Origin of the sequence: Shewanella sp. Isolate7 (genome assembly GCF_022398425.1) — a bacterium.
Lineage (GTDB): Bacteria > Pseudomonadota > Gammaproteobacteria > Enterobacterales > Shewanellaceae > Shewanella.
Genome location: NZ_JAKEVJ010000028.1, coordinates 1 through 56,775, shown reverse-complemented (window position 1 = coordinate 56,775; position 56,775 = coordinate 1). Strand labels below are relative to the sequence as shown.

53 protein-coding genes and 1 pseudogene (1 of these 54 only partly in view) are annotated in these 56,775 nt (G+C 55.9%); 27 read left to right on the top strand and 27 right to left on the bottom strand.

What is annotated here, in order from left to right; all coding sequences use genetic code 11:
• Positions 1-528: the 3' portion of a molybdopterin adenylyltransferase gene (gene mog / locus L1D47_RS09070; RefSeq protein ID WP_041509755.1), read on the top strand. Its footprint begins 6 nt before the window's first position; 528 of the gene's 534 nt are visible here — the last part of the coding sequence; the start codon falls outside the window, past its left edge; it ends in the stop codon at positions 526-528.
• 106 nt (positions 529-634) lie between these two features.
• On the opposite strand, the gene L1D47_RS09065 is transcribed toward mog, so the two are convergent.
• Positions 635-814, bottom strand: a complete 180-nt coding sequence (locus tag L1D47_RS09065; RefSeq protein ID WP_239884219.1) for a hypothetical protein — start codon at positions 812-814, stop codon at positions 635-637.
• A gap of 110 nt (positions 815-924) precedes the next feature.
• Here L1D47_RS09065 and L1D47_RS09060 point away from each other — a divergent pair, with 110 nt between their 5' ends.
• Complete coding sequence (locus tag L1D47_RS09060; RefSeq protein WP_239884216.1) at positions 925-1,932, top strand: helix-turn-helix domain-containing protein; 1,008 nt, start codon at positions 925-927, stop codon at positions 1,930-1,932.
• A 31-nt stretch (positions 1,933-1,963) separates the two neighbouring features.
• On the opposite strand, the gene L1D47_RS09055 is transcribed toward L1D47_RS09060, so the two are convergent.
• From L1D47_RS09055 to L1D47_RS09035, 5 genes are all read right to left on the bottom strand, one after another.
• On the bottom strand, positions 1,964-2,239 hold the full coding sequence (locus L1D47_RS09055; protein ID WP_239884214.1) for a hypothetical protein: 276 nt from the start codon (positions 2,237-2,239) through the stop codon (positions 1,964-1,966).
• 163 nt (positions 2,240-2,402) lie between these two features.
• Entirely contained in the window at positions 2,403-2,651 is a 249-nt protein-coding gene (locus L1D47_RS09050; protein ID WP_041509759.1) for a hypothetical protein, read from the bottom strand.
• A gap of 54 nt (positions 2,652-2,705) precedes the next feature.
• Positions 2,706-3,839: an ABC transporter permease gene (locus L1D47_RS09045; RefSeq protein WP_239884250.1), complete on the bottom strand. Its 1,134-nt coding sequence runs from the start codon at positions 3,837-3,839 to the stop codon at positions 2,706-2,708.
• Entirely contained in the window at positions 3,839-4,573 is a 735-nt protein-coding gene (locus tag L1D47_RS09040) for an ATP-binding cassette domain-containing protein (RefSeq protein ID WP_041509760.1), read from the bottom strand. Before L1D47_RS09040 ends, L1D47_RS09045 begins: the two co-directional genes overlap by 1 nt.
• On the bottom strand, positions 4,566-6,149 hold the full coding sequence (locus L1D47_RS09035; RefSeq protein WP_239884212.1) for an alpha/beta fold hydrolase: 1,584 nt from the start codon (positions 6,147-6,149) through the stop codon (positions 4,566-4,568). Before L1D47_RS09035 ends, L1D47_RS09040 begins: the two co-directional genes overlap by 8 nt.
• Before the next feature lie 115 nt (positions 6,150-6,264).
• On the opposite strand from L1D47_RS09035, the gene L1D47_RS09030 reads away from it, so the two are divergent.
• The 5 genes from L1D47_RS09030 to L1D47_RS09010 all read left to right on the top strand — a co-directional run bounded on the left by L1D47_RS09030 (position 6,265) and on the right by L1D47_RS09010 (position 11,213).
• The gene (locus tag L1D47_RS09030; RefSeq protein WP_041509761.1) at positions 6,265-6,645 is read left to right on the top strand and encodes a GntR family transcriptional regulator; all 381 of its coding nucleotides are present in this window, start codon (positions 6,265-6,267) and stop codon (positions 6,643-6,645) included.
• A 14-nt stretch (positions 6,646-6,659) separates the two neighbouring features.
• Positions 6,660-7,505: an ABC transporter ATP-binding protein gene (locus L1D47_RS09025; protein WP_239884206.1), complete on the top strand. Its 846-nt coding sequence runs from the start codon at positions 6,660-6,662 to the stop codon at positions 7,503-7,505.
• Positions 7,502-8,764 (top strand): hypothetical protein, encoded by a 1,263-nt coding sequence (locus L1D47_RS09020; RefSeq protein WP_239884205.1) that lies wholly within the window; start codon positions 7,502-7,504, stop codon positions 8,762-8,764. The genes L1D47_RS09025 and L1D47_RS09020 overlap by 4 nt, the downstream gene beginning before the upstream one ends.
• 127 nt (positions 8,765-8,891) lie before the next feature.
• Positions 8,892-10,688 (top strand): long-chain fatty acid--CoA ligase, encoded by a 1,797-nt coding sequence (locus L1D47_RS09015; protein WP_239884204.1) that lies wholly within the window; start codon positions 8,892-8,894, stop codon positions 10,686-10,688.
• 120 nt (positions 10,689-10,808) lie between these two features.
• Positions 10,809-11,213, top strand: coding sequence for a thioesterase family protein (locus tag L1D47_RS09010; RefSeq protein WP_041509764.1), 405 nt, complete (start codon positions 10,809-10,811; stop codon positions 11,211-11,213).
• Between the two features lie 5 nt (positions 11,214-11,218).
• Here the strand turns inward: L1D47_RS09010 and L1D47_RS09005 are convergent, their stop codons facing one another.
• Complete coding sequence (locus L1D47_RS09005) at positions 11,219-11,464, bottom strand: GNAT family N-acetyltransferase (RefSeq protein WP_041509765.1); 246 nt, start codon at positions 11,462-11,464, stop codon at positions 11,219-11,221.
• Positions 11,465-11,561: 97 nt separating this feature from the next.
• On the opposite strand from L1D47_RS09005, the gene L1D47_RS09000 reads away from it, so the two are divergent.
• Entirely contained in the window at positions 11,562-12,587 is a 1,026-nt protein-coding gene (locus L1D47_RS09000) for a Solitary outer membrane autotransporter beta-barrel domain (protein WP_239884203.1), read from the top strand.
• 14 nt (positions 12,588-12,601) lie between these two features.
• On the opposite strand, the gene L1D47_RS08995 is transcribed toward L1D47_RS09000, so the two are convergent.
• The 3 genes and pseudogenes from L1D47_RS08995 to mtnC all read right to left on the bottom strand — a co-directional run bounded on the left by L1D47_RS08995 (position 12,602) and on the right by mtnC (position 14,334).
• Complete coding sequence (locus L1D47_RS08995; RefSeq protein ID WP_041509767.1) at positions 12,602-13,030, bottom strand: thioesterase family protein; 429 nt, start codon at positions 13,028-13,030, stop codon at positions 12,602-12,604.
• 367 nt (positions 13,031-13,397) lie between these two features.
• Positions 13,398-13,538: pseudogene (locus tag L1D47_RS08990) on the bottom strand (acireductone synthase); the annotation flags it as partial.
• Positions 13,539-13,656: 118 nt separating this feature from the next.
• Positions 13,657-14,334, bottom strand: a complete 678-nt coding sequence (gene mtnC / locus L1D47_RS08985) for an acireductone synthase (protein ID WP_041509768.1) — start codon at positions 14,332-14,334, stop codon at positions 13,657-13,659.
• A 274-nt stretch (positions 14,335-14,608) separates the two neighbouring features.
• On the opposite strand from mtnC, the gene L1D47_RS08980 reads away from it, so the two are divergent.
• Both L1D47_RS08980 and L1D47_RS08975 read left to right on the top strand, forming a co-directional pair.
• The gene (locus tag L1D47_RS08980) at positions 14,609-15,757 is read left to right on the top strand and encodes an alpha/beta hydrolase-fold protein (RefSeq protein ID WP_239884198.1); all 1,149 of its coding nucleotides are present in this window, start codon (positions 14,609-14,611) and stop codon (positions 15,755-15,757) included.
• Positions 15,758-16,026: 269 nt separating this feature from the next.
• On the top strand, positions 16,027-16,974 hold the full coding sequence (locus tag L1D47_RS08975; protein WP_239884191.1) for a PDC sensor domain-containing protein: 948 nt from the start codon (positions 16,027-16,029) through the stop codon (positions 16,972-16,974).
• A 55-nt stretch (positions 16,975-17,029) separates the two neighbouring features.
• Here the strand turns inward: L1D47_RS08975 and L1D47_RS08970 are convergent, their stop codons facing one another.
• From L1D47_RS08970 to L1D47_RS08955, 4 genes are read right to left on the bottom strand one after another with little or no spacing between them, the layout of a single operon-like run.
• Positions 17,030-17,335 (bottom strand): DUF3240 family protein, encoded by a 306-nt coding sequence (locus tag L1D47_RS08970; RefSeq protein WP_239884189.1) that lies wholly within the window; start codon positions 17,333-17,335, stop codon positions 17,030-17,032.
• Complete coding sequence (locus L1D47_RS08965) at positions 17,332-20,385, bottom strand: CusA/CzcA family heavy metal efflux RND transporter (RefSeq protein WP_239884187.1); 3,054 nt, start codon at positions 20,383-20,385, stop codon at positions 17,332-17,334. The genes L1D47_RS08970 and L1D47_RS08965 overlap by 4 nt, the downstream gene beginning before the upstream one ends.
• A gap of 1 nt (position 20,386) precedes the next feature.
• Complete coding sequence (locus tag L1D47_RS08960; RefSeq protein WP_239884185.1) at positions 20,387-21,427, bottom strand: membrane fusion-like protein; 1,041 nt, start codon at positions 21,425-21,427, stop codon at positions 20,387-20,389.
• Positions 21,424-22,620, bottom strand: a complete 1,197-nt coding sequence (locus L1D47_RS08955) for a TolC family protein (RefSeq protein WP_239884183.1) — start codon at positions 22,618-22,620, stop codon at positions 21,424-21,426. Before L1D47_RS08955 ends, L1D47_RS08960 begins: the two co-directional genes overlap by 4 nt.
• Positions 22,621-22,893: 273 nt before the next feature.
• Between L1D47_RS08955 and L1D47_RS08950 the strand changes: the two genes are divergently transcribed.
• From L1D47_RS08950 to L1D47_RS08940, 3 genes are all read left to right on the top strand, one after another.
• Positions 22,894-23,424 carry a LuxR family transcriptional regulator gene (locus L1D47_RS08950; RefSeq protein WP_239884181.1) on the top strand — a complete coding sequence of 177 codons (531 nt, stop codon included), beginning with the start codon at positions 22,894-22,896 and terminating at the stop codon, positions 23,422-23,424.
• Between the two features lie 174 nt (positions 23,425-23,598).
• Positions 23,599-23,880 (top strand): GDCCVxC domain-containing (seleno)protein, encoded by a 282-nt coding sequence (locus L1D47_RS08945; RefSeq protein WP_239884172.1) that lies wholly within the window; start codon positions 23,599-23,601, stop codon positions 23,878-23,880.
• A gap of 814 nt (positions 23,881-24,694) precedes the next feature.
• A complete protein-coding gene (locus L1D47_RS08940; protein WP_239884170.1) occupies positions 24,695-25,366 on the top strand; it encodes a site-specific DNA-methyltransferase in 672 nt (223 codons plus the stop codon).
• 565 nt (positions 25,367-25,931) lie between these two features.
• Here the strand turns inward: L1D47_RS08940 and hutI are convergent.
• On the bottom strand, positions 25,932-27,158 hold the full coding sequence (gene hutI / locus L1D47_RS08935) for an imidazolonepropionase (protein WP_239884168.1): 1,227 nt from the start codon (positions 27,156-27,158) through the stop codon (positions 25,932-25,934).
• 180 nt (positions 27,159-27,338) lie between these two features.
• Between hutI and hutC the strand changes: the two genes are divergently transcribed.
• The 4 genes from hutC (at position 27,339) to L1D47_RS08915 (ending at position 32,070) form a co-directional block, all read left to right on the top strand.
• Complete coding sequence (gene hutC / locus L1D47_RS08930) at positions 27,339-28,046, top strand: histidine utilization repressor (RefSeq protein WP_239884160.1); 708 nt, start codon at positions 27,339-27,341, stop codon at positions 28,044-28,046.
• Between the two features lie 122 nt (positions 28,047-28,168).
• On the top strand, positions 28,169-29,839 hold the full coding sequence (hutU, locus tag L1D47_RS08925) for a urocanate hydratase (protein WP_041509775.1): 1,671 nt from the start codon (positions 28,169-28,171) through the stop codon (positions 29,837-29,839).
• Positions 29,840-29,868: 29 nt separating this feature from the next.
• Positions 29,869-31,401, top strand: coding sequence for a histidine ammonia-lyase (gene hutH, locus L1D47_RS08920; protein ID WP_239884158.1), 1,533 nt, complete (start codon positions 29,869-29,871; stop codon positions 31,399-31,401).
• A gap of 189 nt (positions 31,402-31,590) precedes the next feature.
• The gene (locus L1D47_RS08915; protein WP_239884157.1) at positions 31,591-32,070 is read left to right on the top strand and encodes a PaaI family thioesterase; all 480 of its coding nucleotides are present in this window, start codon (positions 31,591-31,593) and stop codon (positions 32,068-32,070) included.
• Positions 32,071-32,124: 54 nt separating this feature from the next.
• On the opposite strand, the gene L1D47_RS08910 is transcribed toward L1D47_RS08915, so the two are convergent.
• Both L1D47_RS08910 and L1D47_RS08905 read right to left on the bottom strand, forming a co-directional pair.
• The gene (locus L1D47_RS08910; RefSeq protein ID WP_239884156.1) at positions 32,125-32,820 is read right to left on the bottom strand and encodes a DUF3157 family protein; all 696 of its coding nucleotides are present in this window, start codon (positions 32,818-32,820) and stop codon (positions 32,125-32,127) included.
• A gap of 93 nt (positions 32,821-32,913) precedes the next feature.
• Positions 32,914-33,441, bottom strand: coding sequence for a porin family protein (locus L1D47_RS08905; protein ID WP_239884155.1), 528 nt, complete (start codon positions 33,439-33,441; stop codon positions 32,914-32,916).
• A gap of 381 nt (positions 33,442-33,822) precedes the next feature.
• On the opposite strand from L1D47_RS08905, the gene L1D47_RS08900 reads away from it, so the two are divergent.
• The gene (locus L1D47_RS08900; protein ID WP_239884154.1) at positions 33,823-35,073 is read left to right on the top strand and encodes a mechanosensitive ion channel domain-containing protein; all 1,251 of its coding nucleotides are present in this window, start codon (positions 33,823-33,825) and stop codon (positions 35,071-35,073) included.
• Here L1D47_RS08900 and L1D47_RS08895 read toward each other — a convergent pair.
• Both L1D47_RS08895 and L1D47_RS08890 read right to left on the bottom strand, forming a co-directional pair.
• Positions 35,070-35,693 (bottom strand): LysE family translocator, encoded by a 624-nt coding sequence (locus L1D47_RS08895; protein WP_239884153.1) that lies wholly within the window; start codon positions 35,691-35,693, stop codon positions 35,070-35,072. The two genes, L1D47_RS08900 and L1D47_RS08895, sit on opposite strands and share 4 nt — an antisense overlap.
• Before the next feature lie 77 nt (positions 35,694-35,770).
• Complete coding sequence (locus tag L1D47_RS08890; protein ID WP_041509782.1) at positions 35,771-36,322, bottom strand: lysophospholipid acyltransferase family protein; 552 nt, start codon at positions 36,320-36,322, stop codon at positions 35,771-35,773.
• 105 nt (positions 36,323-36,427) lie between these two features.
• Between L1D47_RS08890 and L1D47_RS08885 the strand changes: the two genes are divergently transcribed.
• The gene (locus tag L1D47_RS08885) at positions 36,428-36,850 is read left to right on the top strand and encodes a nuclear transport factor 2 family protein (protein ID WP_239884152.1); all 423 of its coding nucleotides are present in this window, start codon (positions 36,428-36,430) and stop codon (positions 36,848-36,850) included.
• On the opposite strand, the gene L1D47_RS08880 is transcribed toward L1D47_RS08885, so the two are convergent.
• The gene (locus L1D47_RS08880; RefSeq protein WP_239884151.1) at positions 36,825-37,652 is read right to left on the bottom strand and encodes an NRDE family protein; all 828 of its coding nucleotides are present in this window, start codon (positions 37,650-37,652) and stop codon (positions 36,825-36,827) included. The two genes, L1D47_RS08885 and L1D47_RS08880, sit on opposite strands and share 26 nt — an antisense overlap.
• 65 nt (positions 37,653-37,717) lie before the next feature.
• The gene (locus L1D47_RS08875) at positions 37,718-39,316 is read right to left on the bottom strand and encodes a metal transporter (protein WP_239884150.1); all 1,599 of its coding nucleotides are present in this window, start codon (positions 39,314-39,316) and stop codon (positions 37,718-37,720) included.
• Positions 39,317-39,544: 228 nt separating this feature from the next.
• Between L1D47_RS08875 and L1D47_RS08870 the strand changes: the two genes are divergently transcribed.
• The 3 genes from L1D47_RS08870 to L1D47_RS08860 all read left to right on the top strand — a co-directional run bounded on the left by L1D47_RS08870 (position 39,545) and on the right by L1D47_RS08860 (position 45,717).
• Positions 39,545-40,138, top strand: a complete 594-nt coding sequence (locus L1D47_RS08870; protein WP_239884149.1) for a YhgN family NAAT transporter — start codon at positions 39,545-39,547, stop codon at positions 40,136-40,138.
• Positions 40,139-40,315: 177 nt separating this feature from the next.
• Positions 40,316-42,553, top strand: coding sequence for a trehalase family glycosidase (locus L1D47_RS08865; protein ID WP_239884148.1), 2,238 nt, complete (start codon positions 40,316-40,318; stop codon positions 42,551-42,553).
• Positions 42,554-42,855: 302 nt separating this feature from the next.
• Entirely contained in the window at positions 42,856-45,717 is a 2,862-nt protein-coding gene (locus tag L1D47_RS08860) for an immune inhibitor A domain-containing protein (RefSeq protein ID WP_239884146.1), read from the top strand.
• Positions 45,718-45,747: 30 nt separating this feature from the next.
• Here L1D47_RS08860 and L1D47_RS08855 read toward each other — a convergent pair whose 3' ends face one another.
• Positions 45,748-46,314 carry a chorismate lyase gene (locus L1D47_RS08855; RefSeq protein WP_239884141.1) on the bottom strand — a complete coding sequence of 189 codons (567 nt, stop codon included), beginning with the start codon at positions 46,312-46,314 and terminating at the stop codon, positions 45,748-45,750.
• Positions 46,315-46,489: 175 nt separating this feature from the next.
• Here L1D47_RS08855 and L1D47_RS08850 point away from each other — a divergent pair, with 175 nt between their 5' ends.
• Together L1D47_RS08850 and rlmF are read left to right on the top strand one after the other, a co-directional pair.
• Positions 46,490-46,897: a flagellar basal body-associated protein FliL gene (locus tag L1D47_RS08850; protein ID WP_041509788.1), complete on the top strand. Its 408-nt coding sequence runs from the start codon at positions 46,490-46,492 to the stop codon at positions 46,895-46,897.
• A 45-nt stretch (positions 46,898-46,942) separates the two neighbouring features.
• Positions 46,943-48,127 carry a 23S rRNA (adenine(1618)-N(6))-methyltransferase RlmF gene (rlmF, locus tag L1D47_RS08845; protein ID WP_239884136.1) on the top strand — a complete coding sequence of 395 codons (1,185 nt, stop codon included), beginning with the start codon at positions 46,943-46,945 and terminating at the stop codon, positions 48,125-48,127.
• A gap of 21 nt (positions 48,128-48,148) precedes the next feature.
• Here the strand turns inward: rlmF and L1D47_RS08840 are convergent, their stop codons facing one another.
• From L1D47_RS08840 to def, 5 genes are read right to left on the bottom strand one after another with little or no spacing between them, the layout of a single operon-like run.
• A complete protein-coding gene (locus L1D47_RS08840; protein ID WP_041509790.1) occupies positions 48,149-49,591 on the bottom strand; it encodes a TrkH family potassium uptake protein in 1,443 nt (480 codons plus the stop codon).
• Between the two features lie 30 nt (positions 49,592-49,621).
• Positions 49,622-51,031, bottom strand: a complete 1,410-nt coding sequence (trkA, locus tag L1D47_RS08835) for a Trk system potassium transporter TrkA (protein ID WP_041509791.1) — start codon at positions 51,029-51,031, stop codon at positions 49,622-49,624.
• A gap of 10 nt (positions 51,032-51,041) precedes the next feature.
• Positions 51,042-52,325 (bottom strand): 16S rRNA (cytosine(967)-C(5))-methyltransferase RsmB, encoded by a 1,284-nt coding sequence (gene rsmB / locus L1D47_RS08830; RefSeq protein WP_239884135.1) that lies wholly within the window; start codon positions 52,323-52,325, stop codon positions 51,042-51,044.
• Complete coding sequence (gene fmt / locus L1D47_RS08825) at positions 52,322-53,296, bottom strand: methionyl-tRNA formyltransferase (RefSeq protein ID WP_239884134.1); 975 nt, start codon at positions 53,294-53,296, stop codon at positions 52,322-52,324. Before fmt ends, rsmB begins: the two co-directional genes overlap by 4 nt.
• Positions 53,297-53,303: 7 nt before the next feature.
• Entirely contained in the window at positions 53,304-53,816 is a 513-nt protein-coding gene (gene def, locus L1D47_RS08820) for a peptide deformylase (RefSeq protein ID WP_041509794.1), read from the bottom strand.
• A gap of 125 nt (positions 53,817-53,941) precedes the next feature.
• Here def and L1D47_RS08815 point away from each other — a divergent pair, with 125 nt between their 5' ends.
• The 3 genes from L1D47_RS08815 (at position 53,942) to L1D47_RS08805 (ending at position 56,623) form a co-directional block, all read left to right on the top strand.
• A complete protein-coding gene (locus L1D47_RS08815; RefSeq protein ID WP_239884133.1) occupies positions 53,942-55,039 on the top strand; it encodes a LysM domain-containing protein in 1,098 nt (365 codons plus the stop codon).
• A gap of 88 nt (positions 55,040-55,127) precedes the next feature.
• Complete coding sequence (gene dprA / locus L1D47_RS08810) at positions 55,128-56,147, top strand: DNA-processing protein DprA (RefSeq protein ID WP_239884132.1); 1,020 nt, start codon at positions 55,128-55,130, stop codon at positions 56,145-56,147.
• A gap of 2 nt (positions 56,148-56,149) precedes the next feature.
• The gene (locus L1D47_RS08805; protein WP_011867527.1) at positions 56,150-56,623 is read left to right on the top strand and encodes a DUF494 family protein; all 474 of its coding nucleotides are present in this window, start codon (positions 56,150-56,152) and stop codon (positions 56,621-56,623) included.
• Positions 56,624-56,775 lie beyond the last annotated feature (152 nt).

The window sequence follows — 56,775 nt, the reverse complement described above, 5'->3', positions numbered from 1 at the left end:
AAAGCAAAGATAGGCATAGTCACCGTTAGTGATCGCGCCAGTGCCGGCGTATACGAAGATATTTCCGGTAAGGCAATTATCGAGGTGTTGGGCGAATACCTCACCTCAGAGTGGGAGCCTGTCTACGAAGTCATTCCCGATGAGCAGCCAGTTATCGAGCAGACCCTGATTAAGATGGCCGATCAGCAAGATTGCTGCCTCATAGTTACCACGGGTGGCACAGGCCCGGCCAAGCGCGACGTGACCCCTGAGGCGACCGAGGCGGTGTGCGATCGTATGATGCCGGGCTTTGGTGAGCTGATGCGCGCCGAGTCGCTTAAGTTTGTGCCGACTGCCATCCTGTCTCGTCAAACCGCGGGCCTGCGCGGCGATAGCCTGATCGTCAACCTGCCCGGTAAGCCTAAGTCGATCCGCGAGTGTCTCGATGCCGTGTTCCCGGCAATTCCTTACTGCATCGATCTGATGGAAGGCCCCTATCTCGTGTGTGACGAGTCGGTGATTAAGCCCTTCAGACCCAAGGCGAAATAAGCCGATTTGTCGTCACAGAAAGGCCCGGCGTTTGCCGGGCTTTGTTATGCCTTGGCGTTATGCATTGGTCTGAAGTCTTGATGTTATGCCCAGTTGTGAAGATGAGTCACAGGCCCCTGCGGATGATCTGGTGTGCGCTATAGGCGCTGAACAGCAGCAGGCTGGGGATGGCGATGAAATGGGCGAAGAGATTGGGCTGAGTGGTAAAATGCAGCCACAACAGCAGGGTCCAGCTAACCCCTAAGTAACCCAGGCTCAGTATCAGGTGTAGTATGCGTGTGTTCATTTGCCTGCTCCTTGTCTTTGCAATGTGCCCAGTATAAAAACTCGACAAACGGTCAAAAAGTGTCATTATTGACAAAGTTTGGGTGATAAGTGACATCTTGAGGGGGCGCGATGAAGACAATCATGATTTTGGCGGCGGGCAATGTGGTGGCTGGCGGCATAGTGGGATTCATAGATGTGTTTAACTTTACCAATACCCTGTATCGCAGGCTGAATCCCGAGGTCACCCAAGATCTGTTTCATTGCCACATCGTCTCAGGCGATAGCCAGGCGATCACCACCAACCAAGGGTTTCAGCTGGCGGCGATGGCACTCAAGGATGAGACGCAGTTGCTCGAGGCCGATGCCGTGATAGTGGCTTCCTCCTTAGTGACCAATAAGGCGGAATTTAAGCAATATGCTCAGGACTTCTCGCCGCTGCTTGGGCCGCTTAGTGCCTATGCCCTGATGGGCAAGCCCATCGCGGCCTATTGCTCTGGCACCCTGATGTTGGCGGCATCCGGCTTACTGGATAACAGACGGGCCACCACAGTCTGGTGGCTGTCGCAGATGTTCGAGCGTAACTTCGCCAGGGTCAATCTCTGTATGGACTCCCTGGTGGTGTCCGACGGCCAGTTTCATACTGCGGGGGCGACCACCTCGAATCTGAGTCTGGCCCTGCATCTGGTGGGGCTACTGGCGGGTGAGGGGCTGGCACAGCAGATGGCCAAGATTTTGCTGATAGATCCTAACCGCAGCTCCCAGCAGCCCTTTATGACCATGGCGATCACACCTGAGCAGCATTCGGATGAGCTGGTGAGAAAGATTCAGCAGTGGATGCAGTCCAATTTAGATAAAAACTGGTTGCTCGATGAGATAGCGCAGAAGTTTGCTTTGGGTAAGCGCACCCTCATTCGTCGTTTCAAGAAGGCGCTCAACGAGACACCTGCCAGCTACATGCAGCGTTTGCGGGTCGATGAGGCCAAGCGGCTGCTGGAGACCACAGAGTTGGCCCTGGAGCAGATTGTCGAGCGGGTCGGCTATGAAGATGTCAGCTCCTTTAGGAAGCTGTTCATCCAGCTGACCAGCCTCTCCCCGCGGGCCTATCGGCAGAAGTTCAATACCCATGCTTGTTGTTAACCACGCGCAGCCAGAGCCTTGGCGTCCAGGCTTACTCTTGTGTTTTCAGGTGCTGTGCTTTGAGATGCTTGTCCATGTGGGCCTTAAACCGGGCGTCACTCTCAGCTTGTTGCTTGCGCTCATGCTCGTCCATCGCACTCATCACCTGACGCTCACACTCGAGGCGGGTATTTTCCCTCTGCAGCGGATTGGTGGCATGGTCGGTCTGGGCATCACATAGGGCGCTGGCACAGCCAGATAGGTTGGTCAGGCCAAATAGTATAAACAGGCCAAGGAAAGTGTGTTTGATGGCGGTCTTATTGGTCATATCGTCTCTGATGCAAGCTTTATATAGCGATTTGTTTTGGGGCGCCATTATAAAACCATTTGCCGTCCTGAGTACAAGTGAAAAACCTTAATGATTAAAGGGGCTTTGTTAGCCCCTTTAATCGTTAAGGCCTGTAGCTAAGGCCTGTAGCGAGTATCAGTCGTTAGGCATTGCGATTTAGCGCGGCAAACTCCTGCCTAAGCTGATAATCGCTGTCGGTGACGATACGCTCTAGGACGCTGACGCGCTCGGCTAATCTTTGATTTTCCTGTTTCAGGCGGTCCATCTCATCTGTGTTGCGAGGCGTCGATCTGCGTCTGTCTAGCCTGAGGCGATGTTTATACAGTTCGCTCAGACTGGTGGCGACCACCAATACCAACATGATGATCATGACGACTTGTTGCTTATCCATGACATGCTCCTTATAGGGCCTCCTGGTGTAGGCCCTTGTCGATTATTAGCGGGATTAGAGTCCGAAGACGATCTTCTCACTCTTTAGCGAGCGCTCCATGCCGAATGCCAGGGCAAGGGCGATGATGAAGGTGATGGCGCTTGAGAGTGCCAGTTGCAACATGGGAATATCCTTGCCCTTGATGAAGGCGATGAGCGCCTGCATCTGCCCCGAGATCGGCAGCCACTGCAGCGTGTCGGGCGCTATGTTATAGCTCGCCGCCATCGACAGCATCATGGGCACGATCAGCACTATGGTGAGGTAGGACTGGGCCTCTTTGAACGACTTGGCCATGAACGAGACAAACAGCTGCAGCGCCGCCGCCATCAGGGCGATGGGCAGGCCGATCGCCAGCATCAACAGAATGAAGTCGATGTTGATGTTGACCGAGAAGCCCAGCTCCTGCCAAGGCACGAAGCCGTAGGCGAGCTTAGAGATCACTAGGGTGAGGATCAGCCCCAGCATGGCGAAGATGGTCACCGCCGCGATCTTGGCCAGCACGATATCTCGGGTGGATACCGGATGGCTGAGCAGCAGGGCCAGGGAGTTGCGTTCGCGCTCACCGGCGCTGGTGTCTATGGCCAGATTCATGCCTGAGATAAACACCGCATAGACCATCATGAAGATGGCGACGCCTAAGATCATCCCGCCCTTAGAATCAGAGGTGGCCTGATCTTCCACCTTGACCTTGATCGGCTGCATCACCTTGGGGTCTATGCCGCGGGCGATCAGTCGCAGGCTGCCCATCTCGGCGCTGTACTGCTGCAGTGCATCTTCAAGACGGCGGATAGAAGATTGTAGCTTCTCGTTAGAGTTGTCGGCGATCAGCACGATCTCTGCGGCCTGACTCTTGGCCATGTTGGCGGCGTAATCCGGGCTGATGATCAGCTCTATCTCCTTGCGATCGGCTTCGTCGCCCTGGCTGATCTCGTTGCTGGCGAGATATTTCACCAGATCCGGCGCGCGCTCGCCGTGGGTGATGGTGATGTTGAGCGCCTCAGGGCTAGTGATCTGACCTATCAGGATCATAAACATGCCACACATCATCAGCGGCGCACCTATGGCGTAGTAGAGGCCGGCCATGACGGAACGTTTGTCTCTGGCGGCATCGGTCAGCTCTTTTCTGACCATGGTGATAATTGAACTCATCATGCTGCAATTCCCTCGTCGGTCCCTATAAGCTGAATGAAGGCGTCTTCCAGTGAGGCCTTGCCGGTCTTTTGGCAGAGTTCCTGGGGACTGCCAACGGCGACCACGCGCCCCTCGGCCATGACGATGACGCGATCACACAGGGCGGCGACCTCCTGCATTACATGGCTGGAGAAGAGTACGCAGTGTCCCGCCTGCTTGAGATCCTTCAGCAGGTCGCGCAGTACTCGGGTGCTCATCACGTCCAGGCCGCGGGTGGGTTCGTCGAGTATGATATTGGTGGGCTCATGCACTATGGCCTGCGCCAGCGCCGTCTTCATCCTTTGTCCCTGGGAGAAGCCCTTGCACTTGCGATCGGCAATATCATCCATATGCAGCTTGCTGAGCACCTTGGCCGAGGCGGCCTTGGCCTGGTCGCGAGAGAGGCCGTTCAGCTCGGCGAAGAAGCGGATATATTCTCTCGGCGTCAGGCGTTCATACAGGCCGAAGGGGTCGGGGAATAGGCCCAGCTGCTGCTTGGCGGCCACCGGCTGTTTGGCGACATCTATGCCGTCTATTTCGGCGATGCCTTGGTCGGGCTTGAGCAGACCAAACACGGTACGCAGACAGGTGGTCTTGCCCGCGCCGTTAGGGCCCAGCAGGCCGGTGATCTGGCCGTCCAGGGCCTCGAAACTCAGATCGTTCAGTGCCTGCACCTCACCGATCCGCTTAGATAAATTTGATACCTTAATCATGGTGTGCTCCTTGCTGCTTGGCGTCACCGACAGAGGCCTGACTAGTAGCGGCCTGGCTGAGATTGCTCTGACTGAGTTTGTCCTGTGGGATGGCTTCTACCGTATTGGCGTTGAGGTAGAAGTTACGGCTGACGTCATTGCTCAGGCACTCCTGAGAGAGGCCGTCGACGCTGCCGCTGGCGATCAGCTCGGCAATCAGGTTATTGCCGCATGACTGATAGGCCACGCCGTGGGTGGCATAGGGGGCGACGAAATGCTTGGCATTGGTCAGCTTGGCCATCGCCAGCTCACCCCAGCTGGGTGGCGTCGCGGGATCTATCTGTCCCGACAACACTAGCGTGGGTAGGTTGCTGGCAATGGGCGCGGCAAAACTGGCGTCGGCAGCCGGGATCTGCCAGATAGGGCAGCTCAGGTCGAAGGCCTTAATCATCTCCTGGCCGAAGTAGCTCTGGCTTAGACGCTCGCGCTCGGCCTGAGAGAAACGCTGCCAATCTTCGCCGCAGACCACTGCCGAGTGCATACCGGCGGCGATGCCCGTACTATTTACCGTGAGGGCATACAGCCCCATGATGGCCTGAAAGTTCCCCTCTGCCGCCTGGTGAATGGCGTGAGGCAGCAGCGCCCTAATATTAGGCATGTAGAGTGCCATGCGGATGGCGCCCATAAATTTGGCGCGGGTCATGGTCAGTTGGGTCGGCGCATTGGTGAGGGGATCGCGGGTCTGGCTGATCTGTGCTCCCTGGCTGAGCAGCGTCTCTACCTGTTCGAGCTCAGCTTTGAGATTAGGAAACTCTTGATGACAAAGGGCATTGCTTTGGCAATCCTGGAGCAGAAGGTCGATGGCGCGGGTGATGGCATCGCCGATGTTGAGCACGCTCTGTTGCATGGGAACCACGCCGTCCAGGGTGACTGTCGCCAGGGCCTCTGGATAGTGACGCATATAGAGCTGGGCCATGCGAGTGCCGTAGGAGATGCCGTACAGGTGCAGTTTCTGGTAACCCAGGGCTTGTCTGACCGCCTCGAAATCTTTTAGCGCTGTCTCGCTGCCATACTGGCTGACGTCGGCATCGAGTTCGCTCAGGCAGGCCTTGGTCTCGGCGGCGATATCCAGTTCATCATCGTTGAAGGCCAGCCCCCCCTCGAAGCCCGCGCCCTCGCAGGTCAGTTGGTTAGAGCTGCCTGTACCGCGCTGGTCGATCAGCAGTATGTCTCGCTGCTGACGCACCTTGGTAAAGATCTTGTCGAAGCTGGCGGCGTTATCTATGGCCGATTGACCCGGACCGCCGGCGATGGCTAGCAGTGCTTCTTTCTCGAAACTGGGTTTGATGGCGGGCAGAATCAGGTAGTGGATCTTTATCTGTTTGCCCTGAGGGGCGGCGTAATTTTCTGGCACGGTGATGGCGCCGCAGCGCAGACGGTCGGACAAGCCGTCCACATAGCAAGACGCTGGCTTGCTGTCTTGCTGGCTCTCTTGGCGATCGCCTGCCCAGGTGGGCTGAGACAACAGGAGTAATGCCATACAGGCGGGCAGGAGTAGCGCGGCCAGTCGCTGCTGCCGGGTGAATCTATTGGCCATCAATTTAACCTTTCCTTGAAGCATGATACCGATTCCTTAGTTGAAATTTACCGTATCTATGTTAATTTAGCACTGTATCGGTGTATCAATGTATTAATACAGTGAATAAAGGCTAATGCTAGATTTACTCAATGTCAACCCCAGTAATGGCGACCCCATCTACCGCCAGCTTAGCGATCAGATAGTGCGTCTGATCGTCGGCGGCCAGCTGCAACCTCAGGAGGTATTGCCTTCGGTGCGGCAGATCGCCGAGCATCTGGCGGTCAATCCCATGACGGTCTCCCGCGCCATTCAGCAGTTGGTGGAACAGGGTTGGCTCGAGCGTCGTCGCGGCCAACCGACCCGGGTGGCGCAGCGTGGCGATAGCCAAGGCACCTCAAGTTCTGACTTGATGGCGCCTCAGGTCAATTCACTCATCGACCAGGCAAAGCAGTTAGGGGTAAGCCTGGAGGAACTCAACGCCATCATCGCCAAGGCATGGCAACAGACGCAATAAAGGAACAGATGCAGATGCAAGAGAGCAATCAAGCCATATTGGCCTTCCATGGGATCAGCAAGGCGTTTGACGGCAAGCTAGCCATTGACGATCTGTCTATGACCCTCTATCCGGGCATGGTGGTGGGTCTGCTGGGGCAAAATGGTGCGGGCAAGTCGACCCTGATGCGCTGTGCCCTGGGGATCCTAGAGGTCAGCGAGGGTCAGATAGAGATCCTCGGCGGTAGCAGCGATAACATCAGCTCGGCCCAGAAGGCGCAGATCGGCTATGTACCCCAGCAGCCCTTCGGCTATGAGGGCTTCACCGTCGACCGAGCCCTGGCCCTGCATCGCAGCTTCTATCCCAGCTGGGACGAGTCGTTGGAGCAGGAGTGGCTGAGCCGCTTCCAGCTCGACGGGACGCAGCAGGTGCAGCGTCTGTCGGTGGGGCAGCGCCAGTCGCTGGCCTTGATCATGGCGATGGCCTACCGCCCCAAGTTGTTGATCCTCGATGAGCCCGTTGCCAGCCTAGATCCTATCGCCCGGCGCGAGTTTATGTCGGACCTATTCGATCTGGCGCTGGATGCCGGCTCGGCGGTGCTCTTCTCTTCACACATCACCTCAGATCTCGAGCGGGTCGCCAGTCACGTGGCCCTGATGCGCAAGGGTAAGCTGGTGTTGTTTAAAGAGATAGACACCCTCAGGGAGAGTGTGCAGCTGGTGAGTCTCAAGCATGATGCCTCCCTGCCAGAGGGGCTTGTTGTGCTCAATCGTCAGCAGGATAAGCTGCTGGTGGACCATTATGATGCCACCATGGCGCCTCAATTTGCGTCGGTCACCCCCATGAACCTGGAACAACTCTTCATGGAGCTGCACAGATGATGCCTAGAGCGCTGAGCGGTATGGCGCGCTTCTGGTTGTTCGACGTCGGCAGTGTCAGTTTTCTCGGCACAGCCCTACTGGCGCTGGCGATGATGTTGGTGCTGGCACTCTCGGGTAAGTTAGACGCCATGCCTGTGATGCTGGGGATGATACAGGTCTCCACCTGCGCGGCGATCGCCTGGCAACTCAATCGCCTGTCGGCCACCGAGTGGGCCAGCCTGGTACCGGGTTATTCACAGAGCATTCAATGGCAGGCGCTGGTGGTGGGCATGATTGCCACCCTTATCTCGCTGACCGCGGCGCTTATGCTGCCCCTGCCGGGGGCGGTCGAGCAGGTGATTCTGGCCAGTCTGGCGGGGATCGCCTTTATCTACTTCTGTCGTTTGCATATCAAGGGCTTCTATTTCTCCTTCGCGCTGTTTCTGTTGTTACCGTTTCTGCCGGAGATCACCGCCTTCTTACCGAGTCTCAGCTTCTGGTTCCTGCCTCTGGCGGCCGTGGGACTTATCTATCTGATCCGCTGTGACCTGCAAGCTAGGGTCTGGCACCTTGAGGCCAGAACCGTCTACCTCAATGGTCTGGAGATGGGCTGGTTCTGGCTGCCGAATCTCGGCTCAAATACCCTGATGACCCGCCTGGACAGATGGTTGCATCCGGTAAACTTTTTCGTCGGGCCCATGCTCTCTATGATGCTGGTGCTATTGCCGGCCCTAGCGCTGCTGCTCGACCTGGTGAACTTCTTCGTCGGTATCGAGCTGCCCGTGCTCTTCATCGCGGCACAGTTCAGTGCGATAGCCTGTTCCTTGGTTCACTGGAGTCGTGTGCAGCGCTGGCGAGCGGTCGAGACCCTCTATATCTTGCCGGGCTTCGACGGTAAATGTGGGTTGGTGGAGGCCTTCGCCAGTGCCCAATACCGCTTGCTGGGTTATCTCACCCTGACCATGGCGTTGCTGGCGACTCTGACCCTGGCGTTGAGGCCGGAATTTACCCTGATTCTCTGGAGTCACCTGGTGCTCAGCACCTTCTGCGTCTGCGCCATATTGCTTGGGCTCGGCTGCGCCGCCCGCAATGCCATGCATATCTCGCTGAGTCTGTTTGTGGTGATCTGTCATGCTATCTGGCTGTCTACCGCCTTGGTGGCGATGCGAGATGGCAAGGATCTGAGCACTTGGCTGGCATTGGATATCGGCCTGGTGGCTTTTTCCTTGTTCACGCTCTGGTGGGGCAAGCGAAAGCTGTGGCGTGATGCGTTGGCCTAATCCTCTTACTGCCTGGTTTTTGTGCTCCAATTAACATTATTGGAGCAAAAACTCTTATTTTTTGCCCGCCATTGCAGTAAAATGCGCCAAAACAGGTACAAGTGTACGCTAAAAGGGTCAGAAAATTATGTCGCTCCAACAGTATCATCCAATAAGCCTGATGCAGGCCCAGAGCCAGCAGCGTGGCGATGCCATCGCGCTGGAAGGCTATGGCTTAGCCGCTCCATGGCAGCAGATCAGTTGGCGGCGCTTCGATGAGATTGGCGACCAGGTTGCCAAGGCGCTGATCGCCTCTGACTTCGCCCCCCAGGACAAGGTGGTGATCCTGTCGCAGAACTGCCCCCAGTGGACCTGTGCCGATGTCGGCGCCCTCAAGGCCAAGGCGGTTGTGGTGCCTATCTATCCTACCAGTACCCTGGAACAGGCGCGCTACATCATAGACGATGCCCAGGCTAAGCTGATCTTCGTCGGTGACGCCGAGCAATATGGCATGGCCCGTGAACTGCTGGCGATCTGCCCCAGCCTGACTCAGATAGTGGTGTTCGATGCCGAAGTCGTGTTGACCGAAGGGGAAACAGCTGTTCATTTCGATAGCCTGCTCAGCCAAACCTATTCGCCAGAGGTCGAGGCCGAGCTGGGGCGCCGTTTAGCTAACCTGGATCTGGACGATCTGCTGACCCTGATTTACACCTCGGGCACCACGGGTGACCCTAAGGGCGTGATGCTGGCTTATCGCAACATTGCCTCTGTGGTGCGTCAGCACGATACGATTTTGCCTTTTACGCCGGGCGATGTGTCGCTGGCCTTCCTGCCGCTGAGTCACGTGTTCGAGCGGGGCTGGAGCTTCTACGTGCTATGCCGCGGCGGCCACAACGTCTACCTTAACGACCCTATGACGGTGAAAGAGGCGATCGTCGATATTCGTCCCCATACCCTGTGTGTGGTGCCACGTTTCCTGGAGAAGGTCTACAGCGCGGTGCAGGACAAGGTGAATAAGGCACCCGACACCCGCAAGAGGCTGTTTGCCTGGGCCATGTCGGTGGGCGAGCGTCAGTTCGAGGTCAGCCAGGGTAGGGCCAAGAGCTCCTGGTGGCTCAAGACCCAGTGGAAACTGGCTCATAAGTTGGTGTACAGCAAGCTGCAACAGGTATTGGGTGGCAGGCTCAAGTTTATGCCTTGCGGCGGCGCTGCGCTGGATCAGAACGTGGCCAGCTTCTTCCATGCCATCGATATTCCCGTGCTCTGCGGCTACGGCATGACTGAGACCACGGCGACCGTGACCTGTAATACTCTGGATAACCGTGTCGCGGGCTCGAATGGTAAGACGCTGCCGGAGGTCGAGATCAAGCTGGGTAAAGACAACGAGATCCTGGTGCGCGGCGATACCGTGATGCGCGGCTACTACAACCGTCCCCAGGAGACTGCCGACAGCTTCGAAGACGGCTGGCTGAAGACGGGTGATGCCGGTCAGATAGACGCGCAGGGTAACCTGTTTATCACAGATCGAATCAAGGAATTGATGAAGACCTCTAACGGTAAATATATCGCGCCCCAGCGGGTCGAGGGCAAGGTAGGCTGCTGTCCCTTCATCGAGCAGGTGGCGGTGATTGCCGATGCCAAAAACTATGTGACCGCACTCATCGTGCCTGCCTTCGAATCGTTAGAGGCCTGGGCCGAAGAGAAGGGCTTGCACTACGAGTCGCCCATTGAGCTGCTGCGTCACAGCCATGTGATCGAGCACTTCGAGCAGCGCCTCAAGCATCTGCAGCAGGAGCTGGCGGGTTTCGAGAAGATTAAGAGGTTTACCCTGCTACCCGAGGCCTTCTCTATGGAGGCGGGGCTGCTGACACCGACCATGAAGCTGAGGCGTAAGATGATCTATCACAAGTACGCCACCGAAATTAACGCCATGTATTTGAAGTAATTAGACCCTAAGGGCGTCTCGCAACGAGGCGCCCTTAGGTCGAAAGTCCATCTTGCATCCCAAGGGCTTCTCGGTTAGCGTATTCCCACAAAAATAACGACTTAGCCTTAGGAGCTCCCTGTGCCGTTACGCTCTTTCAGTTTAACCATTCAACCCAGATTCAATGAAACCGATGGTCTGGGCCATATCAACAATACCGTTATGCCCGTCTGGTTCGAGGCGGCGCGTGAGCCCATCTTCGCCATCTTTAATCCGTCGCTCAATCTGGCGGAGTGGAACCTGATCGTGGCGGGCTTTACTATCGCCTACACCTCGCCGACCCAATATGGTCTGCCGGTGGAGATCAAGACCTGGATCAGCCGAGTGGGCAATGCCAGTTTCGAGGTGGCGCAGCAGAGCTGGCAGGGGGGAAAGATGACCGCCGAGGCCAAGACCACCCTAGTGCATTACGACTATAGCGTCGACAAGAGCCAACCCATAGGGGAAGAGGTGAAGCAGGCGCTGCTGACCCTGACCGGCGAATAGGCGGGTTACAAAAACTTCTGCACGTACCAGCAACTGGCAGTGATGGCGAGTTGCTGGGACTTGGCCCACGCTAAGCCATGGCGCACCAAGCGCCCGGCCACGCCTTGTCCCCTCAGTTCATCAGGCACAAAGGTGCGAACAAAATCTACCTTGTCGCCTTGTCGTTGATACTCTAATACCGCATCATGGCCTGCAATGGACAGGACAAATTTCTGCTGGTCGGCCTGGTGTCGAATCGTCTCTTGCGTCATAGTCTGCCTCTCGTTTGACGGGATGAAACTTAACGTTAGCACAGGGTGATGAAATTAGTAACAAGATGATTTTGTTAAAATTAGATAAGGCCTTCGCGTGAGAATCAAGGGCCATATACACCTTAAGAGCGCGCTGATCCGCTGGCTTGGCCTCTGTGTTGGGGTTTACCTTACTCAAGCATTGGCTGCAGCGGAGATTAACCTGCGCCCCGCCGTCGAGGCCAAACTCAAGGGGGACATCACCAGTGCCATGGTGCTCACCGATGCCAACCTGATCACCCTAGGCATAGTGGATTTCAATCCCAACACCATAGTGGATCTGAGCGAGATAGGCGATGTCGGTAGTGAGGAGTCGCTTGAGCGCCGCAGTCAGCTTACCTCCTATACCTTGCCCTGGGAGAGTGAGCCTGTGATCCTCTCCCCCCACACCACCGGCAGCATTCAGGTGCGCCTCTCCTACGTGCATGCCAGCGACAGCATTCAGGGGCTGGAGGATGAGACCATCAGCAGCCCGCTGGAGGATACCAGTTACCTGTTGGCGGGCGAGTATCGCTGGAAGTATCAGATAAACCCGCAGTGGCGGGCGATGTTTGGCCTCGGTGCCCAGCTGCTCTGGCTGGAGAACACCTTAACCTATAAGGATCCCTTGCTGAGCAGCATTAGAGGCCAGCTCGATGAGAAGCTGGTGAACACCAGCTATGGCGCCATCATGTTAGATCCCAATGTCGAGGTGAGCTATACCGGCGACCTGCTGGGCAACAAGTGGGAGTTTATCAGTACCCTCAGATACGGCATTGGTCGCAGTGTGTTGACCGATGATGGCATGCAGGCCGTCACCCCTCAGGTCGGGCGCCTGAGCAATGCCCTGGTGTTTCACTATGGCCTGCCCGACTTCTTCGAGCGACAGAATGAGATGCGTCTGTTGGCCAAACGCATCGATCTCAGTGGCGACGTGATCGATTCCATGGGCACGCGTCACTACTACGAGTTTGGCGCCGGCTGGGTAGTGCAGACACCATCCTTGTCATCCTGGCTGCGCAACATAGGGATAGGCATAACCCTCAACATCAACAGCGGCCTCAGTGGTGGCGGCATAGTGTTGCTGTTTAACGAGGAGATGTGACTTAGGCGAGCCCGTTAGTCTGCGCAGTGTTGCTTAAGCACGGCCAGTAGCTCGGCGGGTAACTCGGCCTTGGCTTGCTTGTTGAAGTCGAACATGACGGCGACCGAGGAGCCCGTGGTGGTGATCGCCTGTTGCCGCTCGCTGAACACCTGATAATGCATGGTGAAACGATCTTTATGGATATCGCTGATGCTGACGCCGACCAATAGGGTATCAGGGAAGGTGACCGGGCGCTTATAGCGGGCATTATTGTCGCTGATCACCGGTCCCATGCCGGACTTGTAGAGTTTATCCAGCGGAAACAGCTGATTAAAAAAGTCGATACGCGCCGTTTCGAAGTAACGGAAATAGACCACATTATTGACGTGCTGCAGGGCATCCATTTCACCCCAGGCAACCTGGATGCGGGTATGGAAGGGAAAGCGACTAACGAACTGCTCCATATCTTGACCTTTAATTTTCAAACAAGCGTTTAGTTTTAGGTTAAGATATCAGCATCTCGCGACAATACCAATCCCCGAGTCGTCCCCGAGTCATTAGTGGTTAGGGTTCGCTGCGCGTCGAATTGACACCCTGGTTCAGCCCGGTTTTATACCAATCACAGTAAACATGTGATCAGAAATAGCGCAGGAAAAACGCTTGAGAACAAAGCAGGATTTTTAGATAAGTAGTTATTCTACAATTAAAAATACTAATACAGTTATTGAGCGTTTTAACAAGCTAGAATGATCAATTGTTTATTACGATTGGTATTATTCGGGCAACAAAAAAGGCACCCCGAGGTGCCTTTGTACATAGTGAGCGACAGCCTTAGAGGCTCAACTCCTTGAAGTTGGTGATCTGTGGGTAGTCACCGGTGCGCTGCGTGGTCTCGCGTACCATCTGCATGACGCGCATCCCTGCCTGCTCCGCCGCCTTGAGTTCTTCTAACCCATCAGAGATAAACANTACTAATACAGTTATTGAGCGTTTTAACAAGCTAGAATGATCAATTGTTTATTACGATTGGTATTATTCGGGCAACAAAAAAGGCACCCCGAGGTGCCTTTGTACATAGTGAGCGACAGCCTTAGAGGCTCAACTCCTTGAAGTTGGTGATCTGTGGGTAGTCACCGGTGCGCTGCGTGGTCTCGCGTACCATCTGCATGACGCGCATCCCTGCCTGCTCCGCCGCCTTGAGTTCTTCTAACACATCAGAGATAAACAGCACCTGCTTAGGCGCCAGGCTGATGGTGTTGATGATGTTGCAGTAGGCCTGCTTAAACAGCTTGTTGCCAGTGCGGGTGTCGAAGTGGCCATCGAAATACTCGGTCAGATCGCCGCCGTCGCTGTGGCTGAACAGCAGTTTCTGCGCATCTACCGAGCCTGAAGAGAAGCTGTAGAGACGCAGGTTTTGCGCCTTGATATCTTTCACGCTGTCGATGAAGTCAGGGTAGATATGACCCTTAAATTCGCCCTTGGCATAGCCCTGTTTCCAGATCAGGCCTTGTAGTGTCTTTAGCGGGGTAGCCTTGCGATCTTCGGCAATCCACTGCTGCAGGATCTCGACCACGCGCGCCAGTGAGGCGTCTGGCTCCAGCGCGATATCTTTCACATCGCTAATGCAGTTGTCTACCAATACATTAGTTTGATTTTCTTCTAAAAAATCAGCGAGGGCCTTAGACGAATAGGGAAAAAGGGTGTCCTGAATAAAATTCAGATCGGTTGTTGTACCTGCTGTATCTACAACTATGGCTCGAATACCCATAACGTTGGCTTACTCCACTATGCATTAATCGTTAAATGACAGACCAGATCCTAAGCGGAAAATGCCCCTTTGGCTAGTGAATTATCGCCAGAAGCCACCCCCTCAAAGACGAAATGCCAGCCTAGTGCAGCAGGTCCACAGATTGACGAGTATCTCGCTGAAAAGCATACTCATTTGTTATGTTAAAAAATAGCACCTCACCTTGCTGGTCGTCGCACCTGGGTGAGCGCCTGCTAATCACTTAATCATTTAACAAGAATAATAAGGAAGAGACGTGATGAATAAATGGATTACTGGTGTCATTTTGTTGCTGTGCAGCGGCCTGAATCTGGTTCAAGCCGCCCAAGTTGAGACCCTGATGGTCAAGGCGCCTGGCGTCGACAAGCCCATGGCCTTTCAGGTAACCCTTCCACCTAGCTATAGCAAAAATACCGACAAGCGCTATGTGCTGCTGTTCGACTTTCATCCCCGAAGTCGTGGTTATCTGGAGGGCATGCATGACTGGATGAGCCACAACGGTGACTGGCCCTGGCTTGAGACCATCATCGTCACCGCGCCCGATGGTGATCAGGCCTTAGGTAAGCTGAAAGAGCAGGCGATCGAGCAGGAGGGCAACACGGCTCTGCTAGATTTCATGGCCCAGTCGCTGCTGCCCGCCATCGATGCCAAGTATCGTACCAATGGCTTTCGCATCATGAATGGCTTTACCGGCAATGCGGGCCTGGTGCTCTACACCTTGCTCAACCGCCCTGAGCTGTTTAATGCCTACCTGGCGGCGAGCCCTGTGTTGAGTAACGATTTTGCCTTTGTGATGAAGTCGGCCACCCAGAAGCTTGAGCGTATCCAGGGTAAGCCGCGTTATCTGATGTTGACCACCAGCGACAGCGATTTCGAGCAGCGTCAGCTGGCAGACTTCGCCGCTTTGGAGGAGCTGATCGAGACGAGCAATCATCCGGCGTTGCACTACCAGGTGAAGCGCTTCGACGGCACCTATTACATGACGCAGCCGATTCTGGCGACCGCCTACGGCATAGAGTGGCTGTTCGACGACTATCACAGGGTGCTCTCGCCAGATTCTAAGATAGCCCGCGGCGGCGTGGCTGCGATACTCGAGCATTATCGCTATCTGTCCGAGCAGAAATATGGCTTTGCCGTGCCCTCCACTGATTCGCTCATCGCCCTGGCCGATGCCGAATTTGCCAAGGATAAAGACAAGGGGTTAGCTGTTTATCAGGCGGCCGTGAAGGCCAATCCCGAGTCCCACAGCGCCCACGACGCCCTGGCCCGCGCCTATGGTGAGCTGAAGCAGTTTGATTTGGCCGTGGCGCAGCAGAAGCTGGCGCTGGCCAAGACAGATCACCCTTTCTGGACACGCAAGTACAGCGAGAGCCTGGCGGCACTCGAGGCTAAGCAGGCGCACTAGCTCCTCCTCAATATTCAATACTTTCCTCTAGCCAGCATCTGCCCTCTTTTGGTGCAGATGCTGGTGTGTTTGGATGCAGCCAAGGTCGATCTCTTGCGTTCATCCGGTCGCTTTGTAGAGTTGTAACCCCCTATCATGACGAGGTTTTCGCTCATGCCGCCATGCGTACCCCGTGTCTCGCCCTTGCCTTCACTCTAGCCTTCACTCTAGCCAATGGGATTGGCGTCATAGTTGCAATGCTCTGAAGAGTTACCTTTGGAGACTAGTCTATGGCGGCAATGAGTTATCTAAGCGTTATTGAGCGTTACCATGAACATGAGCAGTTGGTCAAAGAGCTGCTGGAGTCGATTCTGGTGGGGATAAGTGACCCGCTGATGTTGTCCGACCCCGGCTTTCGGGTGCGCGCCATGGCGGAGATCGCCAACTGTTATCCCTTTGTCGAGCTGCTGTATGTGCTCGATGGCGATGGTGTGCAGATCAGCGACAACGTGGCCATAGTTAATCGTGTGGTGCAGGCCATCCCAGTAGGGCGCAACCTGAGCCGCAGCCACAGACCCTATTTTTCCAAGGTCGAGGAGACCCAGCGTCTCAAGATCACCACGCCCTACCTCTCTAACGCCAGCGGCCAGCTCTGTCTGTCGGCCTCCTATCGAATCGAGGACGATAGCGGCCGCGGCTTCATCATAGTGGATATCAACCTCACCCGGCTGATCGAGTTTATGATGGGCGACAGGGCCAGACGCCGCGCGACCCCCCTGTTTAAGGGGGTCTATACCACACTGGTTATGGGGCTGTTTATTATGGTGCTGGTACTTATTGGCATGGCCGCCGCGGATATCGGTGGCCTGCTGTCTCAGGGGGCGGTGCCCAGTGGCTCCATCAAGCCCTTTAGCATCATCATCTTCATCACCCTGGCACTGGCGGTGTTCGACCTGGGCAAGACCATACTCGAAGAGGAGGTGTTGATGCACAAGGATATCTTTCGGCACAGCTCGACCCGGCGCACCATTACCCGCTTCATCTCTACTATCTTGATCGCCATCTCCATCGAGGCCCTGCTGACCATGTTTAAGGCCTCGCTGGGAGAGGTGAAATATGTGCAGCCGGCCATCGGCATGATGTTCGCCGTGGTCGGCCTGCTGGTGGGGCTGGGGATCTATGTGTTTCTGGGTGCCAAGGCCGAGTTGCTGCTCAAGCAGGGCAATGGCAAGCCTTAGGCCCTTAGCTCTTAAGTCATAGGCTAAAGAGTACAGGCCTAAGGCGTTATCTAGGTTAGCACAGGGTGCCCGTCTGCTGGATCGGCATGATCCAGTAGCGGCAGGGATTGTGCTGACACACCCTGGAAAGCTCGGTGAGCAGGGCCTGCTGCTGGCTGGCGGGGTGCATGATCTCGAACTTGCAGAACTCCCGATAGCCCTCCACCTGCTCCTTGATATTGAAGTGGCTATGTTCGCGACTGAAGCCGCAGATATTGCCCAGACTGAAGCCGGAGAGAAAATCCAGCTCGATCAGGGTGTCGACTATGTCGTCTTTTATATCATTCTGGGCGATCAGCACCAGTAGTTGTTCGCTGCTCATTGGCGTTTCTCCAGCCAGTAATAGAGGATAGGCAACAGATAGAGGGTGGTGATGGTGGAGGTCATTAGACCGCCAATCACCACTATGGCGAGGGGCTTTTGAATTTCGGCCCCAGGCCCAGTGGCAAACACCAGCGGCATCAGGCCGAACATGGCGGTGGTGGCCGTCATCAGGATCGGCCGCAGGCGTCGCATGGCGCCCTGTTCGACGCGCACCAGCAGGTCGCTAAACAGGTGACGGGTCTGCTCATAGTAGCTGACCATCACCACGCCGTTGAGCACCGCCACCCCAAGTAGGGCGATGAAGCCCACCGACGCGGGTACCGACAGGTATTCCCCCGACAGGTAGAGGCTGACGATGCCGCCCATCATGGCGAAGGGCACGTTGGCCAGGATCAGCCCCGCCTTAGGCAGTGAACCGAAGGTGGTAAACAGGATCAGGGTGATCAGCGCCATGGCGATAGGGATCACCAGTAGCAGGTTGTTGGTGGCACGCTGCTGGTTTTCAAATTCGCCGCCGAAGCTGACGCTGTAGCCGGCGGGCAGCTTGACTTGTGCGGCTATCTTGTCGTTAAGCTCCTCGACGAAGCCGACGATATCCCGCCCCTCGACATTGGTGGTGATCACCGAGAAGCGATCGCCCTGTTCCCTCTCTATCAATATCGGCCCCTCTTTAAAGCTGAGTCTGGCCACATCGGTCAGGCGTCTGAGGGAGTGATCCGGCATCACCAGCAACTGTTGTTCCAGCTCCTTGATGCTGGCCAGTCTGCCCTCGCCGCTGGCGAGCAACACAGGAGTGCGCTTCTTACCTTGCAGCACCTCGGTCACCGCCACGCCTTCCAGCTGGCTCTTGAGGTAGCGGGCAAACTCCAGGGTGCTCATGCCGAACCCGCGGGCCAGCTCGTTATCCAGGGTGAGGTTGATGAAGGGGCTGCCCTCGATCAGCGACATCTTCACATCCACACTGCCCTGAGTCTCATGTACCAGTTGCTGGATCTGTCCGGTCAGCGCGCCTAGGGTATCGATATTTGTGCCAAACACCTTGATGGCCACATCGCCAATGCTGCCGGTGAGCATCTCCGAGACCCGCATCTGGATCGGCTGGGTAAAGTTGAAGTTGACTCCGGCGTATTGTAATAGCTCGGTGCGAATTGCCTCGATTAGCTCAGTCTTGGTGTCGAAACGCCACTCGCTGTGGGGCGTGAGTTCGAGAAACACATCTGTCTCGTTCAGTCCCATGGGATCAAGGCCTATCTCGTCGGCGCCGGTGCGGGCGACCATCTGTTTGATCTCCGGTACCTTACTCAGCAGTGTCTGTTGTATCTGTTTGTCGATGGCGATGGAGGCCTCCAGCGAGATTGAGGGCGACTTCTCCAGCTGTAAGATAATATCGCCCTCGTCCAGGGTCGGCATGAAAGTCTTGCCCACCAGGCTAAACAGCCCCAGGCTGACAAACAGTAGGCTAAAGGCGATTAGCATGAAGCGCCGCTTCGCCTCGAAGGTGCGTTTCAGGCTCCTCAGGTAGCTGGCCTTGAGCTTCTCGATCGCCTTGGGTTCCTGCGCCGCCTTCTCATTCACCAGATAGGAGGCGATCACTGGGATAACAGTAAGTGCCAGCACCAGAGAGGAGAGCATGGCAAACACTATGGTGACCGCCACCGGGGTAAATAGCTTGCCCTCGAGTCCTGTTAGGGTCAGCAGGGGCGAGAAGACGATGATGACTATGATGGTGCCCGAGACCACGGGGATGGCGACATCCTTAGTGGCGCGGAAGATCAAATGTAGGCGTGGCAGTTGCTGCTTGGCGGCGATCTGGTTCACCATGTTCTCGACCACCACCACAGAGGAATCCACCAACATGCCGATGGCGATCACTAGGCCGCCGAGGCTCATCAGGTTGGCCGACAGGTCGAACAGATCCATCAGCAGGAAGGTCATCAGGGCGGCCAGCGGTAGTGAGAGTGATACCACTAGGGCGGCGCGAACGTTACCCAGAAACAGCGCCAGCAGCACGATCACCAGGAGTACCGCCTCGAAGAGGGCGCTGGAGATGGTGTCTATGGCGGTGCCGATCAGGTTGGCGCGATCGTAGAAGGTGTTGATCTCGCTGCCTTGTGGCAGGCTGGCCTGGATCTGCGCCAGCTTCTGCTTGATGCCATCCACAACCTGGGCAGTGTTGGTATCCTTGAGGGCGATGATCAGCGCCTCGGCGGTCTCCTCGCCATCTTTGGTGACCGCACCGTAACGCGCCAGGTGACCAATCTGAATATCCGCCAGATCCAGCAGGCGGTAGACCTTGGCATCGTCTGCCTTGACCACGAGTTGTCTTAGCTCATCAATATCATCGATACGGCCTTCGGCACGCACTATGATGGTATCTGTGCCTATGGTGAGCTTGCCGGCGCCTTCGTTATGGTTGTTGTCACGGATCGCCTGTTGCAGATCGGCAAAGCTGATGCTGGCCGCCGCCATGGCCGCGGGATTCGGATTGATGCTAAAGCTCTTGGCGTAGCCGCCGAGAATGTTGACGTCGGCCACCCCAGGCACTGTGCGCAGCAGGGGGCGAACCTCCCATTCCAACAGTTGCCTGCGCTCCATCAGCGACAGGTTGGGGTTTTCCAGGGAGAACATGAAGATCTCGCTCAAGGGGGTGCTCATGGGGGCGACGCCGCCCGAAACGCCTTCGGGGAAGCTGTCCCACACGGCGGACAGGCGTTCGCTCACCTGTTGTCTCGCCCAGTAGATATCTGTGCCTTCGGCAAAGTCGAGGGTGATGTCGCTGATGGCGTACTTGGTGGTCGAGCGCAGAATGGCCTGGTTGGGGATCCCCAAAAGCTCAGTCTCTATGGGGACAGTGATCTGCGCCTCTATCTCCTCTGGCGTCATGCCTGGTGCCTTGAGGATGATCTTCACCTGGGTTGGTGAAATATCGGGAAAGGCGTCCAGGGGGATTGCCAGCCAGGCTCTGCCGCCGGCGGCCATGAGTATGGCGGCGACGATCAGCACAAACAGGCGCTGGGTGAGAGAGAAACGTATTACCGAGGTCAGCATCTTATTCGCCCCCTAGGCCAAGCATGATCCCTTTTACCGCCGCCACAGATTGCGACAATACCTGCATCTGGCTCAGATCCTGGTCGCTGGCGACAATATATTGCTCGGGTGTCGAACCCAGAATCTCTATGGTGATAGCCTTGAGCTGGCTGTCATGTCGGGTAAAGACCTGGCTTTCGCGCGACCAGCTGAAGACGCTGTATTTGGGCAGCAGATAGACGGCCTTTTGATACTCGGGTATCACAGTGATCTGCTGGCCCAGCAACAAGTTACAATCCTGTGGCACGGGCTGAGACCAGGCGTTGATGAAGGCGCCGTCGGCGATGGCCGATTGGGCATCTATGGTGAGATGGCACTCATTGATGTTGATGGCCGACAGCGAGACCGACTGACTCATGGGCACATTGACCCTGACGCGAATGGCGTCGCTGGGCACTAACGAGAAGAGCTGCGCACCGGCATGATATGGCGTGTCCAGCTGATTGAGTTTGACGATACCGGCGACCGGCGCGCCGATTGTCAGCGACTCGCTGGCCTCATCCTTGGCGAGCACCATGGCCATGAAGTGCTGCATATGCTCATATTCGAGGTGGCTGGCAAAGAAGTCCTGGCTGATCTCGCGCCACTTTTCGGCGCTGATACTGCCATTCTTCAGCAAAGGGCGGTTACGGTCATAACGCTGTTTCGCCAGCTGATACAGGCTGCTGGCGGCCTCGACCTGGGCCAGAAAGTGAAACACCTCGGGGCCGGTCAATCTGGCGATGGCCTGGCCCTGAGTGACGGGCTGACCCTGTCCTACCAGGAAGGTGACCTGTTGAATATTTTCTGGTGTGCTGACCCAGTAGTCGTTGCCGGGCAGACGGGCAACCTGGGCGGGCAGGGTGCTCCCTTCATAGCTGGCGACCTTCTGCGGCTGCACATAGCTTAAGGCGAGCTTGCCTAGGGTCTCTAAGCTTAATGGCTCGGCCTGAGCGGGATGTATAAGGCTGGCGGAGAGAAACGCGGATAAACAGAGGAGGCTGGCGCCATACTTGGCCATCATAATGAGATTCCTAAGGCTTGTAGTTGCTGGGAATGAAGTTGTTGTTGGCTGACCCGGTTCAATACCAGGCGCGATTCGGTATCCAGTGCATCCATGTAGCGGCGCAGCCAGATCTCATAGCTCACCTGATTCTGCTCCTTCACCTTGGCCAGCTCTTCTGTGATGGTGCGGCTCAGTGATAGTCCCCGCTTTAGCAACCTTTGCTGCTCGCTGAGGGTCTCTTGCTGCTTGGCCAGCTTCTCGGCCTGGGTCTTGAGCTGCAGATAGGTGCGATCGCTCTGCAGTAACTGCTCCTGGTTGGTCTGTTGCCAGTTGGCCAGATCGCTCTGGGACAGGGCGGAGCTTAGCCCCAGCGGCACAGTGATCCCCAGGCCCAGCTGGTTGTCGTCGAGCTGCTCGTCGGCGGTGCGCTTGGCGGTGAGATAGAGTATCCAGGGATCTTGTGTGCCCGCCTGCTGACGCTCGATCAGCAGCCTTGCCTGTTGTTGCTGTAGGCGCTGCAGTTGCCACAGTGGGTGCTTGGCCAGTTGGTTGTCGAACTGGGATAAGGGGGTTACCTCGGTATCCGGCTCATCATCTACCGCCAGGGGGGGCTGCTGCTGACCCGTGAGGCGGTAAAACAGCGAGACCGCCTCGGCCTGTTGCTGTTTAAGCTGGATCTGCTGCAGGTCGATATCTACCTGTTCGCGTTCGAGTAACAACAGGTTGGCCAGGGGCAGTTCGCCCACGTCGGTCAGGCTTTTCTGTTGTTGGTGCAGCTTATCCAGCAGCTTTCGCTTGCGCTCCAGCTGTTGCAGTTTGACCGTGGCGATACGATAGTCCCAGATGCTCTGGCGGATTAGCCCTGAGAGGTAGAGGTTCTGCAGCGCCTGCTGCTGGCTGCCGATGGCCTGGGATAGCTGCTGTATCTGGCTGTCGCTGTCGTAGGCGCCGGGTGATTTTAGCGGTAGATTGAGCGATACCTCCTGCTCATAGCGGCTACCCTTGTCCAGGCTCCCCAAATGACTCAGGCTGATGCTGGGCAGCCCCATCAACCAGGACGAACTGCTCAGCTGTTGGGCTCGTTCATCTTCGAAGGCGGGGGCCTGTGCGCCGGCATTGGGTAGCCGGGACTTACTGATCTTCAGCAGGTGATGGAGTTGATGTGTCGAGGCCGCATAGCCAAAGAAACTACTGCTACTTAATGCGGTCAACAGACATATCTTGATACAAGACTTAACGACGGACATAAGTGATTTCTGTGGTATTAAAGTGTGCCGTTAGTCTAGTGATCGAGCCGCCCACGTCTTGAGAGGGATGTATCATAAAGTGGCTCATGGTACATATGTACCATAAGTTAACTAGCTGATTTTATGTTGCTTTGCTTTCCGCTATGCTTGGCCGTCGGCTGTAGGTTTGTCTGTGGATTTTAGCTGTGTGGCGCTTAACTGAGTGCCGGTTTGTCAGCGATAGGAGTAGGAATATCCATGAAAAAGGATCTGGTTATCATCGCCCTCTTGGTGCTTATCATGTTGTTTAAGCTGGTGGATATCGTTGCCGACGTGCAGCTGGAGATCCCCGCCTGGCATATCGCTCAAGAAAGTGTTCTTGTGCTGCTTACGGTGATCGCTACCCTCTACCTGAGCCGTGACTTAGTGCGCCGTTCGCGTCAGGTCAAAGCCTTGGCCCACAGGCTCGCCCAGGCAGACAAGCAGATAGACAACCTGTCGAGCCAGATGCGCACCGCACGCCAGGAATACAGCCAGGCGGTGGCGAGCCAGTTCGACACCTGGGGCTTTACCAAGAGCGAGCAACAGGTGGCATTTCTCATCCTCAAGGGGCTCAGCTTCAAGGAGATGGCCGAGGTTCGCCAGACCAAGGAGAAGACGGTACGCCAACAGGCCTCCACCATCTATGGTAAGGCCGGGGTCGATGGTCGCCACACCTTCTGCGCCTGGTTTATGGAAGACTTCATTCACGATCACGACAGTGAGCTGACCGGCAACCAGGCAGCCTAGTTTTTATCTGGGCATCTTCTGGCGGCGCCCTGGTCTCACTTATTCGTCCCTTTTCTGCTCCAGCCTTATGGCTGGTTATTTTCTATTGCGTGTAAGACCTGTAGCCGCTGTTTATTTGCGCGCAACAGGCGTAGTTTAGGGTTAAGATCTATTGTCTGTGAGGTTTAGCGAGTCATGGTTAGTGATCTGGTGTTAACGTCTGAAATCACCTGCCCCCATTGTGGACATATTCGGCAGGAGACTATGCCCACCAATGCCTGCCAGTTCTTCTACGAGTGCCAAGGCTGCCATAAGCTGCTCAAGCCCCTGCCCGGCGACTGCTGCGTATTCTGCTCCTACGGCACGGTAAAGTGCCCCCAGTGCAACTCGGGCAGTGTTCACAGCTCTGGCTTTGATAGCAGCGACAGTTCAAGGCATTCAACTGAGGGCATGCCGAGGCCTGCTGAAGTTGAATAACGCCGAAATGGTGTTGCTATCAAAGCCCCGCAGGGCGAGGCTTACAGCGGTATTTGCTGCGTTACAGTTCTTGCGAAGGACTAGGGCCATTCGCTGCAAACTGTGCCTAGCATCTATCCACTTTAAGCACACGCAGAGCAAGCACGGGACTTATTCGCACCTTCCCTAGTTCCACCGCGTTTACTAATGAATTTGTTAGTCGAGTGGCTACTGTTACTAATCGCCTGCCGCGGGTGCGGTTTAGGGATATACCAATGTCGCGATCGTATGGATGCGAAGAAACGACCTTATGTGCAGGTACGTCTTCGCCTCTGTCTTCGATACCCTCAGACATACCTACACACCTTATCCAACGTCTCTTCGAAGTTACGTAATCTGAATATAAAAATATTAGATTAATCTCTTTACAATTGATCAAATATCGAACAGGCTTGTGGTGTTTGTATTCAAGGATGAGTGCATTAATTCTGTTATTCACATCAACCTTGATTAATTTCAATTGTTGAAGGTTAAAAAGGAATTTTATATGGGATGTACATGTTGTGGTTCTAAATTGAATAGCGGAATGTTAACAAAAACTGATTCAAATTCTGGTCAGAAATTTAAATCTTGCCCGCATTGTTCAGCAGCTAATGGTTCTGAGCACATATTTCATCCTTATCCTGGACAATTTGGTAAGACTCCAGCCCGTGTTACAGCCAGGAATCCTGATGGGCATCAAAGCTACTGCATTGATTGTAGAGGATTAGACAAAGGCCAAGAGTCAACAGTACACTTCAATGGTCGTCTTTGTAGTACTTTTTAGTAGGCTTAAATGCAGTTATTCCAGAATGATGCTGTTCATTGGTTATCGACGCTCGCAGATGCGAGCGTTGATTTAATTATTACCGATCCCCCATATGAATCTCTTGAAAAACACCGAAAGATTGGAACTACAACACGGTTGAAAATTAGCAGTGGTTCTAATAACCAATGGTTTGATATTTTCCCGAATGAACGATTTGAACAGCTATTTATAGAAATATATAGGGTTCTTAAGAAAAATTCTCATTTCTATTTATTTTGCGATCAAGAAACGATGTTCTACGTTAAACCAATTGCTGAGAAAGTGGGATTTAAGTTTTGGAAACCAATCGTTTGGAATAAACTTGCAATTGGCATGGGGTACCACTATAGAGCGAAATACGAATTTATTCTCTTCTTTGAAAAGGGAAAGCGTAAGCTAAATGATCTAGGCATTCCTGATGTATTAGAATGTAAACGGATACATCGTGGTTATCCAACCGAAAAGCCTGTAGAACTAATTGAAACACTTATAAAACAAAGCTCTAGCGAAGGTCAGTTAGTTGTTGATCCCTTTTTTGGCTCAGGTTCAACATTAATCGCGGCTAATAATTTAGAGCGGAAAGCGATAGGTTGTGATATCTCCGATTTAGCACACGACTACCTAACTAAAAGGAAATGTTTAGATGCAGTCGTTTCTTAAGTCGGACAATAGTAGGTCAAATCGAAGAGACAGATGACCGGGTGTAAGCACGCTTTTGGCCTTCGGTGGCATGGATGCCACCGCAGAGCACCCAGGGATGGGCTTGCTGCGAGCCAAAAGCGTGCTTGCACATAAGCCCACCGCAGGTGATAGATTGCCAAGGTGTTATGGTTTAAAAACACCTATCAAATATCGATACCTGAAGAGAAGAGTTTCCGACTCTAGATTTGCTGGGGAGAAAGTCATTTTCGGCATTTATGCCATTACAGTTCATTTAGGGATGGTCTTGAATAACGTCCCTGTTTAACTGCCAGTTCGGCATCCATGCCTCTCGTTCGTGAGCGAGAAGCTACGCTTCACTCACCTTGCCAAAAGCGTGCTTGCACATGAGGTCGTTCTTTCACATCCCAGTGATCACGACATTGGCATGTCCCTATGCTGCACCCACCGCAGGTGATAGATTGCCAAATCGTTATGTTTTTCAAACACCTATCAAATGAAAAATTTGGCTCAGGAGCCAGCCTAAACGATGAGTTCGCCTCATCGCTCAGGCGGCCTAACATCATTATTGATGAACCAGGTTCCCGTTTTTCACCACTTCCTTACACACATCCACTCCATAGCTGTAGGCGAGGGCGGCGGGCGTGGTGATATCCCACAGACAGAAGTCGGCCTGCATGCCGACCTTGAGTACGCCGACGGATGCCTCGACGCCCAGCGCCTTGGCGGCGTTGCGTGTCATACCTGCCAGGGCTTCCTCTGGAGTGAGGCGGAACAGGGTACAGCCCATGTTGAGCATCAGCAGGCTAGAGCAGAGCGGCGACGAGCCTGGGTTGTAGTCGCTGGCCAGCACCATGGGCACCTCGTATTGACGTAGCAGGTCGATAGGCGGCATCTGGGTTTCCCGTAGGAAGTAGAAGGCGCAGGGTAGCAGGGTGGCGCAGGTGCCGCTCTCGCTCAGTGCCTTAACGCCCGCCTCATCCAGATATTCGATATGATCCACCGACTTGGCGCCCAATTCGGCCGCCATGGCCGAACCGCCCAGGTTCGAAAGCTGCTCGGCGTGCAGCTTGATATCCAGTCCGGCCTGTTTGGCCGCGCTAAGCACCCGCTCTGTCTGTGTCAGGCTGAAGGCGATATTCTCGCAGAAGACATCCACGGCATCGGCCAGCCCCTCTTGGATCACCGCGGGTAGCATCTCATCGACCACCAGATCTACATAGGCGTCACTGTTGTCTTTGTACTCGGGCGGGATGGCGTGGGCGCCGAGGAAGGTGGTCTTCACATCCACATGGTGATGCTTGCCCAGTTCGCGGGCGACCCTGAGCAGCTTGAGTTCGGTTTCGGTATCTAGGCCATAGCCGGATTTTATCTCGACCGTGGTCACCCCCTCCTTGGCGAGGGCGTTGAGGCGTTGGCGTCCCAGCTCGAACAGCTCGGCCTCGCTGGCCTCGCGGCAGGCCTTGACCGTGCTGATGATGCCGCCGCCGGCGCGGGCGATCTCTTCATAGCTGGCGCCTTGCAGGCGTAACTCAAACTCGTTGGCGCGGTTGCCGGCAAACACCAGGTGGGTATGTGCGTCGATAAGGCCGGGTGTGAGCCAGCCGCCCTTGCCCCTGTAAACCGGCGTTGACAACACATCGAACTCGGGCAGTTCGCTGCGGGGACCCATCCAGGCGATCTTACCCGCCTTGACGGCGATGGCGGCATCGGTGATCGCACCATAAGGCGCTGAATTTTCAGGGTCCATAGTGGCGATGTTGACGTCAATCCAAACCTGATCCCAAGTCATTGTGTATCCCTCAAGTGGCGCGCCCCTCTGAGGGCGGCAATAAATTTGTGTGAGCTAGCTTGTATTTACTTGTATATACAAGCTAGGATTATAGCGATAAATTTCAGCATTTGAAAAGTGTAATTGAGTTTGCGGCTATGTCCGGGGCGATAGCAACCCGGCAGCCCACAAGGAGCAGAGATGGCGACGCCCAAGTTTGCAGAGATCAAACAGTTCATTCTGACCAAGGTGGAATCTGGCCAGTGGCAGCAGCATAGCCGCGTGCCGTCGGAGAACCAGCTGGCCGAACTCTTTGGCTGCAGCCGCATGACGGCGCGCCGCGCCCTGACCGAGTTGACCGAATCTGGGGTGCTGGAGCGTTCTCAGGGCCTGGGCACCTTCGTGGCCGGACTCAAGTCTCAGTCTTCCATGATGGCGATCCGCAACATTGCCGACGAGATCAAGGACAGGGGCCATGGCTATAGCGTCAATCAGCTCGAGTTGACCCGTGTTCGCGCCACGGCGCCCATCGCTATCTCACTGGGGCTGGAGGAGGGCAGTGAGGTGTTCTACTCGGTGCTGGTGCACTGCGAGCAGGGGACGCCGCTGCAGTTGGAGGAGCGTTTCGTTAATCCGCAGCTGGTGCCCGACTACCTGGATCAGGACTTTAGCCTGCAGACGCCCCACGAATATCTCTCCTTTGTGGCGCCACTTACCGAGGCCCGCCACACCATAGAGGCTGTGGTGGCCGATGAGACTCAGCGCGCGCGTCTGCAGATAGAATCTAGCGAACCTTGCCTGCAGATTCTGCGTCGCACCTGGTCCCGCCAGGGGGTGGTGAGTTTTGCCCGCCTGCTGCATCCGGGCAGCCGTTTCCGCCTAGGTGGACACCTGACCTTTAATCGCTAGTCGGCGCAACAGATTTCGGGACCGCCTGTTCCCTCAGTAGCCAATAGGTTACGACAGGTAGTAAGTCACAGATAAACATAAAAATAATGTCATTAAGACAAGCACAATTGAGGTAAGCAAGAATGGATAAGAGACACGACCCAAGCCGTCGCATTATCGCGCCACATGGTACCACGCTGAGCTGTAAGAGCTGGCTCACCGAGGCGCCGATGCGCATGTTGATGAACAACCTGCACCCTGATGTGGCCGAGCGCCCGGAAGACCTGGTGGTCTACGGTGGTATCGGCCGTGCGGCGCGCGACTGGCAGTGCTACGACAAGATAGTAGAGGTGCTACAGCGCCTCGAAGAAGATGAGACCCTGCTGGTTCAGTCGGGCAAGCCTGTGGGCGTGTTCAAGACCCACAGCAATGCGCCGCGCGTCATCATCGCCAACTCTAACCTGGTGCCACACTGGGCTAACTGGGAACACTTCAACGAGCTGGATAAGAAGGGCCTGGCCATGTATGGCCAGATGACAGCCGGTTCTTGGATCTACATCGGCTCACAGGGCATAGTTCAGGGCACCTACGAGACCTTCGTGGCCATGGCCAAGCAGCACTTTGGTGGCGATGCCAGCGGCAAGTGGATCCTCACCGGTGGCCTGGGTGGCATGGGGGGCGCGCAGCCACTAGCCGGTACCATGGCGGGCTACTCTGTGCTGGCCTGTGAGGTGGATGAGACCCGTATCGATTTCCGTCTGCGTACCCGTTATGTGGACAAGAAGGCCACTAGCCTGGATGAGGCGCTGGCGATGATCGACGAAGCCAATAAGAGCGGTAAGCCCGTGTCTGTCGGCCTGCTGGCCAATGCCGCCGACGTGTTTGCCGAGCTGGTGGAACGCGGCATCACCCCAGATGTGGTAACCGACCAGACCTCTGCCCACGACCCACTGAACGGCTACCTGCCACAGGGCTGGACATTAGAGTATGCCGCCGAGATGCGTAAGAAGGATGAGGCGGCCGTGGTCAAGGCTGCCAAGCAGTCGATGGCGGTGCAGGTGAGAGCTATGCTGGCCCTACAGGCGGCGGGCGCGGCAACCACTGACTATGGTAACAACATTCGCCAGATGGCGTTCGAAGAGGGCGTGGAAAATGCCTTCGACTTCCCCGGCTTCGTGCCAGCCTATGTGCGTCCACTCTTCTGCGAAGGCATTGGTCCCTTCCGCTGGGCGGCGCTCTCTGGCGATCCGCAAGATATTTACAAGACAGACGCTAAGGTTAAGGAGCTGATCCCAGACAACCCTCACCTGCACAACTGGCTGGACATGGCGCGCGAGCGCATCGCCTTCCAGGGGCTACCGGCGCGTATCTGCTGGGTCGGCCTGAAAGACAGGGCGCGTCTGGCCAAGGCCTTCAACGAGATGGTGAAAAACGGCGAGCTGTCTGCGCCTATCGTGATCGGTCGTGACCATCTGGATTCTGGCTCGGTTGCCAGCCCTAACCGTGAGACCGAGTCTATGCTGGACGGCAGCGATGCGGTATCGGATTGGCCGCTGATGAACGCCCTGCTGAACACAGCAAGCGGCGCGACTTGGGTTTCGCTTCACCATGGCGGCGGCGTCGGCATGGGCTTCAGCCAGCACTCGGGTGTGGTGATCGTTGCCGACGGTACCGACGAGGCCGAGGCGCGTCTGGGCCGTGTGCTGTGGAACGATCCGGCCACAGGCGTGATGCGTCATGCCGATGCGGGCTACGAGATTGCCAAGCAGTGCGCCAAGGAGCAGGGTCTGGACCTGCCGATGCTTGACCTTTAAACAAATAATAAAAACAAGAGGTTGAATAAATGAGTCATCTAGTATTAAAGCCGGGCACCCTGAGCCTGGCGCAGCTGAGAAGCATTAGCCGTGGCAAGGTGAGCCTGGAACTGTGCGACAGCGCGGTCGCCGATATCAACACCAGCGCGGGTCTGGTGCAGAAGGTGATCGACGAAGGCCGCACCGTCTACGGCATCAACACAGGTTTCGGTCTGCTGGCCAACACTAAGATTGGCGAGGAAGATCTGCAGCTGCTACAGCGCTCTATCGTGCTGTCTCACGCCGCCGGTACCGGCCAGTACATGCAAGATGCCACCGTGCGTCTGATGATGGTACTGAAGATCAACTCACTGAGCCGTGGCTTCTCTGGTATTCGTCTCGAGGTGATAAACTTCCTGATCGCCCTGGTGAACGCCGAAGTCTACCCATGTGTGCCAGAGAAAGGATCTGTTGGCGCCTCGGGCGACCTGGCTCCACTGTCGCACATGTGCCTGCCGCTGCTGGGCGAGGGTGAGATGAGCCACAAGGGGCAGATCATCTCTGCCGCCGAAGGCCTGGAGATCGCCGGTCTCAAGCCTATCGAACTGGCCGCTAAGGAAGGTCTGGCGCTGCTTAACGGTACCCAGGCATCCACCGCACTGGCGCTGGAAGGCCTGTTTAACGCCGAAGACCTGTTTGCCGCCAGCTCTGTTATCGGCGCCATGAGCGTCGAGGCCGCCATGGGTAGCCGTAGTCCGTTCGACCCACGCATCCATGCGGCGCGTGGTCAGAAAGGACAGATAGATTCGGCCGCCGTGTTCCGCCACTTGCTGGGTGAAGAGTCTGAGATCAGCCTGGATCATGTGAACTGTGAGAAGGTGCAAGATCCATACTCGCTGCGCTGTCAGCCACAGGTGCTGGGCGCCTGTCTGACCCAGATCCGTCACGCCGCCGAGGTGCTGGCCACAGAGGCTAACGGCGTAACCGATAACCCATTGGTATTCCAGGACACAGGTGACATCATCTCGGGCGGTAACTTCCACGCCGAGCCTGTCGCCATGGCGGCGGATAACCTGGCGATTGCCATCGCCGAGCTGGGTTCTATCGCCGAGCGTCGTATCGCCCTGTTGATCGACTCTAACCTCTCTAAGTTGCCACCATTTTTGGTGGAGAACGGCGGAGTGAACTCTGGCTTCATGATCGCACAGGTGACGGCGGCGGCCCTGGCCTCTGAGAACAAGACCTACGCCCATCCAGCCTCGGTAGACAGCCTACCGACCTCGGCTAACCAGGAAGATCACGTCTCTATGGCGACCTTCGCGGCGCGCCGTCTGCGTGATATGTCGGAGAACACCCGTGGCGTGCTGGCGGTCGAACTGCTGGCGGCGGCCCAGGGACTGGATTTCCGCGCTCCGCTGCAGCCCGCGACTGCCGTGGCCAAAGCCAAGGCCGAGCTGCGTGAGGTGGTGGCCTACTATGACAAGGACAGATTCTTCGGTCCGGATATCGAGGCGGCTACCGATCTCTTGCTGAGCGCCAGCTACAACGCATACCTGCCAGCGGGTGTGTTGCCTAGCCTGTAGTGTTTATGCCGTGGAAAAAAGGGCCCTAGGGCCCTTTTTTATTGCGCCTACACTCGCTAGCCAAAGCGCCAGCACATATAGACCTAGTACATAAGTCTGTGTTGCCATCCATCCGTTGGGCCGTTAGCGTAGAAGGCCGCTAACGCATAAGACAGCTAATGAATAAGACAGTTTGATGAGGAGAATGCCATGCAGGGAATCGCTTTTCAGGATGCCTACCCAGATGACTTGAGCCACTGCTATGGCTGTGGTCGTAACAATGAGCTGGGCCATCGACTCAAGAGTTATTGGCGCGGCGAGCAGACCATAGCCCGCTTTACCCCCGAGCCCTTTCATACGGCGATCCCCGGCTTCGTCTACGGTGGCCTGATCGCATCCTTGATCGACTGTCACGGCACGGGCAGTGCCAGCGCCGCGGCGCAGCGAGCATTAGAGCAGGCGGGCGAGCAGTTAGATGAACCGCCGCGCTTCGTCACCGCCGCCCTCAACATAGATTATCTGGCACCGACCCCCATGGGAGTCGAACTCGAGTTAATTGGCGAGATCAAAGAGGTGAAGCCACGCAAGGTCGTGGTGGAGATAAGCCTGTCGGCCGCCGGTAAGGTGTGCGCCCGTGGCCATATGGTGGCGGTTAAGATGCCAGAGACCATGGCCGCCGTGCCCGCATAACAAAACAGGCCACTAGGGCCTGTTTCTACTTTCTACTCGATACTCACGCCGTCGTTAGCGCGAGCTCATGTCGATGATCTTCAGCGTCATCAGCTCCTCGCTCCACTGGGCCTTGTCGATGCCTTCGATCCAGAAGGTCTCGCTGTTGCGTGTCTGCCCCTTACGCAGATAGGTCTCGGGTACACGGAAGATCGCCTGCCAGACGTTGACCGTCTCCGTCTTGATCAGCTCGCCGGAGTCGGCGAACAGGCCTATCTCCATCTCGATGATCACATAATTTTCTTCGCTGTTGCTGCTGAGCTCGAAGTTGAGTCCCAGACGTCCCTTGCTGTCCCACTGACTCTTGAGGTAGCTCACCTTGGCGCCGCCCTTGGCGGTGGCTCTGAGCAGGTTGGCATGATCCATGGCCGACGCCGTCATGGCACCGCCCACTACCGGGCCGCTGGCGATCACTACGGGCTGTACCTTGGCAGCCTGAGCGACTGCCTGGCTGGCCTCTGTACTCGTTTGAGTCTGGACTGTCTCTGTCGTCGCCTGGCTTTCTGTGCTTGCCAGGGGCTCGGTCGTCGCCGCGTTAGCCTGCGGCGTCAGGAAAACATATTCCCAGGTAAAGTCGGCGTTGAGTCTGACGGTGGCGCCATTCTCCAGGGTGATCAGGGCAACGGCATCATCAGCCTTATCGGCTGCAAAGGCGGGAGCCACCAGGAGGAAGAGTGCCATGATGGCGCAGCTTTGTAGTGCTTTATACATTGAATTTAACCAGTTTTAGCGGTTTGTCTGTGGTCACTAGCATAGTCAAACTCGGTGGAAATTCCTATATGCCGAGATCGCGAATAGGGGATTTTAGTTGCTATAGCCCAGGCTGAAGAGCGCCGATTCGCTGGCGGAGTCATAGCCTAGACCCAATACCAGATGACGACCCACCCGGTAGCGTACACCGAGCTCGCCGCCCCAGCGGGTGTCTCGCTCCGTCTCCCAGGTGGGTTTGCCGCCGACGATACGCGGCGAGATATTATTGGTGTAGGAGTATTCATGGGTGTAGGCGCTGGCGCCGCCATAGAGACTGAGATGGTCTGTGAGCCCATAGCTGAGCCCGAATCGCCACAGCTTGTCCTGGGAATAGGCCTCGCTGGGTGCCTCGACGGCGATGTCACGCTTCTCACTCTGGGCATAGCCCAGATAGTAGCCCCAGTTGGCATAGTTCCTGTCATAATGGCTCGGTGCCAGGGTGATGCCATAGAGGGAGGAGTCGGCCGCAAGGTAGTCCAGTGTGATGGCCGTCCTGGGGCTGGGACCTTGCTGTTGTTGGTCTGCGGCCATCAGGGGGCTGGCAGCGATGAGCAGCACCGCGCCGAGCAGAGGCTTTAACATAACTTTCTCCTTTCTAGGGGCTGTGATTTTTTCGGTTTGATTTTTGTTCAATCTCAACGGGTTTTGCTCAAGGCGTGAGCCATGAGGCATAGTTGCACTATGTGAATGGCTAACAAGGATGAGATAGACGCGTCGAGATGAACCCCTTAGGCTGCACCTTGTATCCATCAGCTGCAAACTGCCGCAAAAACAGATAGGAAAGGTCAGCAGGCCCTAGGTACTATGGATTGTTGAGAATCTCTGTATTACAGTCAATTGGATAGGCTAAAATAGCTTTTAAAATAGGTAGTTGTATCGCTTTTGTTGGTGTGCTGAAATGGCCTTGTTGCATGGTCTTTAGCGGTTTTATCACCTAAGGTGAAATAGCAAGGAGAGAGAATTTTGGATCAAGAATTACGCTCGCAGGTGTCGCTCTGGTTGACCCACTTCGGCATAGATAGTCCAGCGGATGGAGTATCGACCGGCATCATGGTGTTTGCCTGTCTGCTGATCGCCTTCATAGGTTATGTGGTGGTAAAACGCGGTGTGGTGAGCACCATGAACATAGTGATCCAGCGGTCTAAGGTGCGTTGGGACGATATCTTCATGCAGCATAGGGTGCTGGAGAAGCTGGCTAAGCTGGTGCCTGCGCTGATCCTCAATATCCTGCTGCCGCTGGCGTTGGTGGAGCATCCGCTGCTCAGTAGCCTGGCGGACAGACTGCTGGATGTGGCGATTGTTATCTTCTTCGTGCGCGCCGTCTTCAGCGTGCTGGACGCAGGCAACGAGATCGCCGACGTCAACTTGATCAGCCGCCGATTACCGATAAAGAGTTTCGTGCAGCTGCTCAAGCTGTTCATGTTTTTCGTCGCCATCATCATCTCCATCTCGGTACTGGCCGAGCAGTCGCCGGTCTACTTCCTCAGCGGCCTGGGTGTCGCCACGGGTCTGGTGATGTTGGTGTTTAAGGACACCATATTGGGCTTCGTGGCCGGCATTCAGCTGGCGGCCAACCGCATGGTCAGCCCGGGCGACTGGATCCAGATGGATAAGTATGGCGCCGACGGCGCGGTGGAAGAGGTCTCTCTGACCACGGTCAAGGTGCAGAACTGGGACAAGACCATCACAATGATCCCCGCCTACGCCCTGGTGTCCGACGCCTTCAAGAACTGGCGCGGCATGTCTGAGTCGGGTGGCAGGCGGATCAAGCGGGCGGTGAATATCGATATCGACTCCATCGCCTTCCTTAATGCCGAACAGCTCAAACGCCTAGGTAAGATAAACCTGCTGAAGGACTATCTGGCACGTAAGCAGGCGGAGATCACCGAATTCAACGCCAATATTCAGGATGGTGACATGCCGGTGAACAGCCGCAACCTCACCAATGTCGGTACCTTTAGGGCCTATCTGCTGGAATATATGCGTAAACACCCTAAGGTGCATCAGGAGATGACCCTGCTGGTGCGTCAGCTGGCGCCGACCACCGAGGGGCTGCCGATCGAGATCTATATCTTCACCAACGACACTCGCTGGGCGGCCTATGAGGATATCCAGGCGGATATCTTCGATCATATCTACGCGATTCTGCCCCAGTTTAACCTGCGCGCCTTCCAGGCACCGACCGGCGCCGACGTGCGCAGCCTTAAGGGTTAGTCTCGGGTAACCAGTATGGCGGCCAGGGAAAGAAACACGCCGCCGCTGGTGCGGTCGAACCAATGCAGGCGGTTGCTGGCCCTGAGTTTGGGCGCCAGCACATTGGCCATGCTGGCGTAGATCATCACAAAGCTGAAGTCCACCAGGGCCCAGGTGAGCGCCAGTATCGCCAGCTGAGGCCCCTGGGGCGCCGTGATATCGATAAATTGCGGAAACAGGGCGCCGAAGAAGAGCAGATCCTTAGGATTACTGATCCCCACCAGGAAGGCCTCTTTAAACATCTGCCTCGGCGACCCCTTGCCCTTGATATGTTGCAGATCCAGCCCCTGTGCGCTGGCCTTGGTCAATATCAACTTGATCCCTAGGTAGATGAGGTAGGCCGCGCCGCAATATTTGAGCAGGGTAAAGCCATACTCTGTGGCGCTCAGCAGGGCACCCAATCCGGCAGCGGAGGCAAACATCAGCAAGAGGGCCGAGCTGACACTCCCCAGGGCGGTCGCCAGGCTACGTACCTTGCCGAAATGGATCCCATGGCTCATGGACAATACCGCCATGGTGCCGGGTGAGATGGCGATCAGCAGGATAGCCGCCAGGTAGAGTAGCCAGGTATCTAAGTTCATCTAAAAGATTGTATACAAAATGAGGTGTGGCCGCACTATAACCAGTGCGACCGGGTTTGGCAATCTGTTAGGTACTCTTAGGCGTGGTAGTCGGGGATGGCTTTGGCGTGGCGACCTTTGATGCTGCGGTAGAAGTCGAGGATCTGCGGCATCTCCTTGTCGATATCGCCTGTGACGCTTATTGCCTCGGGGATCACCACCCGTTTACCGGCGAAATCCAGCGCTACCGTGACTATGGGCACCTGTGCCTTGCTGGCGATATGGTAGAAGCCCGTCTTCCAGCGTGTGACCGGGCTGCGGGTCCCTTCAGGTGCCAGGGCCAGCTTAAATTGGGGGTCTTGCTGAAACAGCTGCGCCACGGCATCGACCAGGTTGTTGCTCTTGCGGCGATCGACAGGGGTGCCGCCGATGGCACGGAACAACCAGCCCCAGGGGGGAATAAACAGCTGATGCTTGCCGAGAAAGTGGATCTTCTGTCCCAGGGCGCCCCGGGCCAATACGCCTATGATGAAGTCCCAGTTGCTGGTATGGGGGCCGACGATGGCGATATATTGAGGCGCCTCGGGGAGGCGACCGTCTATGGTCCAGCCGCTGAGTTTGAGAATTGCTTTACACAAAGATTGAAACATAAATTAGGCTCTACTGAATCGGTCTAACGAGGCATTTTTATAGGGAAGATAATGCCTTACCATTATTATATACTATACCCTAATGCCTCCCATCTGGAGATGATGATGCTTAAAAATGGATGGATTTTACTGATCTTGCTGCTGGGACTCCCGGTGCAGGCGGTGCCGACGGACGATATTGCCAATATTCTGCGCCAGCAGGAAGCTGCCTGGAATCGCGGCGATCTGGATGCCTACATGCAAGGCTACTGGCAGAGCGACAAGATGCGTTTCGTCTCAGGCAACAAATTCCGCTATGGCTGGGCTGAGACACTCGCGGCCTATAAGAAGAACTATCCCGATAAGGCTACCCTTGGCCAGCTCAAGTTCACCATAGAAGAGACCAAGATGCTCAGCAACTATGCCGCCATCGTCGTTGGTCGCTGGCAGCTGACTCGGGTCAAAGACAAGCCTAACGGCGTGTTTACCCTCTTGGTGGAGAAGATAGATGACAAGTGGGTGATCACTCACGATCACTCGTCGGATTAGGCAAATTCCGGCGATTCATTATCCGTGGCGGCCTCATTCTCGGGGCCGCTGCAAACTTAAATACCTGTTTGCCCAGGTTTCTTCCCTTACCGTCATACCTGACCTCGATAAACTCGCATTTGCCCTGCTTGTCACGCAGGAAGATGGAGGTCGAGCGGGTGCCATATTCCGGATGCTTGATGTAGATAGAGGAGAGCAGACGCTCCCACTCCAGGGCGACACCGGTTTGTGGCAGATCTTCATCGGGTGCCTGTCGCTCGTCGGTCATTATGGTCAGCAGGGCCTGAATGTCTATCTCGCCGCTTCGGCCGATCTCCTGCTCTAATGCCTGTGTCCCCTTGGCCATCTTGGGCCAGATATCGTCCAGGGCGCCGTTGCTGATGGCATGAAAGCCAGGTGACAGCGGCTTCACCGTCTTGCTGATGCTGTGATAGCAGTAGAGATCCAGGTCTTTGCCGAACAGCAGATTGAAGGGGTTATAGTGTTGGCTGTGCTCCATGAGCCAGGGCGTGGTCATGGTCTGGGATTGTGTCAGCGCCCTGATCACCAGATCGCCCCGACTATGGCGGTTGGCCTCGTGCAGCTCGGGCGCACGAATATTGGTGAGCGCGGCGATCTCGCCTTGTCGATTCACCCCGAGCCAGCTGCCACCGGCTTCGAGATCTTTACCCGCCAGCAGTTGCTTGTCCGGCGGCCAGAAGTGCGCCGGCTCCGTGGGCCTGTGGTGAAACTCGTCCCGGTTAGCACAAAGGATCAGGGGATACTGTGGATGTACGTCCAGGGCGACGAAGAGAATACACATGGATGGCTCCTGAGGGGGCGTTTGTCTTAACTTAGCCCCCCGCGGCGAGAAAAGCTATCCCTTAGTTAATGCTGACCGTGCTCGTGTTCGTGGTGATGAGTGTGCTTGTGCGTATGCCCGTGTTGATGCTCATGGCTGTGATTATGCTCATGGCTGTGAGCATGGGCCTTAGGCTTCCAAAGCATGATGCGAGCCATAAACCTACGCGGGCCCAGCCGTAGCAGGCTGGCGGCAAACAGTATGGCGACCAGAGCCAGACTCAGCTGGTTGACCGTCTCAGGCAGGCTGAGCAGCAGGCTCCACTCAGGGATTAACCAGTGGGTGCCCAGCAGGCAGAGGCCTATCACGCCGGTGAGTGCCAGGCGTTGTGTCCAGTCCATCAGCTTGAGCTGCGACAGGTTAAACACCGGGGCCGCCAGCAGCACCAACATCACCGCCTCCATGGTCCAGCCACTGTAGGCCAACGCCAGAGCCAGCACCGCGCCGCCTAGGTTACAGAAACGCATCGGCAGAAGCAGCAGGAGCAATACGCCCACCTGCACCAGGGGTGAGGTGAGGGGCACAGACGGATGGCCGATCAGATTCGCCAGTATCAGGCTGAGAATGATCCAGGGGGCGCTGCGATCCACCAGGTGGGCGAAGCCGAAGCGCCAGGCCGAACCCGGTAGCCCCTGATGGGGATCTGTCGGTTCGACTCGGGTCATGGTGAGTAAGATCCCCACGAGTGTCAGGCCGATCAGCTGGATCAGTGCCAGGCTAGGCCCCAGCAGCAAGAGGGTGATCACCAGGGCTTCTGGTCCCGCCAGGCGTTGTAGCCAGCGCTGGCTCAGGCGCTCATGGTGAGGCGACAGGCCAAACAGATAGCGCGTCGCCGCCAGGCTATAGCTCAGCAGCAACACGGGAGCCAGGGTCAGCATCCAGTCGAGCAATTGTTCGCTGCTGTGGCTATGTTCGTGATGGTCATGGCCGCCTGAGTCGAACGCCAGCAGCACAAACAGCAGGGCGATACCCAGCAGGCTGCCGATGCCGGCCTGATATTCATACTTGCCCTGTTTGTCGTCAACGATGTGGCCATGGGGCTGATGCAGCACCACGTGCAGAATCGAGCCGGTTACGAAGGCCTGCAGATAGACTGTGTTATCCAGACTTAGCTGCGCCAGCAGCTGTTCGCCGGCAAAATAGCCCACGCCGGTCAGCAACATCATGCCGCCCAGTACGATGGAGGCCCAGCGACTGCCAACCTGAGGCTTGAGCAGCCACCAGATCGCCAGCCCCACGGGCAGACGATGCAAGATAACCCCCAGGGCCAGCAGGCTGGAGTTACCGTCCTGTTGAGCCAGCACCATGGCGCCGCCATCCGTGAGGGTATGCAGCAGCAGGCCGCCAATGCCCAGGGTGAGGGTCAGGTTGTGGGTGACCTCGGAGTAGCGATGAAACAGGCGCTCACTCAGGGTGGGTCCCCAGAGGCCGACGACCACAAATAGCAGGGAGAGAAAGCCACCGTGTTCCAATAACTCGGGCAGAATATGGATCAGTACCAGGCCGCCCAAGGAGACGAAGATGAAGCCATCCAAGCCTTTATGCAGACCTGTCCCCGTCGTAAAGAAACGATAGAAGAGTGGGCCTAGCAGGAGTGCAATACAACTGGCGACAAGATAGTACATATACGTGTTAACAAGGGAGCCTAGAAAGCAAGCTAGTATATCAGTCTTATGTCTGCCAATCGAACAAATAACCCGAGCGGCAAAAGAATTTACATGGCGTGTTTTGGACAGTGTGCCCGGTGAAGGCTGAAAATCCTTGGCCTAATGTCGATTTTGTTATCTTAGCTACTGATTAATATTGTCATTAAGTTATACAATATAGGTTCAACTTTTGACGAATATTGAGTTATGGATATCTTTTCTGCCGCGGTAATGTTGTTTTTGATCATGGATCCCCTGGGGAACTTACCCATTTTCGCCTCGATTCTTCGTCATATCGAACCTAAGAAGCGGCGCAAGGTGTTGGTACGCGAACTGCTTTTCGCGCTGATCATCATGATGCTCTTCCTGTTCGCCGGTGAGGCGATTCTCAGCTTCCTGAACCTGAGATCTGAGTCGGTTAGCATAGCCGGCGGCATCATACTCTTCCTGATCGCCATTAGGATGATCTTTCCACAGCCCGGCGGCGTGGTGGGGCTGGCGGCGGGAGAAGAACCCTTCATCGTGCCCATGGCGATCCCCCTGATGGCGGGGCCGTCCGTATTGGCGGCGCTTATTCTGCTGGCCCATACCGACAGCTCGCGGATGATGGACTGGACCATAGCCCTGTTTGCCGCCTGGGCGGCCAGCGCCGTGATTCTGCTCTTCTATAAGCTGTTTACCAAACTTCTGGGCGAGAAGGGGCTGACTGCGGTGGAACGCCTGATGGGCATGGTGCTGGTGATGATCTCAGTGCAGATGTTCCTCGACGGCGTGGCCAAGTATATCGCCCACGCGGCATAAATCGACCCGAGGATTAGGCGGCGCCGAAACCGTCGCCGCTCACCTCAGCCCTGCACTCACTTCAGCCCTGTGCTTAGTCGTGGCCCTAGGGTCTGAGGCGCGACGTTTCTGCTTGCATCTGTGAGTCGACTCTGGGAATATTTGAATATTGTATTCAATTGACCCTTGAGTGATCTCATGACGCGTCTGCTTGCACTATTTTTTCGCCGCTCCCTTCTGTTTTCCCTGTCACTGCTCTATCTGTCATTGCTCTCTGCGTCACTGCTTGCCACCGTACCTTTTGTCTCTATGGTGCAGGCTAGCGAAGCATTTAATTATCGCGATCTGCTCAATTATCGGGGAACGCCCAGCACCATGGAGCAGCGTGACCAGCAGGGTAATCTGACAATTCCCGCCGTCTACATGGATCTGGGGGCCTGGCATGGCTTTCATCTGCCCGATACGCCGACTCACTATGGCAGTTTTACCGGCCCGCTGTTTATCGCCCAGGAGTACAGCCTGCACCTGAGCGATAGCCTGCAGCGGCTGCAGCTGATCTCGGGGGAGACGGGTCAGGGGGTGGAGCTGGCCAAGGCTGAAAGAGTGGAGATCTATAGCGAGCCCTGGGGATTGCTGCAGCGCTTCGGTTTCGCCGAGTTTGAACTCGAAACCTCCCTGGCCTATAGCGATAAGCGCACCGCCATCGTCTCGACCAAGCTGACTAACCTGAGCGATACGACGCGTGTCTGGCGCCTGAGCTGGTCGGGCAGCCCCTTCGCCACACATCCTAAGCTGGCCCAGTATCGCCTGATCGACAAGCGGCTGTTGTCCGAGCGCGCCGTCACCTGGCAGTTTACCCCTATCGACCAGACCTGGCAGATACAGCTCGATGATGCCAGCTATCGGCTGCTGTTTGAGCAGGCGGTAACCATATTGCCCCAGGGATCTCAAGGCTATCGCGCCGACAGCCAGGTGTTGACCCTGGCGCCGGGAGAGACTGTGACCCTGCGCGCCGCCCAGCGTTATTTTCATACCCAGGCCGAGGCCAAACGCGCCGGCGAGCTAGACTGGGCTCGGGTGACCGAGCAGCTAGCGGTCAATCAGGCTCGTTGGCACAATCGCCTCGATAATTTGATTCGCGGCGGCGACCCTAAAGTCAGGCGTCTGGCGGCTAAGAGCATGATGACCCTGCTGCACAACTGGCGCAGCCCGGCGGGCGCTTTGTTGCATGACGCCGTCACCCCGTCAGTGACCTACAAGTGGTTTAACGGTGTCTGGGCCTGGGACAGCTGGAAGCAGGCGGTGGCGCTGGCTCAGTTCGACGTGGCGCTGGCCGAGTCGAATGTGCTGGCGATGTTCGACTATCAATTTGATGCTGAGGACCTGCTACGTCCCGAGGACGCGGGCAACCTGCCCGATGCCATCTTCTATAACGCCGATGCCAGTCGTGGTGGTAAGGGGGGCAACTGGAACGAACGTAACGGTAAGCCGCCACTGGCGGCCTGGGCCGTGTGGCAGATCTATCAGCAGAGTCATGACAAGGCCTTGATTGCCAAGCTTTATCCCAAGCTGGTCGCCTACCATGAATGGTGGTATCGCAACCGGGACCATAACCGAAATGGGCTGGCGGAATATGGCGCCAATCGTCATCCCCGCCATGGCGAGCCGGGTAAGCCAGACAGCGAGGCGGTGATCGAGGCGGCGGCCTGGGAGTCGGGCATGGATAATGCGCCGCGTTTCGACACGAACGACCAGCTCAGGGTGCTGGAAAACTATGACGATGAGGGGCGCCTGTTGGGCTACTCCATCTCTCAGGAGTCGGTGGATCTCAACAGCTATCTGTATGCGGAGAAGGGCTATCTGGCGCAGATGGCCGAGGTGCTGGGGCTGGAGAGCGAGGCGGCCACCTGGCGGGAACAGGCCGCGCGGTTGGGGGAGCGGATCCGCAGCGAGTTCTACGATCTGCAGAGTGGCTTCTTCTACGACAGGCGCCTCGATGGCGAGGATTCGCGCCTGATGCTTGCCGAGGGCAAGGGCGTCGAGGGTTGGTTGCCGCTGTGGGCTGGAGTTGCCAGCAAGGCTCAGGCGGAGCGGATGATCGCCAGACACCTTGGTCCGGAGAGCTTTGGAACTCTGATCCCTTTTCCTACCGTGGGCGCCGATAACCCAGCCTTTGCCCCGAGACGCTACTGGCGCGGCCCAGTCTGGCTGGATCAGGCGCTGTTTGGCCTGCAGGGGATCTCCCGTTATGGCCATGATGGGCTGGCGCGGCGCCTGGCGACTCGGCTGGTGAATGAGGCGCAAGGGGTAATGAGTGATGCGCCCATACGGGAAAACTATGATCCGCTGACGGGAGAGGGTCTGCACTGCAGCAACTTTAGCTGGTCTGCCTCGGTGCTACTGCTCATCTATCGCGGCTGGCTCGGCGGCGATTAGACGCTAATACCTCTTTAGTGAAAAATAGCATGTTTGCTCTACTCTACAGGGGAAAATTCTGTTAATGTCTTGTAGTGGACCTTGGGTGTTGTTGTTACGCTTGCCGCTAAGTGAGCGTTAACACCCGCCTGGCCGAGTCACCGGCTGCTAATTTCACTTCGTCTTACAGTGTCTGAGATGATGAGTTAGCCCCCTCCCCAAGTCCCCACTAGAATTATCTAAGTTAGGCAGTCTGCCTTAGGGTCACCCAGTCGGAAAGGCGTTCCGTTTGGGGATAAATGAAGGCACAAGGAATATTTAGCATGAAGAGACAGTATTATGCCGGGGCGTTGTCCGCATTGAGCCTCTCCCTCCTGCTGGTTGGCGCGTCGGCGAATGCCGCCCCAATCACCATGAAGGAAGTGACAGGCGTGGCCGACGCCGGGGTGATTAACGAGCAGCAGATCCTTTATTGGCTGGTGAAGCGCGGTGAGTTGGCTGCCGATGCCAGCGAGGAGGAGAAGCGCGCCGCAATCAAGGCCTACACCCAGAGAGCCAAGGGTTATCAGGAAAAAGGCGGTCTGGTACAGGCCAAGCTAGAGTCGCAGCTGAGCCTGCGTCAGAAGACCCAGCAGAAGGCGCGGGTGATGTCCTTCGTGACGCCACAGGCGGACGCCGATGTGACCAAGACGGTTAAGGTGCTGGGTGTGTTGATCGACTTTCCCGATCTGCCTCACGACAACAACCGTCTGACGGCTTCCGATACGCCAATGTATTATGCCAGCTATCCGGTATCCCATTATCAGGATCTCATGTTCTCCACCACGGGCTTTACCGGCCCACAGGGGCAAAACCTGCTGACTGGGTATCAATATTATCAGGCGGAATCTGGCGGTAGCTTCTATTTCACCGGTAAGGTCTATGGTTGGTATACCGCCAACCAGAATGCGGCCTATTACGGGCAGAACGATCCTAACAGCGATAATGACGACAAGGCGGTGCCCGAGCTGGTGAAAGAGGCCGTGACCCAGGCATTGGCAGATATGACACCCGCGGAGATCGCCTCCTTCGATGTGGAAGACCCCTATGATCTCGACGGCGACGGCAACCTGAATGAGGCCGATGGCGATATCGACCATGTGATGCTGTTTCATTCCAGCATAGGCGAAGAGGCCGGTGGTGGTGTGTTGGGCGATAATGCCATCTGGTCGCACAGATACTTTGTCTATGAAGGTAACTCGCCTGGCTATGAGATCCCAGGAACGGGCAAGAAGGTGTTTGGCTACACGGTTCAGCCCATAGATGCGGCCGCCGGTGTGGTTGTCCATGAGTTTGGCCACGATCTCGGCCTGCCCGATGAGTATGACACCAGCAACAGCGGCGACGGCTCGCCCGTGGGCTCATGGTCTATCATGTCTGGTGGCAGCTGGACCGGCACGATTCCTGGCAGCGAGCCAACCGGCTTTAGCCCCTATGCCCGCTCTTATCTGCAAAACAAGTATAAGGGTAAGTGGATCAACGAGACCCAGGTGGATCTGGCCGCTATTCCAAGCGGTGGCCAGGAGGTACAGCTGACCGAGGCGGTCAATGCTAATCAGGTCAACCAGATTTCTATTCCGCTCCCTGCGAGCAATATTCCCTTCAAGCAGCCCTATGCCGGTAACTATCAGTATTATTCTGGTCAGGGGAACCTGCTGAGTACAGCTGCCTCCTTTAGTCTGGATTTCCCTGCGAGCAGCAGCCTGACCCTGAAGATGAAGGCGCACTGGAGCATAGAAACCGACTATGACTATGTGCAGGTCAAGGTGGGTGATGTGGCCTTAGTGGGCAACAAAACCAAGGCCAGCAATACCATCAATAATGCCAAGAATATCATCACGGGCAAGTCCGCGGATGTGGCGGGCGCCGAAGGCAGCGATGCCTGGGTGGAGCTGAGTTTTGATTTAAGTGCCTATGCGGGCAGTAATGATCGCCAAATCAGTATCGTCTACTTTACCGATGAGGCCGTGGGCGACTATGGTTTCGTGTTCGATGAGCTCAAGGTGCTCGATGGCACGACCGTGATATACAGCGATGGTGCCGAGGAGCCAGATACCATGACGCTGAACGGCGGCTTTGCGCGCATCGACAATACGCGTCCGGGTAAACCGCGTCGCTACCTGGTGCAGCTACGCAGTTACAATGGCGTCGATGTCGGCTTGAAGAGTCATGCCTATGAACCAGGGGTGCTGCTCTGGTTGGAAAACTTCAACGAGTCTGATAACAACTCCAGCACCCATCCGGGCAGCGGCCTGATCGGCGTGGTCGATGCCGACCAGATGCTTATCGGCACTAATGGCACGGCGACTCAGATCCGTGACGCCACCTTTAGCCTGTATGATCAAGGCAGCTATTTTGATGATACTCATCTGGCAGCCAACAGCCTGTTCGATGACAGTCAGGACTATAGCGCCCCCCTCAAGCCGCAGTCGGGCATCATATTGCCACAACTGGGTTTGACCATGGAGGTCGTGACTCAGAGCCAGGATTCGAGCAGTGCCAAGGTACGCTTCGAGTATTCGGGCACTGTGACGCCTCCGCCAGCGCCCGAGGCATTGAGTGCTTCGATAGCTAAGACACAAGAGGGTGAGAGCGTCAGCTTCAGTGCTAACGTGACCGGTGGTGATGGTAACTATCAGTATGCCTGGGCCTTTGGTGTCAGCGGTGCAGGGAGTACCTTAGCGGCGCCTACCTATGTGTATCAGGCATCGGGCACCTATCAGGTAACCCTGACGGTGACAGATGGCGCGGGTGAGTCGGTGACGGCCAACACTCAGGTGACTGTGGTGATCAAGCCTGTGGCCGACTTTAGCTATAAGGCCAGCGACTTGACCGTGACCTTCAGCAACCTGTCGAATCAGGGGGTAGGTACCCTGAGTTATCTGTGGAGTTTCGGTGATGGACAGACGAGCACGGCCGCCTCGCCGACACATACCTATGGGACGGCGGGTAGCTATGATGTGACCCTGACGGTCACTGATGAGGCCAATAATCAGGTGAGCAAGAGTGTGACGCTGAGCGTGACTGCCCCCGTGGTGCAGCCACCAGTTGTTCAGCCGGAGACCAAGCAGGACTCTGGCGGTGGTAGCTTAGGCTGGTTAAGCCTGTCGCTGCTGATGCTGTTGGGATTACGCCGCAGAAGCTAAATGGAAAAACGCCTCTCGATGAGGCGTTTTTTATGCCAGCTTGTCGATAAGCTCGAGAGCCTTAGGCAGGAAGATCTCGCTGACGATAAGCTGCTGCGTCCCGTGGCTGAAGTAACGTCTGCGGCCCCACAGGGGGTGGTGACTCTCCTGCTTCAGGGAGTCTATCAGGTTGGCGAGAGAGTCGCAGGCGGTAAATTGGCTGACCTCTATCTTGCCCGGGGTAAAGTCGCCACTGGTAAATAGCAGCTCGCCAAGTGGGCGGGTGCCAAGGGAGAGGAAGTTATCCTGGGCGCTGTCCATCATGGCGCCAGGCACTAAGGTACGGGCGAAAACCCAGGGAATGCCGTCGAGACAGAGCAGTACTTCTCTAATCCAGGCCTGTCCCTGATGGGGGAGTTCGCCGGGAAAAGGGGGCAGCATGGCTTCGCCTAACACCTTGACCTCAAATTGGGTGCAGTGAGACTTGAGTTTTTGGGTTAAACTACCGGAAGCTAATAGCCACTCCCTAAAAGGGCTGGGTGGCAGCTGGGGAATTTGATCCGGTGAATGCCATTGAATGGATTCACCATAGGGGAAGCTTAACCTGGTCACACTCATTAAATTCTCGGTACAATACTCAAAAACGTCAGCAGTTTATCATGACGAGGCTTTGATGTCGGTAATTAAAGCCTTGAGTACTAAAGCATCTTAGTATTGGTGCCGTTAATTAAGGTATCGCCTGGCTAGAAAGCGAGTGTTGACCATCAAATCATGAACGGAGTATTCGTCTAATATGAAAAAGTTTGCGCTGCTGTGCCTCATGCTAGTGACCAGTGTTCTGAGCCTGGGGGCATTTGCCGAAGAGGAAGAGGTGGTCGACACCTACGCCTATTACGGTTTCGAGCCCGATATTGTGACTAACTATATCTCCAATCGTAAGAAGCTGGGGTTTGTGAAGATCAGTGTCGAACTCATGGTCAAGGTGCCGGAAGATCTGATTGTGCTCGAGCATCACGACCCGCTGCTGCGCGCCGCTATCATAGAGATCCTTGGAGCGCAGACGGAAGATAAGGTGAAATCTCTGACCGGTAAGGAGGAGATCCGCCGTGAGTGCTACGACACCCTGAATCGTCTGCTGGAGCAGGAGATTGGCAAGCCGCTGATCGTCAACCTGTTGTTTACTAAATACCTGTACGATTAATGCTTTATGGGCTGCATGCCATTGTGTGCAGCCGGGATCCCCTTCATGACCCAGTCTCCCAAGCCCGCGCGCCCCGGTGCAAGAAAGTCTGCCTCTCAAGCGTCACCATCTAGGCCTGCTAAGGTATTAAAGGCATCAAAGGCAGCTAAGCCGTCTAACTCAGTTAAGACATCAAAGCCAAAGCAAAAAGCAAAGCCCACATCAGGCAAGACGCCTCGTCAGCCCAAAGGGCTACATGAGCGCAATCTACACGCCAAGGGCTATGACTTTAACGCCCTGATGAAAGCCACACCGGCGCTTAGGCCCTATGTTCGCCCCAACCCCTATGGCAACTTGTCGATTGACTTTGCCGACCCCAAGGCGGTGAAACTGCTCAACCTGGCGCTGCTCAGGTTGCATTATGGGCTCAGCAATTGGGATATCCCCGAGGGGTTTCTCTGTCCGCCGATTCCGGGCCGTGTGGACTATCTGCACTATCTGGCGGATCTGCTGGCCGAATCCGTCCCTGCGCGTAAAGGCGCTAAGCCTAACGAGGCTAAGATGGCTAATGTGGCTAATGCGACGAAAGTGCCCAAGGGAGAGCGGGTGGTCGCCCTGGACATAGGCACAGGTGCCAATGGCATCTATCCACTGCTGGGGCATCAGGTCTATGGCTGGCGCTTCGTGGCCAGCGATATCGACCCTGTGTCTCTTGCGAACGTCGAGCAGATCATCGCAAACAACCCGCCGCTGGCGGGTAAGCTGAGTCTGCGTCAGCAGTCAGATCCGAAACAGATCTTTACCGGTATCATCACGGCCGAGGACAGGTTCGATCTGACCCTGTGTAATCCCCCCTTTCATGCCTCTCTGGCGGAGGCGAGCAGGGGCAGCGAGCGCAAACTGAAGAACCTGGCTGCCAACAAGCAAGCCAAGGGCCATGAGGTGGCCCGGAGTAAAGAGAAGCCGAACTTTGGTGGTCAGAAGGCGGAGCTATGGTGCGAAGGTGGCGAACTCGCTTTTCTTAGCCAGATGATCCGTGAGAGCCGGGAGTTCGGTTCGCAATGTCTCTGGTTTACTTCCTTGGTGTCGAAGAAGGAAAACCTAAAACCTTGCTATCGCCTGCTGGAGCAGGTGGGCGCCAAGCGGGTAGAGACGCTGGAGATGGCCCAGGGCAACAAGCTGACCCGTGTGCTGGCCTGGACCTTCCTAACCCAGGAGCAGCATCGCCTCTGGAGCCAGTATCGGGTCTAGTCGGGCTCTGCGCTAGTTTGCTTAGTACTTCCAGAAGTTAGGGTGGAAGAGCACCGCCACCGTCAAGATCTCCAGACGTCCCAGCAACATGCCGATGGCCAGTGACCACTTGGCGATGTCCGGCAGGCTGGAGAAGTTCCCCGCCGGGCCGATGACTGGCCCAAGCCCTGGGCCCACATTGGTCACCGCGGTGACGGCACCGGTAAAGCTGGTAGTGGGGTCGAGTCCGGTCGACACCAAGATCACAGACAGGAGCACGATCACCAGCATAAACAGCAGGATGAAGGTGACCAGGGAGCGCACGATATCTTCGGTAATTGGCCTACCGTTGTAGCGCTCCTTGAAGATGCCGTTAGGGTGGAACTGTTGTTTTAGCTGCTCGCGCATGATGGCGATGGCGATCTGGAAGCGGAAGATCTTGATCCCCCCCGAAGTCGAACCCGAACAGCTGCCGGCAAACATCAAGAAGAGGAAGGCCACGTTGGCTAGCGCGCCCCAGGAGGTGTAGTCGGTCAGGCCATATCCCGTGGTGGTGACTACTGAGACCACGTTAAAGCTGGCCAGGCGAAGGGCGTCGGCCGCCGTCATGTCGTGTCCATGGTAGAGCCAGAAGGCTAGGCTGCAGGAGACGAATGCCAGGAAGATGAGATAACCCTTCACCTGAGCATCGTCCCAGATCCGCAGCGACTTCTGCGACAGGCTATGAACGAACATCAACAGGGGGAGACCACCTGCCGCCATGAAGAGGGTACCGACCCAGTGGGCGGGCTTGGAGAAGGCTGCCATTGAGCTGTCAGAGGTGGAGTAACCGCCGGTCGAGAGAGTGGTCATGGCATGGTTGATCGCCTGAAACCAGGTCATGCCTGCCAGGTGGTAGGCCAGGCCACAGGCTATCGTCAGCAGAATATAGACATAGAAGAGGTGCTTGGCCATGTCCTGGGTGCGGGGCACGGCCTTGTCGCTCCAGTCGGAGGACTCGGTGCGGAATAGCCGCATGCCACCCACGTTGAGGAAGGGCAGAATGGCTACCGCCATCACGATAAAGCCGATTCCCCCCAGCCACTGCAACAGGGAGCGCCAGATCAGGATGCTGTGATCCATGGTGTCCAGGCCGGACAACACGGTAGAGCCCGTGGTGGTGATCCCCGACATGGTCTCGAAGAAGGCGTCGGTGTAGTTGATGCCGTGATACAGGGTAAAGGGCATGGCGGCGAACAGGCTGACGATAAACCAGGTCAAACTGGTGAGCAGAAACATGTCGCGGATATTGAGGCGGATATTCTCGCTCTGTCCCTGATGCATGCAGGCGCTGGCACAGGTGCCGGTGACCAGCGAGGCGATCATGAAGGCGCCCACCGTCTCCTCGCCATAGAGTAGGGCGAAGAGCAGCGGAATAAACATAAAGGCAGTCAGGGTCGACAGGAACACGCCTAATATGAAGAGTAGCGGCCGATAATTTAGCATCGCGAATTTAGTCTTTGCTTCTCGAGTGGCTTAGAAGAAGAATGCACTAGGCTGGAACAACTTTTCAACTTCACCGATAAATTTCTTGTTCACCAGGAATAGGATCACATGGTCGCCCTGTTCGATGACCGTCTTATCGTGGGCCATCAGCACCTCGTCGTCGCGGACGATGGCGCCAATCGTGGTGCCGGGTGGCAGTTTGATCTCGCTGATCTGCTTGCCCACCACCTTGGAGGTGCTTGGGTCGCCATGGGCAATGGCCTCGATCGCTTCGGCGGCGCCGCGTCTTAATGAGTAGACGTTACAGATATCCCCCTGACGGATATGGGTCAGTAGCGCCGAGATGGTCGCCTGTTGCGGCGAGATGGCGATGTCGATATTGGCTTCCTGGACGATATCCACATAGGCTTCGCGCTGGATCAACACCATCACCTTCTTGGCGCCCATACGCTTGGCCAGCAGGGCGGCCATGATGTTGGCCTCATCGTCGTTGGTCACCGCGATAAACACGTCGGTCTGGTCGATATGTTCCTCGAGCAGCAGCTCCTGGTCTGAGGCGTCACCGCAAAATACCGTGGTATTTTCCAGCTTCTCCGACAGCGCCTCGGCGCGATCCTGCCTGTGTTCGATCAGCTTGACCGCATGATTGCGCTGCAACTGTTTGGCCAGTCCCAGGCCGATGTTACCGCCCCCGGCGATCATGATGTTACGGTAGGTGTTGTCTAGCTTCTGCATCTCACTCATCACGGCGCGCACATGGCGACTGTCGGCGACGAAGAACACCTCGTCGTCAGCCTCTATGATGGTGGTGCCTCTGGGCATGATGGGACGGCCCTGTCTGAAGATGGCCGCCACACGTGTGTCGATATTGGGCATATGTTCGCGCAGTGCGGCCAGGGCGTTACCCACCAAGGGGCCGCCGTAGTAGGCGCGCACCGCCACCAGGCTGAGGCGTCCCTCGGCAAATTCCAGTACCTGCAGGGCGCCAGGGTATTCCACCAGACGACGAATATAGGCGGTCACCAGCTGCTCGGGGGCGATCAACTCATCTATGATGAAGCCGCCGCGAGGACGGTTTTCGCTCTGCTTGGTCTCGCTGTCGATAAACAGCTTGTCACGCAGTGCCAGATACTGCTCCGAACGGATTCGGGCGATCTTGGTGGGGGTGCCATAGAGGGAGAAGGCTATTTGGCAGGCGGCCATGTTGCACTCGTCGCTATTGGTAACGGCAATTAACATATCGGCGTCTTCGGCGCCGGCATCCTTGAGGACACCAGGGTGAGCACCGTGGCCCAGCACGACACGCAAGTCATACTTGTCTTGCAGCGAGCGTAGCCTGTCGCGGTCATTATCGACTATGGTGATGTCATTGTTTTCACCCACCAGGTTTTCCGCCAATGTGCCGCCGACCTGACCCGCGCCTAATATGATAATTTTCATAGCCTAAACTTTATCCCTTAACCAAGCGAGCGTAGTAAAACCCATCCATATTGTCTTGGCCTGGCGTGATCTGCCAGCCAATGTCATCGCGATTTTGTTGTTGTGCGATGGGGACCAGGGTTGCGTCTTGGGTTCTCGCTAAGAAAGCCTTGATCTGCTCGGCGTTCTCTTGCGGTAAAATTGAGCATGTAGCATACAGGAGTGTGCCACCGGGTTTAAGCCACTGCCAGCAATGATCCAAAATTTGTGACTGCAATGTGGCTAGCTCTTCGATATCGGCCTGCTTTCTGAGCCATTTGATGTCCGGGTGACGACGGATCACGCCGGTGGCCGAACAAGGCGCATCCAGCAAGATGCGGTCGAACTTATCGCCCTGCCACCAGGAGTCTATCTTGGCGGCGTCACCATGCACCAGCTTGGCCTCGAGCTGTAATCTGTCGAGGTTTTGCTGTACCCGCTCCAGACGCTTGGCGTCGAAGTCTACCGCTACCAGATCGATACTGGGCTGACGCTCCAGTAGATGACAGCTCTTGCCGCCTGGGGCGGCACAGGCATCGAGGATCAGCTCATTTTGCTCGGGCGCCAGTAGGCTGGCGGCCCATTGCGCCGCGCCATCTTGTACCGAGGCGGCGCCATCGGCAAAGCCGGGGAGGATGCCGACATCTTTGGGGCTCTCCAGCAGTATGGCGTTGTCGCTCGCGCCTGGTTTTGCGGCTATCTCCTGCTCGGCGAGCAGAGCCAGATATTGATCTCGTGTCTGGGACAAGGGATTATTACGCAGCCACATGGGGGGCCGCTGATGGCTCTGGGCGATCACCTCTTGCCAGGCGTCTGGGTAGGCGGCCTTGAGGTGCTTGATCAGCCAGGCTGGCGTGTTGAAGGTCAGGGTCTCGTTGTCCTCGGGGAGTGGCTTCTGGCTACGTTGCAGGTTACGCAATACGCCGTTGACCACCTTGACCAGGCCCTCGAACTTGAGTTGGCGACAGGCCTCGGCGGTTTCCGAGATTGCCGCATGGCTAGGGATGCGAGTGAAATAGAGCTGGTAACAGCCCACCAGTAGCAACTGGTGTACGATACGCTGCTTGCCCTTGAGGGGCTTGCTCATGCAGTCGCTTATCAGCTTGTCGAGCTGGGGCAGGTGACGCATCACGCCATAGCAGAGTTCGGCCAGCAGGGCCTTGTCTTTACCACTGCCGAGTCTTTGCTGTTGCTCGGGCAGGGCGACAGACAGGGAGACTCCCTTCTCTAGTACCTGAAAGACGACCTTGGCGGCGAGGGCACGCAGATTCTTCATGCCTTGGCCTCATCTGAGGTATTAGCGCCTTGTAGTTGGGTGCCTGGGGTGAACCAGTCGCCGCGGGCGTTGAGTACGTCTGCTACCGGCATGGCCTTCTTGCCTGGCAGTTGAATCGTCTCTAGGATCAGCGCGCTTTCGCCGGTGGCGACCACTATGCCCTGTTTGTCGGCGCGGATGATGGTGCCTGGGGCCTGCTTAACGGCCTCGTTAGACACGCTGGCCTGCCACACCTTGATCACCGCATCCTGGTGGGGGAAGTGGCTGGCGGGCCAAGGATTGAAGGCGCGGACTTCACGCCACAGCTGCTGCGCCGGCTTGCGCCAGTCGAGCTGGGCCTCCTCTTTACTCAGCTTCTCGGCGTAGTTGGCCAGGGCTTCATCTTGTGGCTCAGGCGTGAGGCTGCCTTCGGCCAGTCCCTGTAGCGCCTGGATCAGGGCGCTAGGTCCCTGCTCGGCCAGCTTCTCATACAGGCTGGCAGAGGTGTCGCTGTCTTCGATAGGCAGGTGAGTCTTGAGCAGCATGTCGCCGGTATCTAAACCTATATCCATCTGCATTATGGTGACGCCTGTTGCCTCGTCACCGGCCCACAGGGCGCGTTGAATCGGCGCCGCGCCGCGCCAGCGAGGCAGGATGGAGCCATGCACATTGATGCAGCCCAGTCTTGGGGTGTCCAGCACCACCTGAGGCAAGATAAGGCCATAGGCGACCACCACCATGATGTCGGCGCCGAGCGAGGCGAGCTCTGCCTGGGCCGCTTCATTTCTCAGGCTAACGGGTTGGTAGACGGGGATATCATGCTCAAGGGCAAGGGCCTTGACCGGGCTGGCCTGTAGCTTCTTGCCGCGGCCCGCGGGTCTGTCTGGTTGGGAGTAAACCCCGATCACCTGGTGCTCTGAATCGATTAAGGCTTGTAGATGGCGGGCGGCAAAATCTGGCGTACCCGCAAAGAGTATCTTGAGTGGTTTCAAATGAGGCTTATCCTTGTTTGGCTTCGAGGCGCGCGGCTTTTTCGAGTTTCTGTTTGATACGCTGACGCTTGAGGGGCGAGAGGTAATCGACAAACAGTTTGCCATTGAGGTGATCAAGCTCATGTTGCAGACAGATGGCGAACAGGCCATCAGCCTCTAAAGTGAACTCGTTGCCATCTCTGTCCTGTGCCTTGATGGTGACAAACTCGGCGCGATCGACTTTGGCATAGATACCGGGAACGGAGAGGCAGCCCTCTTCGTTGCAAAAATCGCCACTTTTCTCAATTATCTCTAAATTTATGAAAACCTTAGGGCGTTCTACGTCATCTTGCAGGTCCATAACGATCAATTGATGATGGTAATCTACCTGGGTCGCTGCCAGACCAATTCCCTTCTCTTCATACATGGTTTCGAACATATTATCGATTTGTGTCTGAAGCTCAGCGTTAAATTCTGTAATGGGCTTAGCAACGGTGCGTAAGCGCTCATCGGGAAAGCGTAAAACTTTTAGTAAACTCATACATAAACTCTTAACAAGTCTGTCAAATTCGAGTCAGTTGGTTATACTGACTTTGGCTAATGGGTTAATTTTAATCCTTAGTGGCATTCAATAACAGTAAAAGCTCTATATAAAGGGCAAACAGCATGGATACCCCCATGAAACGACTAATTTTACTCGGTTTAATGATTTTTAGTAGTTCGTTTGTTGTCGCGGATACCTTGACATTGAAGTCTGGCCATCCCGATTCGTATGTGGTGAAGAAAGGAGATACCCTCTGGGACATCTCAGCGCAATTTCTCAAGGACCCTTGGCGCTGGCCTAAGCTCTGGGGCGCCAACCCACAGATCGCTAACCCTCACCTTATCTATCCCGGCGACAGGCTGACCCTGGTCTTTATCGACGGCGAACCCAGATTGGTGGTTAAGCCTCATGTTCGTAAGAGTCCCGAAGGGCGCGTCTTGCCTAAAGGTGGCGCAATCCCAGCCGTGGATCTTAGCCTAATCCAACCTTATCTGGTGCAAAACCGAGTGGTCGATGGCGAGTGGTTCGATAAGCAACCCATGGTCATGGGCGGCGAAAGTGAATCCAGGCACCATGTGACCGACGATATTATCTATGTCCAAGGGGAGCTGACCCTGGGGGACAAGTTTGGTGTCTACGTCAAGGGACGTCAGTTTGAAGATGCCGAGTCGGGTGATACGCTGGGATTGGAGGTGATTCTGACTGCCAGTGGCCGTGTCATCGAGTCGGGCCCTGTGTCTAAGGTGCAACTGCTGAGCAATATGCGTGAGACCAAGGCGGGTTATCGTGTGCTGCCTATCGAAGATGATTCCTTGATGTCTGCCTATTTCATGCCTAAGGCGGCGGCGACGCCTGGGTCTGTACTTGCCTCGGATAAAGGTGTCCGTGAAATGGGTAAACTGGATGTGGTCTATATCGACCGTGGCAGCCAGGATGGTGTCGAGCCAGGTCATGTGTTTTCCATCTTCCGAGATGGCGTTGAGGTGGTGATCGATGGTGACGGCCAGCCGGTACAACCAGAGGATCGCAGCACCTACGAGGAGCTTCTGGCGAATATCTCTTCCGATAACGCGGTGAAGATGCCAGATATCTATCGCGGTAAGGTAATGGTCTTCAAGGTGTTCGACCGTGTCAGCATGGGACTTATTCTGATCAACGAGAAGCCTGTGCGTGTTCATGACAAGTTGCTGCAGCCGGATACCCTGTTAGCGAGCGAATAGTGCCATCGACGACAAACTGGTCGACTGGCTAGTTGTTTGTGCAGTACCCGGGTTAGGACCGGCCCGGGTTAAACAATTATTAAACTACATGGATGTAGCAGAGCTCAGGCAAAGGCTGGAGCATGAACCCGATGCCTTACCCCTGCCTGAGCGGCTGTTGACGACTAGCTTGACCCCGGACTTTGCCTTGGTCGAACAGGCGTTAGCATGGCAAGATGCAGCGTCTCATCATCATATCCTCTGTCCCCAAGATTCCCTTTATCCTAGCCTGCTCCTGCAGATTAACGACCCGCCGCCGATCCTATTTGCCAAGGGTGACATTAATGCCATGGTGCATCCCAGCATTGCCGTGGTGGGTAGCCGGGCTGCATCTCAGTCGGGATTAGCCGCAAGTTATCAGCTCGCTCAGGAGCTAACAGCGGCTAAGGTTGCGGTGACCAGTGGTATGGCGGCCGGCATAGATGGCGCGGCTCACCAAGGGGTATTAGATGCCGATGGCGTGACCTTGGCCGTGCTGGGCACAGGGATAGATATCGTTTACCCCAAGCGTCATCGACCCATCTACGACAAGATCCAGCAAAACGGTTGTGTGCTCAGCGAGTTCTGGCCCCAGGTAAAGCCCTATGCCGGTAACTTCCCCAAGCGTAATCGCATCATCAGCGGGCTCTCGCTGGGGGTTCTGGTGGTCGAGGCGGCCCGTAAGAGCGGTTCGCTGATCACCGCACGACTGGCGCTGGAACAGGGCCGCGAGGTGTTTGCCGTACCGGGTAACATCCTAGCTGGGGATCATCAGGGTTGTCATGATTTGTTACGGGATGGCGCTAAATTAGTGGAGTGCGCCGCCGATATTATCGAAGAGGTTGCAGCTTTATCAAGATTTCACCTTGAAGAGTTGCATCGTCGTCACCATATAGGGGAAGAGTTAGCTTCTGATTTGCCATTTGCCTCACTGTTAGCTAGTGTAGGCTATGAGGCCACGCCATTAGATGTGGTGGTCGAGCATAGTGGAAAAACGATAGAGCTAGTATTAGAGCAGTTGCTTGAACTTGAACTACAAGGTTGGGTTTCAGCTGTACCCGGTGGTTATATAAGACTTAAGAGGAGCTAGCCATGTTCGATATCCTCATGTATCTATTTGAAAACTATGTGCACAGTGAGGTCGAGTTACTGGTCGACGAAGACGAGTTGACCCAAGAACTGACACGAGCAGGTTTTCATCAATCGGCGATTATTAAGGCCTTGTCCTGGTTAGAACACCTGGCTTCGCTACAAGAAAGTGATCAACCCTACCTATGTAATCATGATCAACACTCTTTCCGTATCTATACTCAGGCCGAGATGGAGAAGTTAGATGTCGAGTGTCGTGGTTTCCTGCTTTTCCTAGAGCAGATCAAGGTACTCAATGTCGAGTTACGCGAGATGGTGATCGATCGCGTGATGGAGCTGGATGAACCAGCGCTGATCCTGGAAGATCTTAAGTGGGTGATCCTCATGGTGCTGTTTAACGTGCCGGGGAATGAGTCTGCCTATGAGCAGATGGAAGATCTGATCTTCGAGCAACCCGATGGGCGCCTACATTCCTAATTGATGCGATTCGACGATAAATAAAGGAGGCCATGGCCTCCTTTTTTGGTTGATGAGTTATTAATTATACCAATCACAGTAAACATGTGATCAGAAATAGTGCAGGAAAAACGCTTGAGAACAAAGCAGGATTTTTAGATAAGTAGTTATTC

Excerpts from the sequence above, each read along its gene's own strand:
- L1D47_RS09065 (WP_239884219.1), bottom strand. The coding sequence starts at position 814 with ATGAACACACGCATACTACACCTGATACTGAGCCTGGGTTACTTAGGG.
- L1D47_RS09060 (WP_239884216.1), top strand. The coding sequence starts at position 925 with ATGAAGACAATCATGATTTTGGCGGCGGGCAATGTGGTGGCTGGCGGC.
- L1D47_RS09055 (WP_239884214.1), bottom strand. The coding sequence starts at position 2,239 with ATGACCAATAAGACCGCCATCAAACACACTTTCCTTGGCCTGTTTATA.
- L1D47_RS09050 (WP_041509759.1), bottom strand. The coding sequence starts at position 2,651 with ATGGATAAGCAACAAGTCGTCATGATCATCATGTTGGTATTGGTGGTC.
- L1D47_RS09045 (WP_239884250.1), bottom strand. The coding sequence starts at position 3,839 with ATGAGTTCAATTATCACCATGGTCAGAAAAGAGCTGACCGATGCCGCC.
- L1D47_RS09040 (WP_041509760.1), bottom strand. The coding sequence starts at position 4,573 with ATGATTAAGGTATCAAATTTATCTAAGCGGATCGGTGAGGTGCAGGCA.
- L1D47_RS09035 (WP_239884212.1), bottom strand. The coding sequence starts at position 6,149 with ATGGCCAATAGATTCACCCGGCAGCAGCGACTGGCCGCGCTACTCCTG.
- L1D47_RS09030 (WP_041509761.1), top strand. The coding sequence starts at position 6,265 with ATGCTAGATTTACTCAATGTCAACCCCAGTAATGGCGACCCCATCTAC.
- L1D47_RS09025 (WP_239884206.1), top strand. The coding sequence starts at position 6,660 with ATGCAAGAGAGCAATCAAGCCATATTGGCCTTCCATGGGATCAGCAAG.
- L1D47_RS09020 (WP_239884205.1), top strand. The coding sequence starts at position 7,502 with ATGATGCCTAGAGCGCTGAGCGGTATGGCGCGCTTCTGGTTGTTCGAC.
- L1D47_RS09015 (WP_239884204.1), top strand. The coding sequence starts at position 8,892 with ATGTCGCTCCAACAGTATCATCCAATAAGCCTGATGCAGGCCCAGAGC.
- L1D47_RS09005 (WP_041509765.1), bottom strand. The coding sequence starts at position 11,464 with ATGACGCAAGAGACGATTCGACACCAGGCCGACCAGCAGAAATTTGTC.
- L1D47_RS08995 (WP_041509767.1), bottom strand. The coding sequence starts at position 13,030 with ATGGAGCAGTTCGTTAGTCGCTTTCCCTTCCATACCCGCATCCAGGTT.
- mtnC (WP_041509768.1), bottom strand. The coding sequence starts at position 14,334 with ATGGGTATTCGAGCCATAGTTGTAGATACAGCAGGTACAACAACCGAT.
- L1D47_RS08975 (WP_239884191.1), top strand. The coding sequence starts at position 16,027 with ATGGCGGCAATGAGTTATCTAAGCGTTATTGAGCGTTACCATGAACAT.
- L1D47_RS08970 (WP_239884189.1), bottom strand. The coding sequence starts at position 17,335 with ATGAGCAGCGAACAACTACTGGTGCTGATCGCCCAGAATGATATAAAA.
- L1D47_RS08965 (WP_239884187.1), bottom strand. The coding sequence starts at position 20,385 with ATGCTGACCTCGGTAATACGTTTCTCTCTCACCCAGCGCCTGTTTGTG.
- L1D47_RS08960 (WP_239884185.1), bottom strand. The coding sequence starts at position 21,427 with ATGATGGCCAAGTATGGCGCCAGCCTCCTCTGTTTATCCGCGTTTCTC.
- L1D47_RS08950 (WP_239884181.1), top strand. The coding sequence starts at position 22,894 with ATGAAAAAGGATCTGGTTATCATCGCCCTCTTGGTGCTTATCATGTTG.
- L1D47_RS08945 (WP_239884172.1), top strand. The coding sequence starts at position 23,599 with ATGGTTAGTGATCTGGTGTTAACGTCTGAAATCACCTGCCCCCATTGT.
- L1D47_RS08940 (WP_239884170.1), top strand. The coding sequence starts at position 24,695 with ATGCAGTTATTCCAGAATGATGCTGTTCATTGGTTATCGACGCTCGCA.
- hutI (WP_239884168.1), bottom strand. The coding sequence starts at position 27,158 with ATGACTTGGGATCAGGTTTGGATTGACGTCAACATCGCCACTATGGAC.
- hutC (WP_239884160.1), top strand. The coding sequence starts at position 27,339 with ATGGCGACGCCCAAGTTTGCAGAGATCAAACAGTTCATTCTGACCAAG.
- hutU (WP_041509775.1), top strand. The coding sequence starts at position 28,169 with ATGGATAAGAGACACGACCCAAGCCGTCGCATTATCGCGCCACATGGT.
- hutH (WP_239884158.1), top strand. The coding sequence starts at position 29,869 with ATGAGTCATCTAGTATTAAAGCCGGGCACCCTGAGCCTGGCGCAGCTG.
- L1D47_RS08915 (WP_239884157.1), top strand. The coding sequence starts at position 31,591 with ATGCAGGGAATCGCTTTTCAGGATGCCTACCCAGATGACTTGAGCCAC.
- L1D47_RS08910 (WP_239884156.1), bottom strand. The coding sequence starts at position 32,820 with ATGTATAAAGCACTACAAAGCTGCGCCATCATGGCACTCTTCCTCCTG.
- L1D47_RS08905 (WP_239884155.1), bottom strand. The coding sequence starts at position 33,441 with ATGTTAAAGCCTCTGCTCGGCGCGGTGCTGCTCATCGCTGCCAGCCCC.
- L1D47_RS08895 (WP_239884153.1), bottom strand. The coding sequence starts at position 35,693 with ATGAACTTAGATACCTGGCTACTCTACCTGGCGGCTATCCTGCTGATC.
- L1D47_RS08890 (WP_041509782.1), bottom strand. The coding sequence starts at position 36,322 with ATGTTTCAATCTTTGTGTAAAGCAATTCTCAAACTCAGCGGCTGGACC.
- L1D47_RS08885 (WP_239884152.1), top strand. The coding sequence starts at position 36,428 with ATGCTTAAAAATGGATGGATTTTACTGATCTTGCTGCTGGGACTCCCG.
- L1D47_RS08880 (WP_239884151.1), bottom strand. The coding sequence starts at position 37,652 with ATGTGTATTCTCTTCGTCGCCCTGGACGTACATCCACAGTATCCCCTG.
- L1D47_RS08875 (WP_239884150.1), bottom strand. The coding sequence starts at position 39,316 with ATGTACTATCTTGTCGCCAGTTGTATTGCACTCCTGCTAGGCCCACTC.
- L1D47_RS08870 (WP_239884149.1), top strand. The coding sequence starts at position 39,545 with ATGGATATCTTTTCTGCCGCGGTAATGTTGTTTTTGATCATGGATCCC.
- L1D47_RS08865 (WP_239884148.1), top strand. The coding sequence starts at position 40,316 with ATGACGCGTCTGCTTGCACTATTTTTTCGCCGCTCCCTTCTGTTTTCC.
- L1D47_RS08860 (WP_239884146.1), top strand. The coding sequence starts at position 42,856 with ATGAAGAGACAGTATTATGCCGGGGCGTTGTCCGCATTGAGCCTCTCC.
- L1D47_RS08855 (WP_239884141.1), bottom strand. The coding sequence starts at position 46,314 with ATGAGTGTGACCAGGTTAAGCTTCCCCTATGGTGAATCCATTCAATGG.
- L1D47_RS08850 (WP_041509788.1), top strand. The coding sequence starts at position 46,490 with ATGAAAAAGTTTGCGCTGCTGTGCCTCATGCTAGTGACCAGTGTTCTG.
- rlmF (WP_239884136.1), top strand. The coding sequence starts at position 46,943 with ATGACCCAGTCTCCCAAGCCCGCGCGCCCCGGTGCAAGAAAGTCTGCC.
- L1D47_RS08840 (WP_041509790.1), bottom strand. The coding sequence starts at position 49,591 with ATGCTAAATTATCGGCCGCTACTCTTCATATTAGGCGTGTTCCTGTCG.
- trkA (WP_041509791.1), bottom strand. The coding sequence starts at position 51,031 with ATGAAAATTATCATATTAGGCGCGGGTCAGGTCGGCGGCACATTGGCG.
- rsmB (WP_239884135.1), bottom strand. The coding sequence starts at position 52,325 with ATGAAGAATCTGCGTGCCCTCGCCGCCAAGGTCGTCTTTCAGGTACTA.
- def (WP_041509794.1), bottom strand. The coding sequence starts at position 53,816 with ATGAGTTTACTAAAAGTTTTACGCTTTCCCGATGAGCGCTTACGCACC.
- L1D47_RS08815 (WP_239884133.1), top strand. The coding sequence starts at position 53,942 with ATGGATACCCCCATGAAACGACTAATTTTACTCGGTTTAATGATTTTT.
- dprA (WP_239884132.1), top strand. The coding sequence starts at position 55,128 with ATGGATGTAGCAGAGCTCAGGCAAAGGCTGGAGCATGAACCCGATGCC.
- L1D47_RS08805 (WP_011867527.1), top strand. The coding sequence starts at position 56,150 with ATGTTCGATATCCTCATGTATCTATTTGAAAACTATGTGCACAGTGAG.